52 protein-coding genes and 3 tRNA genes (2 of these 55 running past the window's edge) are annotated in these 57671 nt (G+C 70.3%); 28 read left to right on the forward strand and 27 right to left on the reverse strand.

The window, feature by feature from the left end; translation table 11 throughout:
• Positions 1–1005, reverse strand: partial view of a cytochrome P450 gene (locus F4554_RS20205; protein WP_420360729.1) — the 5' portion only. Its footprint begins 282 nt before the window's first position; the window shows 1005 of its 1287 coding nt (coding positions 1–1005); the start codon lies at positions 1003–1005; its stop codon lies beyond the left edge, outside the window.
• Positions 1006–1129: 124 nt separating this feature from the next.
• On the opposite strand from F4554_RS20205, the gene ligD reads away from it, so the two are divergent.
• Positions 1130–2731: a non-homologous end-joining DNA ligase gene (gene ligD / locus F4554_RS32395; RefSeq protein ID WP_179789022.1), complete on the forward strand. Its 1602-nt coding sequence runs from the start codon at positions 1130–1132 to the stop codon at positions 2729–2731.
• Positions 2732–2792: 61 nt separating this feature from the next.
• Here ligD and F4554_RS20215 read toward each other — a convergent pair whose 3' ends face one another.
• The 4 genes from F4554_RS20215 to F4554_RS20230 all read right to left on the reverse strand — a co-directional run bounded on the left by F4554_RS20215 (position 2793) and on the right by F4554_RS20230 (position 9721).
• On the reverse strand, positions 2793–4910 hold the full coding sequence (locus F4554_RS20215) for an ABC transporter substrate-binding protein (protein ID WP_179789023.1): 2118 nt from the start codon (positions 4908–4910) through the stop codon (positions 2793–2795).
• Positions 4911–5056: 146 nt separating this feature from the next.
• Positions 5057–5536, reverse strand: a complete 480-nt coding sequence (locus F4554_RS20220; protein WP_179789024.1) for a pyridoxamine 5'-phosphate oxidase family protein — start codon at positions 5534–5536, stop codon at positions 5057–5059.
• A gap of 11 nt (positions 5537–5547) precedes the next feature.
• Complete coding sequence (locus F4554_RS20225; RefSeq protein ID WP_179789025.1) at positions 5548–7545, reverse strand: glycoside hydrolase family 13 protein; 1998 nt, start codon at positions 7543–7545, stop codon at positions 5548–5550.
• Between the two features lie 262 nt (positions 7546–7807).
• Positions 7808–9721, reverse strand: coding sequence for a CHASE3 domain-containing protein (locus F4554_RS20230; RefSeq protein WP_179789026.1), 1914 nt, complete (start codon positions 9719–9721; stop codon positions 7808–7810).
• A gap of 227 nt (positions 9722–9948) precedes the next feature.
• On the opposite strand from F4554_RS20230, the gene F4554_RS20235 reads away from it, so the two are divergent.
• Complete coding sequence (locus F4554_RS20235) at positions 9949–10632, forward strand: response regulator transcription factor (protein WP_179789027.1); 684 nt, start codon at positions 9949–9951, stop codon at positions 10630–10632.
• A 37-nt stretch (positions 10633–10669) separates the two neighbouring features.
• Here the strand turns inward: F4554_RS20235 and F4554_RS20240 are convergent, their stop codons facing one another.
• Positions 10670–11038, reverse strand: a complete 369-nt coding sequence (locus tag F4554_RS20240) for a response regulator (protein ID WP_179789028.1) — start codon at positions 11036–11038, stop codon at positions 10670–10672.
• 308 nt (positions 11039–11346) lie between these two features.
• Here F4554_RS20240 and F4554_RS20245 point away from each other — a divergent pair, with 308 nt between their 5' ends.
• Complete coding sequence (locus F4554_RS20245; protein WP_179789029.1) at positions 11347–11811, forward strand: SRPBCC family protein; 465 nt, start codon at positions 11347–11349, stop codon at positions 11809–11811.
• Here F4554_RS20245 and F4554_RS20250 read toward each other — a convergent pair.
• Together F4554_RS20250 and F4554_RS20255 are read right to left on the reverse strand one after the other, a co-directional pair.
• The gene (locus tag F4554_RS20250; protein ID WP_179789030.1) at positions 11796–13394 is read right to left on the reverse strand and encodes a phytoene desaturase family protein; all 1599 of its coding nucleotides are present in this window, start codon (positions 13392–13394) and stop codon (positions 11796–11798) included. The two genes, F4554_RS20245 and F4554_RS20250, sit on opposite strands and share 16 nt — an antisense overlap.
• A 63-nt stretch (positions 13395–13457) precedes the next feature.
• Entirely contained in the window at positions 13458–13880 is a 423-nt protein-coding gene (locus tag F4554_RS20255) for a hypothetical protein (protein ID WP_179789031.1), read from the reverse strand.
• Positions 13881–14417: 537 nt separating this feature from the next.
• Between F4554_RS20255 and F4554_RS20260 the strand changes: the two genes are divergently transcribed.
• A complete protein-coding gene (locus F4554_RS20260; RefSeq protein ID WP_337796120.1) occupies positions 14418–16094 on the forward strand; it encodes a glycine/sarcosine N-methyltransferase in 1677 nt (558 codons plus the stop codon).
• Positions 16095–16142: 48 nt separating this feature from the next.
• On the opposite strand, the gene F4554_RS20265 is transcribed toward F4554_RS20260, so the two are convergent.
• From F4554_RS20265 to F4554_RS20275, 3 genes are all read right to left on the reverse strand, one after another.
• Positions 16143–16751 (reverse strand): ClpP family protease, encoded by a 609-nt coding sequence (locus tag F4554_RS20265; RefSeq protein WP_179789033.1) that lies wholly within the window; start codon positions 16749–16751, stop codon positions 16143–16145.
• Positions 16752–16754: 3 nt separating this feature from the next.
• Entirely contained in the window at positions 16755–17360 is a 606-nt protein-coding gene (locus F4554_RS20270; RefSeq protein ID WP_179791661.1) for a ClpP family protease, read from the reverse strand.
• 188 nt (positions 17361–17548) lie between these two features.
• Entirely contained in the window at positions 17549–19699 is a 2151-nt protein-coding gene (locus tag F4554_RS20275; RefSeq protein ID WP_179789034.1) for a hypothetical protein, read from the reverse strand.
• A 326-nt stretch (positions 19700–20025) separates the two neighbouring features.
• On the opposite strand from F4554_RS20275, the gene F4554_RS20280 reads away from it, so the two are divergent.
• Genes F4554_RS20280 through F4554_RS20290 form a run of 3 tightly spaced genes read left to right on the forward strand, consistent with a single transcriptional unit; the run spans position 20026 to position 23325 of the window.
• The gene (locus F4554_RS20280) at positions 20026–21402 is read left to right on the forward strand and encodes an extracellular solute-binding protein (protein ID WP_179789035.1); all 1377 of its coding nucleotides are present in this window, start codon (positions 20026–20028) and stop codon (positions 21400–21402) included.
• Between the two features lie 16 nt (positions 21403–21418).
• Positions 21419–22423, forward strand: coding sequence for an ABC transporter permease subunit (locus F4554_RS32400; protein ID WP_202889382.1), 1005 nt, complete (start codon positions 21419–21421; stop codon positions 22421–22423).
• Between the two features lie 47 nt (positions 22424–22470).
• Positions 22471–23325 (forward strand): carbohydrate ABC transporter permease, encoded by an 855-nt coding sequence (locus tag F4554_RS20290; RefSeq protein WP_179789036.1) that lies wholly within the window; start codon positions 22471–22473, stop codon positions 23323–23325.
• Here F4554_RS20290 and F4554_RS20295 read toward each other — a convergent pair.
• Positions 23288–23920 carry a TetR/AcrR family transcriptional regulator gene (locus F4554_RS20295; RefSeq protein ID WP_179789037.1) on the reverse strand — a complete coding sequence of 211 codons (633 nt, stop codon included), beginning with the start codon at positions 23918–23920 and terminating at the stop codon, positions 23288–23290. The two genes, F4554_RS20290 and F4554_RS20295, sit on opposite strands and share 38 nt — an antisense overlap.
• A 94-nt stretch (positions 23921–24014) precedes the next feature.
• On the opposite strand from F4554_RS20295, the gene F4554_RS20300 reads away from it, so the two are divergent.
• Positions 24015–24461 (forward strand): SRPBCC family protein, encoded by a 447-nt coding sequence (locus F4554_RS20300; RefSeq protein ID WP_179789038.1) that lies wholly within the window; start codon positions 24015–24017, stop codon positions 24459–24461.
• A gap of 21 nt (positions 24462–24482) precedes the next feature.
• Here the strand turns inward: F4554_RS20300 and F4554_RS20305 are convergent, their stop codons facing one another.
• Positions 24483–25571, reverse strand: a complete 1089-nt coding sequence (locus F4554_RS20305) for a S1C family serine protease (protein ID WP_179789039.1) — start codon at positions 25569–25571, stop codon at positions 24483–24485.
• 331 nt (positions 25572–25902) lie between these two features.
• Here F4554_RS20305 and F4554_RS20310 point away from each other — a divergent pair, with 331 nt between their 5' ends.
• From F4554_RS20310 to F4554_RS20330, 5 genes are all read left to right on the forward strand, one after another.
• Positions 25903–27618: a GGDEF domain-containing protein gene (locus F4554_RS20310; RefSeq protein WP_179789040.1), complete on the forward strand. Its 1716-nt coding sequence runs from the start codon at positions 25903–25905 to the stop codon at positions 27616–27618.
• 96 nt (positions 27619–27714) lie between these two features.
• A complete protein-coding gene (locus F4554_RS20315; protein ID WP_179789041.1) occupies positions 27715–29097 on the forward strand; it encodes a sigma 54-interacting transcriptional regulator in 1383 nt (460 codons plus the stop codon).
• Positions 29098–29160: 63 nt separating this feature from the next.
• A complete protein-coding gene (locus tag F4554_RS20320) occupies positions 29161–31128 on the forward strand; it encodes a vWA domain-containing protein (protein ID WP_179789042.1) in 1968 nt (655 codons plus the stop codon).
• A gap of 30 nt (positions 31129–31158) precedes the next feature.
• Positions 31159–31791 (forward strand): oligoribonuclease, encoded by a 633-nt coding sequence (gene orn, locus F4554_RS20325; protein ID WP_179789043.1) that lies wholly within the window; start codon positions 31159–31161, stop codon positions 31789–31791.
• A gap of 113 nt (positions 31792–31904) precedes the next feature.
• Positions 31905–31980: transfer RNA gene (locus F4554_RS20330), tRNA-His, on the forward strand.
• A 281-nt stretch (positions 31981–32261) separates the two neighbouring features.
• On the opposite strand, the gene F4554_RS20335 is transcribed toward F4554_RS20330, so the two are convergent.
• The gene (locus tag F4554_RS20335) at positions 32262–32513 is read right to left on the reverse strand and encodes a type II toxin-antitoxin system HicB family antitoxin (protein WP_179789044.1); all 252 of its coding nucleotides are present in this window, start codon (positions 32511–32513) and stop codon (positions 32262–32264) included.
• Between the two features lie 186 nt (positions 32514–32699).
• Between F4554_RS20335 and F4554_RS20340 the strand changes: the two genes are divergently transcribed.
• The 3 genes from F4554_RS20340 (at position 32700) to F4554_RS20350 (ending at position 35041) form a co-directional block, all read left to right on the forward strand.
• Entirely contained in the window at positions 32700–33338 is a 639-nt protein-coding gene (locus F4554_RS20340) for an NAD(P)-binding domain-containing protein (RefSeq protein ID WP_179789045.1), read from the forward strand.
• 20 nt (positions 33339–33358) lie between these two features.
• Complete coding sequence (locus F4554_RS20345) at positions 33359–34978, forward strand: phytoene desaturase family protein (RefSeq protein ID WP_179789046.1); 1620 nt, start codon at positions 33359–33361, stop codon at positions 34976–34978.
• A tRNA-Lys gene (locus tag F4554_RS20350) sits at positions 34969–35041 on the forward strand. The genes F4554_RS20345 and F4554_RS20350 overlap by 10 nt, the downstream gene beginning before the upstream one ends.
• A gap of 1163 nt (positions 35042–36204) precedes the next feature.
• On the opposite strand, the gene F4554_RS20355 is transcribed toward F4554_RS20350, so the two are convergent.
• Together F4554_RS20355 and F4554_RS20360 are read right to left on the reverse strand one after the other, a co-directional pair.
• Complete coding sequence (locus F4554_RS20355) at positions 36205–36798, reverse strand: mycothiol transferase (RefSeq protein ID WP_179789047.1); 594 nt, start codon at positions 36796–36798, stop codon at positions 36205–36207.
• Between the two features lie 34 nt (positions 36799–36832).
• Entirely contained in the window at positions 36833–37975 is a 1143-nt protein-coding gene (locus tag F4554_RS20360) for an NAD(P)-binding domain-containing protein (protein ID WP_179789048.1), read from the reverse strand.
• Positions 37976–38221: 246 nt separating this feature from the next.
• Here F4554_RS20360 and F4554_RS20365 point away from each other — a divergent pair, with 246 nt between their 5' ends.
• Positions 38222–39211: an ATP-dependent DNA ligase gene (locus F4554_RS20365; protein WP_202889385.1), complete on the forward strand. Its 990-nt coding sequence runs from the start codon at positions 38222–38224 to the stop codon at positions 39209–39211.
• A gap of 870 nt (positions 39212–40081) precedes the next feature.
• Here F4554_RS20365 and F4554_RS20370 read toward each other — a convergent pair.
• The gene (locus tag F4554_RS20370; RefSeq protein WP_179789049.1) at positions 40082–40597 is read right to left on the reverse strand and encodes a mycothiol transferase; all 516 of its coding nucleotides are present in this window, start codon (positions 40595–40597) and stop codon (positions 40082–40084) included.
• A gap of 246 nt (positions 40598–40843) precedes the next feature.
• On the opposite strand from F4554_RS20370, the gene F4554_RS20375 reads away from it, so the two are divergent.
• The 5 genes from F4554_RS20375 (at position 40844) to F4554_RS20395 (ending at position 43796) form a co-directional block, all read left to right on the forward strand.
• The gene (locus F4554_RS20375) at positions 40844–41236 is read left to right on the forward strand and encodes a YciI family protein (RefSeq protein WP_179789050.1); all 393 of its coding nucleotides are present in this window, start codon (positions 40844–40846) and stop codon (positions 41234–41236) included.
• Between the two features lie 51 nt (positions 41237–41287).
• A complete protein-coding gene (locus tag F4554_RS20380; protein WP_337796121.1) occupies positions 41288–42712 on the forward strand; it encodes an RNA polymerase sigma factor in 1425 nt (474 codons plus the stop codon).
• Positions 42705–42854, forward strand: coding sequence for a hypothetical protein (locus F4554_RS20385; protein WP_179789051.1), 150 nt, complete (start codon positions 42705–42707; stop codon positions 42852–42854). The genes F4554_RS20380 and F4554_RS20385 overlap by 8 nt, the downstream gene beginning before the upstream one ends.
• A 146-nt stretch (positions 42855–43000) precedes the next feature.
• Positions 43001–43183, forward strand: a complete 183-nt coding sequence (locus F4554_RS20390) for a hypothetical protein (RefSeq protein ID WP_179789052.1) — start codon at positions 43001–43003, stop codon at positions 43181–43183.
• A 232-nt stretch (positions 43184–43415) separates the two neighbouring features.
• Entirely contained in the window at positions 43416–43796 is a 381-nt protein-coding gene (locus tag F4554_RS20395) for a VOC family protein (protein WP_179789053.1), read from the forward strand.
• A 7-nt stretch (positions 43797–43803) separates the two neighbouring features.
• Here F4554_RS20395 and F4554_RS20400 read toward each other — a convergent pair whose 3' ends face one another.
• Both F4554_RS20400 and F4554_RS20405 read right to left on the reverse strand, forming a co-directional pair.
• The gene (locus F4554_RS20400) at positions 43804–44853 is read right to left on the reverse strand and encodes an MASE1 domain-containing protein (protein WP_179789054.1); all 1050 of its coding nucleotides are present in this window, start codon (positions 44851–44853) and stop codon (positions 43804–43806) included.
• A gap of 169 nt (positions 44854–45022) precedes the next feature.
• Positions 45023–46039 (reverse strand): MASE1 domain-containing protein, encoded by a 1017-nt coding sequence (locus F4554_RS20405; RefSeq protein ID WP_179789055.1) that lies wholly within the window; start codon positions 46037–46039, stop codon positions 45023–45025.
• 253 nt (positions 46040–46292) lie between these two features.
• Between F4554_RS20405 and F4554_RS20410 the strand changes: the two genes are divergently transcribed.
• Both F4554_RS20410 and F4554_RS33725 read left to right on the forward strand, forming a co-directional pair.
• On the forward strand, positions 46293–47078 hold the full coding sequence (locus F4554_RS20410) for a hypothetical protein (protein WP_202889386.1): 786 nt from the start codon (positions 46293–46295) through the stop codon (positions 47076–47078).
• Positions 47079–47499: 421 nt separating this feature from the next.
• The gene (locus F4554_RS33725; protein ID WP_179789056.1) at positions 47500–49182 is read left to right on the forward strand and encodes a restriction endonuclease; all 1683 of its coding nucleotides are present in this window, start codon (positions 47500–47502) and stop codon (positions 49180–49182) included.
• A 12-nt stretch (positions 49183–49194) separates the two neighbouring features.
• Here F4554_RS33725 and F4554_RS20420 read toward each other — a convergent pair whose 3' ends face one another.
• The 7 genes from F4554_RS20420 to F4554_RS20450 form a co-directional block, all read right to left on the reverse strand.
• Positions 49195–50403: an FUSC family protein gene (locus F4554_RS20420; protein ID WP_179789057.1), complete on the reverse strand. Its 1209-nt coding sequence runs from the start codon at positions 50401–50403 to the stop codon at positions 49195–49197.
• Positions 50404–50427: 24 nt separating this feature from the next.
• A complete protein-coding gene (locus F4554_RS20425) occupies positions 50428–50724 on the reverse strand; it encodes a GroES family chaperonin (protein WP_238342198.1) in 297 nt (98 codons plus the stop codon).
• A gap of 146 nt (positions 50725–50870) precedes the next feature.
• A complete protein-coding gene (locus F4554_RS33170) occupies positions 50871–51197 on the reverse strand; it encodes a DUF3618 domain-containing protein (protein WP_179789059.1) in 327 nt (108 codons plus the stop codon).
• A gap of 91 nt (positions 51198–51288) precedes the next feature.
• Positions 51289–52032: an energy-coupling factor ABC transporter ATP-binding protein gene (locus F4554_RS20435; RefSeq protein WP_238342200.1), complete on the reverse strand. Its 744-nt coding sequence runs from the start codon at positions 52030–52032 to the stop codon at positions 51289–51291.
• 50 nt (positions 52033–52082) lie between these two features.
• Entirely contained in the window at positions 52083–52847 is a 765-nt protein-coding gene (gene cbiQ / locus F4554_RS20440; RefSeq protein WP_179789061.1) for a cobalt ECF transporter T component CbiQ, read from the reverse strand.
• Position 52848: 1 nt separating this feature from the next.
• A complete protein-coding gene (locus F4554_RS20445; protein ID WP_179789062.1) occupies positions 52849–53283 on the reverse strand; it encodes a PDGLE domain-containing protein in 435 nt (144 codons plus the stop codon).
• On the reverse strand, positions 53280–53993 hold the full coding sequence (locus F4554_RS20450) for an energy-coupling factor ABC transporter permease (RefSeq protein WP_179789063.1): 714 nt from the start codon (positions 53991–53993) through the stop codon (positions 53280–53282). Before F4554_RS20450 ends, F4554_RS20445 begins: the two co-directional genes overlap by 4 nt.
• A gap of 129 nt (positions 53994–54122) precedes the next feature.
• Here F4554_RS20450 and bcp point away from each other — a divergent pair, with 129 nt between their 5' ends.
• The 4 genes from bcp (at position 54123) to F4554_RS20470 (ending at position 57260) form a co-directional block, all read left to right on the forward strand.
• A complete protein-coding gene (gene bcp / locus F4554_RS20455) occupies positions 54123–54596 on the forward strand; it encodes a thioredoxin-dependent thiol peroxidase (protein ID WP_337796123.1) in 474 nt (157 codons plus the stop codon).
• Between the two features lie 60 nt (positions 54597–54656).
• Positions 54657–54741 (forward strand) — tRNA-Leu (locus F4554_RS20460).
• A gap of 153 nt (positions 54742–54894) precedes the next feature.
• Positions 54895–55626, forward strand: coding sequence for a glycosyltransferase (locus tag F4554_RS20465; RefSeq protein ID WP_179789064.1), 732 nt, complete (start codon positions 54895–54897; stop codon positions 55624–55626).
• A gap of 8 nt (positions 55627–55634) precedes the next feature.
• Positions 55635–57260, forward strand: a complete 1626-nt coding sequence (locus F4554_RS20470) for a glycosyltransferase family protein (protein ID WP_179789065.1) — start codon at positions 55635–55637, stop codon at positions 57258–57260.
• On the opposite strand, the gene rdgB is transcribed toward F4554_RS20470, so the two are convergent.
• Positions 57200–57671, reverse strand: partial view of an RdgB/HAM1 family non-canonical purine NTP pyrophosphatase gene (gene rdgB / locus F4554_RS20475; RefSeq protein ID WP_179791666.1) — the 3' portion only. It continues 245 nt past the right edge of the window; the window shows 472 of its 717 coding nt (coding positions 246–717); its start codon lies off the right edge, out of view; the stop codon is at positions 57200–57202. The two genes, F4554_RS20470 and rdgB, sit on opposite strands and share 61 nt — an antisense overlap.

Consider the following 57671-nt stretch of genomic DNA (forward strand, 5'->3'; position numbering starts at 1 on the left):
GCCGGCCCGCACCACTTCGCCGCCGAGTTCGACGTCCTCCAGCGCGGCGCGCGTGGGTCCGATGTGCACGATGGTGAGGTAGCGCAGCAACTCCTCGACGGCATTCTCCACCAGCAAGGGATCCGCGCGCAGCGCCGCGAGCTGGTCGGGGTGGCGCAGCAACGCGAACGTACCCAGCCCCAGCATGTTGGCCGTGGTCTCGTGCCCGGCGATCAGCAACAGCACGGCGATGCCGGCGATCTCCTCGTCGTCGAGTGCTCCACCGGAGATGAGCGTGCTGATCAGGTCGTCGGCGGGTTCGGCCCGCTTGCGTACGACCAACCCGTGGAGGTACTGCCGCAGCGAGACGAGCGCACCCATCGCCTCCTCGAAGGTGGACTCCAGGTGGAGCAGCACCCTGGTGTCGTGCTGGAACTTCTCCCGGTCGGTGTACGGAACGCCGAGCAGTTCGCAGATCACCAGCGACGGGATCGGCAGCGCGAACTCCGCGACCAGATCGGCCGGCGAGCCGTGGCGTTCCATCGCGTCCAGGTGCTCGGCGGTGATGCGCGCGATCCTGTCCTCCAGCTCCCGCATCCGCCGCACGGTGAAGTGCGAGGTCAGTTGGCGCCGGTAGCGCGTGTGTTCGGGTGGGTCCATGCCGATGAAGAAGCCCGGCTCGGACGGCCCGGGATGCTCCTCCTCGAAGGCGATCCGGCGCGGCGCACGCTGCAACTCCCGACGCCTGCTGAACCTCGGGTCGGCCAGCACTGCACGCGCGAGCGGATAGCTCGTCACCAACCAGCCAAGAGAGCCGTCGGGGTAGCGCAACCGGCTGATCGGGCGTTCCTCGCGTAACGCCGCGAGAACCGCGGGTGGGTCGAACGGGTCGGATCGTTCGATGGGGAGGCCGTCCACCGGTGGCATGGGCGCCACGGTGGTCGGCATGATCTTCGCCATCACGTGCTCCTTACGCTCTCGGTCTTCGTTCGGTGGTGCGCTCCTCTTCCAGCAAACACCCGCCATGTTGAAATTACAACCGGTGTAAAACTTCTTTGGATGTACGCAGAACAGGAGCTGCGTGCGGCGGCGGAAACCTCGGCGCCGAAGGCGTTCGCGTCGCCCGGTGCTCCGGGGTAGAACAGGACACGTGCCCGACAAGTTGGACGCCTACCGCCGCAAGCGCAGCGCCGACCGCACCGCGGAGCCGGTGCCGGCCGAAGGCCCGCCGCCGCACGGCAACGACGACACCTTCGTGATCCAGGAGCACCACGCCCGCCGCCTGCACTGGGACTTCCGTCTGGAACGCGACGGCGTTCTCGTCTCCTGGGCGCTGCCCAAGGGGCTGCCCGACGACCCGAAGAAGAACCACCTCGCGGTGCACACCGAGGACCACCCGCTGGAGTACGCCGACTTCGCCGGCGAGATCGCCAAGGGCGAGTACGGCGGAGGGACGGTGGAGATCTGGGACCGGGGCACGTACGAGTGTGAGAAGTGGACCGACCGCGAGGTGAAGGTCGTCCTGCACGGCACCAACGGCGACCGCTCCCAGGGCCGCTTCGTACTCATCGGGACCGGCGAGAACTGGCTCATCCACCGGATGGACTACTCCCCCGACGAAGCCGAGTCAGGCGAGCAGACCACCGCCGCGAAGAAGTCCCCGAAGAAGGCCTCAGCGAAGAAGGCCTCGGCGAGCAAGTCGTCGGCGAAGAAGTCGTCGGCGAGCACCACGTCCACGTCCGGCAGGAAGTCCACCGCGACCAGCACGGCGGGTTCTGAGCCGCTGCCCGAACTCGTCCGCCCGATGCTGGCGACCCTGGGCGAGCTGCCACCAAGTCGCGACGACGAGAAGTTCGGCTACGAGATGAAGTGGGACGGCCTGCGGGCGGTCGCCTACGCCGACGGCACGAAGGTACGCCTGAAGACCCGCAACGACCTCGACGTCACCAGCACCTATCCCGAACTCGCGGACCTGCAGGAGTCCCTGGGATCGTTGCCGGCCGTGCTCGACGGGGAGATCGTCGCGTTCGACGAGAAGACGGGCCGGATCTCCTTCGCCGCCCTGCAACGGCGGATGCACGTACGCGACGCGGCACAGGTGCGCCGGTTGCGCGAGCGGTCGCCGGTGACGTACCTCATCTTCGACCTGCTCCACCTCGACGGCCGCAGCACGGTCGACCTGGCGTACGAGCAGCGCAGGGAACTCCTGGAGTCGCTGGAGCTACGCGGTCCGCACTGGGACACCCCGCCCTACGTCCGCGGTGGCGGCCAGGACCTGATGGCGGAGTCGAAGAAGCAAGCTCTGGAAGGCGTGCTGGCCAAGCGGCTGACCTCCCGCTACGAACCCGGCCGCCGGTCGCGGGACTGGATCAAGGTCAAGCACGCGCGCACACAGGAGGTCGTGGTGGGCGGCTGGCAGCCCGGAAAGGGCCGACGGGAGGGCACCATCGGGTCGCTGCTGCTGGGAGTTCCCGGTCCGGAGGGACTGGAGTACGTCGGCCAGGTCGGCACCGGCTTCACCGACGACATGCTGGCCGACCTCGCGGACCGCACCCGCCGGATCCAGCGCCGGACGTCGCCGTTCGCCGGGACGATGCCGGCGAAGGACAGCCGGGACGCGCACTGGGTCACGCCGAAGCTGGTGGGCGAGGTCCGCTTCGCGGAATGGACCCGCGACGGCCGGCTCCGGCACCCAGCCTGGCGTGGGCTGCGGCCGGACAAGGCGCCGGACGACGTCGTACGCGAGTCCTGAGCAACGCCCCGGCCTGTCAAGCGGTGCCTGACAGGCCGGCCACGCGCCTCAGGAGTACGCGTCACGTGTGCTTGGCGGGGTCGTCCCAGTAGTAGACCTCCGGGTCGTACACCGCGGGTGTGGGGTGCGCCCAGGTGTTGACCATGCCACCCTGCGCCAGCTGTTCGCGGGTCGGGACGTTGTGCAGGTCGCGCTTGCTCATCGTCACCTGCGGATAGTTGGCGACGGTACCCATGAAGAACGGCCCGTCCTGGATGTGGATCTTGATCATGTCCCACACGATCTTCGTCCGCGCCACACCGTCAACCTCGCCTTTCGCCTTGGCGTAGCCGGCCCACAGCTTCGCGATCGGGCTGCCGGGCTCGGCGTCCACGCGGGGCGGCGTCCGCTTCCACGGGTCGACGTTGAGCTGCTGCTTCTCCTTCGCCGTACCCCGCAGCGTCCACATCTGCCCGTGCAGCGGCGCCCACCGGGCGGGCTCGATCGGCACGAACCACCAGGGACCGGTGATGTGGTCGGGGCCGTCGCCGACCTCCCACGAGCTCTGCGACATCAACTGGCCGTTGTTCCACTTGTCGCCGAAACTCTCCGGGGCCATCGGGTTGATCTTCACGGTGACGCCGATCGCCTCCCAGTCGCGCTTGAGGAGGTCGTTCTTCTTCCGGTGCTCATCGCTCACGTCGGCCGGCACGTCGATACGGACCACCAGATCGTCGCCACCACCGGGCATCTTGCGCTTTCCGTCCGGACCCATCTTCGCGCCGATCTCGTCCAGCATCTGCTTCGCGCGCTCGGGATCGTGCTTGACGTAGGCGTCCCGCCACTGGTGGTAGACCTTCTGTCCCTGCTCGCCCTGGTACTCCTGCGCCTTGGGGCTGTAGGTGCCGGTGGTCTTCTCCCCCGTGTTGAAGTAGACCGCCTTCTGCGCCTCGGAACGATTGAAGGCGAACGACAGCGCCTGGCGAAACTTCGGGTTGCGGATGAGCTGACGCATCTTGGGCTCGGGATAGTCGTAGTTGAAGAAGAACACCGACCCCGTGCCCGACCCGCTGTCCCACAGGTAGACGTTCATGTTGTGGCGGTTCTGCGTCCGCTTCATGCCGGAGATGTCGCCGAGCCCGATCGGGACGAACGCCCCGTGGACGTAGTCGAGCTTGCCCTCCTGGATCTGCAGCTTGCGCACCTCCGGCTCCTGGACGACGTTGAACACGAACTCGTCCACGTACGGCAGTTGCGCCCCGGACCGGTCGACACACCAGTAGTACGGGTTGCGCTCCAGCACGACCCGGCGTCCCTCGGAGTAGGTCTTTGTCCGCCACCCGGTCAGGGTCGGGCACTTCGGGTCCATCACCCAGTTGAGGTGCTGGTCGTGCTTCTCGAACCAGTTCTTGGCGGTGACGGCCTTGTTGTAGCGGGGATGCCACTGCTTCAGGTAGTGCTTTGGCAGGAACCAGTCGCCGGTGTCGACACCGTTGGCCAGCAGGGCCGGAGTGAGCGGCGTCGGGCTGTCGAAGGTGAGAACGAGCGTCAGGTCGTCCGGTGCGGTCAGCTTCATCGCCGTGCCCGAGCCCGACCTGCCCGAGTCCGGCGGAAGTGCTGGGTGCACGTCGTTGACGACCATGTCCTCCCACCAGTACAACGCGTCGGACGCGGCCAGCGGCTGGCCGTCGGACCACTTCAGTCCCTTGCGCAGGTGCAGGGTCCAGGTCGACGCGTCGTCGTTGGACTCCCACGACTCCACCAGGCCGGGCCCGATGTCGAGGCCGTCGTTGAGCCAGCGCAGCGGTGAACGGCCGTACAGGTGCTCGTTGATGATCCCGCTGTCGGAGGCGTCGGTAGGCGCGGACATCGTGCCGCCGTACTTGCCCTCGGTGCACCACCTGTGCGGGATGACGTACGGCTTCTCCGGCAGGCGTTCCTTCAGCGCCGGCAGCGAACCGCTCTTCACCTGGGCGGCCAGCGCCGGCGACTCGCGCAGCTTGGACGGCACCGGGACCGGCTTGCGTTCGGACCCCTTCGTCGAGGTGCCGGTGCTCGCGGCGCGCGGCTTTCCTCCCTCACCGGACTTCGTGCTCGAACTGCACGCACCGGTCAGTGCCGTCACCGCCGTCAGTGCCGAGGCGTACAACACCGTACGCCGGCTGGGCTTGCCGACCGGTCGACCGAAGTCGTGGTGCATCGTGGCCTCCCTCGCCGCAGGTGCCCCGGATTATTGGCCCCGGTTCGTCTGCTGTGCAAGGGATTGCGATGTATGCCAGGGGCGACGCGCCGAGCCGTGTCATGTCTCGGCCACGTCGCGGCCGCCGCCGGTCACCGGTCGAACGGCTAGGGCAGCTCCGTCCACAGCCAGGCTGCCGGAGCCGTCTCGACGCCGTCGGCACCTGCCGGCACGGTCGCCGGGCGCGTGGTGAGCCGGCGGCCGTGGACCAGCTGCAGCCGGATCCGGACGAACGCCGATGTCTCGTCGCCGTCCTTCCACGCCGGAGGCAGTGAGTGGCCGGCGAGGTACCGGCACGGGTCGGTCACCAGGACGGCCGAGCCCACCCCGGTCACGGTCCAGCCGTCACACAGGTCCGAGCTCACGCTGTCGACCTCGAACGCCACGATCGTCTGGTCGAGCGTGTTCGCCAGCGAGGATCCCGGTGCCGTCCGGACCACGGCGGACGTACCCACCATCACGTACGCCACCGGTTCCACCTCCGGCAATGCGTTGTGAGTGTGGACGACCCGCCCCGTGAACGTCTCGTTCAGCAGGTGCAGGCACTCGGCCTGGGAGAGTTCGACCGCTTGCTGGTTGTGGCTCATGGCGGGCTCCCTCAGATCCCTTCGGTATCCGCGTCGTCGGCGGTGACGTCGTTGGTGTGGTCTGCGTTGATGGGGGTGTCGTGGTGGTACCAGACGGTGGTGTTGGGGGGGATGGTGTCGGTGGGGTGGGGGGTGGGGTGGGTGGTGAGGATGGGTTGGCCGGGGTGGGGGTGGGGTGTGGGGATGGGGTGGTTGGTGGTGTTGGTGTAGGTGGTGAGGTGGGTGCCGCGGGACAGGGCGAGGAGTCCGGGTGGGGTGTTGTTGTGCCAGGTGAGGGTGGTGGTGGTCAGGTCGGGGATGGTGCGGCGGAGGGCGAGGGCTTGGCGGTAGAGGTTGAGGGTGGAGGTGGTGGTGTGGTGTTGGGTGTCGGCGGCGAGGTCGGCCCAGGTGGGGGGTTGGGGTAGCCAGGCGGGGGTGGTGGTGGCGGGTGGGGAGAAGCCGTGGTGGTGGTCGGGGCTGGTGGTCCAGGGCAGGGGGACGCGGCAGCCGTCGCGGCCGGGGCGGGTGCCGTTGCTGCGGTGGTACATGGGGTCCTTGATGAGGCTGGGGGGCAGGTCGAGGACGTCGGGCAGGCCGAGTTCTTCGCCTTGGTAGAGGTAGACCGCTCCGGGTAGGGCGAGCATCAGCGCGGCGGCGGCGCGGGCGCGGGCGAGCCCGATCTGGGCGGGGTCTGTTCCGGCGGGCAGGTCCTCGTCGTGGGTGGGGGTGTGGCGGGTGACCGAGCGGGGCAGGTCGTGGTTGTTGGCGACCCAGGCCACGCCTGCGGGGTGGTGCCTCAGGGCGGTGTCGATGACGCTGCGGTAGGTCTGGGCGTCGAAGCGGGCGTGGGCGAAGGGGAAGCAGAAGGTGTGGTGGAGTTCCCCGGGCCGGGTGTAGTCACCGACGGCGGCGGGGTCGGTCAGCCCGACCTCACCGATCAGGAGCCGGTCTCGCCCGTCGGCGGCGGTGTAGTCGCGGACCAGGCGCCGCCAGGAGCGCCACACCTGGTGCACGGCCGGCTGGTTCCAGGCGTTGGGGTTGACCGGGTCTCCGGTGGCCTCGTCCGCGGCCGCGTCGGGGTGGTCGGGCAGGCCGGCCTTCTTGTGCAGGCCCTGGGCCACGTCGACCCGGAATCCGTCCACTCCGCGGTCCAGCCAGAACCGCAGCACGTGTTCGAAGTGGGCGGGCACGTCGGGGTGGGTCCAGTTGAAGTCGGGTTGTTCGGCGGCGAAGGTGTGCAGGTACCACTGCCCCGGGGTCCCGTCGGGTTCGCTGATCCGGGTCCAGGCCGGGCCACCGAAGATGGACCGCCAGTTGTTCGGCGGCTGGTTGCCGCCGGGGCCGCGGCCGTCGGCGAAGTGGAACCGGGCCCGCGCCGGGCTGCCCGGCCCGGCGGCCAGCGCCGCGGTGAACCAGGGGTGAGCGATCGAGGCGTGGTTGGGCACCACATCCAAGATCACCCGGATCCCGTGCCCGTGCGCCGCTGCGACCAGATCGTCGAAACCCTCCAGCGACCCATACGCCGGGTCGACCGCGCAGTGATCGGCCACGTCATAACCATGATCATGGCCAGGAGAGGCGTAGAACGGGTTCAACCACAAACCATCCACACCCAGACCCGCCAGATACGGCAACTTCTCCACCACACCCGCCAGATCCCCCACACCATCACCATCAGCATCACAAAAACTCCGCACATACACCTGATACACAACCGCCCGACGCCACCACTCCGAACCCACCGACGACGACACCAGGGAGTCGAGCGCGGAGGAGTCGTGCGAGGAAAAGTCGAACGCGGAAGAGCCGAACGCGGAGGAGCGGTACGAGGTGGTGCCGGCGGCGGTCGGCCGCACGGTCGAACCTTCCAGCGCGGGCACGGTGGTCGGCAGCGGCGCGAGCGACGCCCGGGTCGCCGGAAGCGTGCACCGCCGGCGGGTGGACCGGGTGACGTTCCTGTGCGCCTCGGACGTCGCGGGGGTCGTGGCCGGCGCGGTGACCGCGGTGCTGGTGCGCTGTGAGGTCCTCATGTCCTCGACCTTCGCTTCCTGGTCGGAAGGGGTGAGCTCCATCACTTGCAAGCATCGGCCTCGGAGGGGGCCGGCGTCGTCACGGCGAGCCGCCATTCCGCCGGTAGGCCTTCTGGCAGGTTGACGTACCTGCTGGCTGGTAGGCGCGAGGCACGATCTGCCGGTACGCGCGGAACGGGCGGAACGCGCCCGTCGCGATTGCGTGGAATGGGCCGCTCCCGACGGGGCGGGCCCGGGACTTCCGACCCCCCACCGGACCCGGTCAGGACACGGGCTGGCCGGAGCCCACCGGGAGTTCGGCGTGGATCCGGGTGCCCCTGCCCGTCGGACTGGTCACCTTCAGCACGCCGCCGAGCGCCTCGACCCGGTCCGCCAGACCCACCAGGCCGGAGCCGTCGCCGGAGCTCGCGCCGCCCACCCCGTCGTCTCGTACGTCGACACACACCCGGCCCGCGCGTTCGAACGTGGTGACTTCCACGTGCGAGGCCTGCGCGTGCTTCGCGGCGTTCGCGAGCGCCTCGGCGACGACGTAGTACGCCGCGACCTCGATCGGCTGCGGCAACCTCGCCTTGACACCGAGCCCGAGTTCGACCGGAACGGCCGACCGCCTGGCCAGCGCCTTCAGTGCGGGCGCCAGGCCCGCTTCGGACAGGATCGCCGGGTGGATGCCGCGGGCCATCTCGCGGAGTTCCTCGACCGCGTCGGTGAGCCCGGTGGCCACCTCGGCCACCTCCGCGCGCACCCGGCTGTCGGGGATGTCCGCCTCGATGCCGCGCAGGTCCAGCAGCAACGACACCAGGCGCTGCTGGGCACCGTCGTGCAGGTCTCGCTCGATCCGCCTGCGTGCCCGGTCCGTGGCCGCGACCACCCGTGCCCTGGACGCCGCGAGCTCCGAACGCGCCTGTGCGTTGGCGATCGCGAGCGCGACGATCTCGGTGAAGTCGGCGAACCGCGCCTCGGCGTCCCTGGGCAGCGGCCGGTCCTTGGTGGAGAACGCGGTCAGCGCTCCCCACAGCCGGCCCTCCACCTCGATCGGGGCCGCCACCGCGGAACGCACCCCGAGTTCACGCGGACCTCGATCCTGGTCCGTCGAGCCCGCATAGCTGTCCTGCCGGGCATGACGGCCGGTACGGCGCACCTGCGCCGGCACGGTCCGCTCCCCCAGTTCCGTACGAGAACCCACGTCCGGCAGGGAAGCGTCCACCTGCCCCCACGTCGCGACCGCGGTCACGGTGCCGTCGGACTCGTACCGCAACATCACGGTGCCGTCCGCCTCGAGCAGTTGCCCGACCTCCTCGGTCACCGTGGCGAACGTCGTGTCCGGCGGAACGGCACGGGCCACGAGGGTGGACAGCCGGCGCAACGCGGTCTGCTCCTCCACCAGCTTGGCCAGCTCGTCCCGGTTGCGCTCCAGCGACTCGCCCATCGTGTTGAACGAGCGTTCCAGGGTGCGGATCTCCCCCGCCCCCGTCTCGGGCAGCCGGGCACTCAGGTCGCCGGAGGCGAGTTCGCCCGCCATCATCGCGGCCCGCCGCACCGGCCGGGCGATCGACCTGGTGAGGTACGACGCGAGCAGGGCGACCATCAGCACGGACCCGGCCATGCCTGCGATGGCCGCGACCTCCGCCCGGCGAGCAGCGGCGGCGGCACGCTCCTGCCGGACGACGGTGGCCGCACGGGCGGAGCGGGACAACCGGCCGATCTGGGCACGGATCTCGTCGACCCGCCGTTTGCCTTCCAGCGTGATGGACAGGCCGCGGGCGGCCTTCGGGTCGCGGGCGGCGAGCGCGACCAGGGGCACCGAGTAGTCACGTACATACGACTGCGCCGAGTCGATGATCTGGTGGGCCATCCGCTCCCGGCCGGGGTTTGTGATGAGCCCGGTCAACCGCGCACCCACCCGCGGGATCTCCGCCCGGGCCGCGTTCCACGGCTGCAGGAAACGCCCGTCGCCGGTGAGTAGGTAGCCGCGTTCGCCGGTCTCGACGTCCAGGACGAGTTCCTGCATACGGCCCGCCGTGGTCAGGACCTGCTGGGAACGCCGCGACAGCGTGGCAGCGTCACGCTGGTCCGCGACCGCCATCAACAGCACGGCGAACACCGAGCCGAGCAGCACCGCGAGCACACAGCTCGCGACCACCAGCCGGCCGGTCAGCCCCTGCCGCAGGCGCACCATCGGGTCAGGTACTCCCTGTCGCACGTAGGCTGAACAGGTGCGTCGCACCGGCGTCCGGGCACACCGCCGCGGGTCCGGTTGCCGCGACGCAACCAGCGATTGCGTACATCTTCGGAGGCATCACCACGAACTCCGCCGGCACGAGCGGGCGCCCACAGCGGCAAGGGACACAGGAAAGCGCGCCGCGACAGGTCCCTGAGCAAGCGGCCGTTGACAGCAGTGCCGCCATGGGGCGGGTGGTGCTCGCCGACGACGACCTGTTGCTGCGCGAGGGAATGGCGAGCCTGCTGGGCCGCCAGGGCTTCGAGGTCGTCGGCCAGGCTGGTGATGCTGCTGACCTACTCACGATGGTTCGCGAAACTCTTCCTGATCTGGTGGTGGTCGACATCCGGATGCCGCCCACCCACACCAACGAGGGGCTGGAGGCTGCCAGGACGATCCGCGAGGAGTTCCCGCAGATCGGGATCCTGGTGCTCTCAGCATATGTCGAGGTGGAGCACGCGACGGAACTGCTCGCCACCGGGCATAGCATCGGCTATCTGCTGAAAACCCGGGTCACCGACGTCGGCGACTTCACCGAGACGTTGCGGCGAATCGTCAAGGGGGGCTCGGTTGTCGACCCCACCCTGGTGCACGAACTCGTATCGGCGCGCCGCCGGGACGATCCGCTGGACATACTCAGCAGTCGCGAACGCGAGGTTCTCGGCCTGATGGCCGAAGGGCGGTCGAATGCCGGGATCGCCCGGCATCTGTGGGTCACCGAGGGCACGGTGGAAAAGCACGTCCAGCACATCCTGACCAAGCTGCGTCTTCCGGAGACCGGCGACGACCACCGCCGGGTGCTGGCTGTGCTGACGTTCCTCGAAGGCTCCCAGGGCGGATCCCACGGCGGTTCCCACGGCGGCTCCTAGGACGGCGCAAGCCCGGGTTGACGGCCACGGGCCGAGGTCAGCCGCCGACCGCCCCGACCAGCGAGGCGATCGCCGCGGCGCTGAGGTTCGACTTGTCCAGGAAACCCGCCGCCGGACTGGACTCGATGAGGTCCTCGAAGTCGTCGGCGCTGTGGCTGGAGATCAGGATCACCGGGGAACGGCCGTCGGGGAACTCGGCCGACGTGAGCCGGCGGGCCAGGTCGAAGCCGCTCTCGCCGCGCAGGTTGATGTCGACCAGCGTCACGTCCGGGCGGAGTTCGGCCACCCGGGCGAGCGCCTCCTCCCCCGTCTGGACCATGCCGACGACGGCGACGCCCTCGCGTTCGAGGAGCGCACGCGCGGCCCGCAGATAGCGCGGGCTGTCGTCGATGAGGAGGCAGCGCATGTCTTCAGCATGTCCAACGGGTGGGAGCCAGACATTCCGGCTACCCGGAAGATGCCGACGCCAGCCTCCCTGACCGGAACTGGCCTGCCGCCTCCCGCAGCCGCCTGCTCCGGTTCCGTGCCCCGCTCCGGTCCAGAGGAAACGCCACGGCGCGGCGTTCGCGGCGGAAATGCCTCAACCGTCCCGAGCGGGCAGGATGGGGGATGGTCCGGCGTACCGGACGCTACCGGACGTACGAACGCGAACCACGACGACGACTGACAACCGGCAACTGACAACCGACGCACAGGACGCACGAAGGAGCCCCGATGAGCAGCGAGGTCACGCGGTCGATCGCCGCACCGGCCGACCAGGTGTGGGACGTGCTTGCCGACGGGTGGACGTATGCCGCCTGGCTGGTGGGCGCCTCCCACATCCGCGCCGTCGACCCCAGCTGGCCCGCACCCGAGACGAAGATCCACCACAGCGTCGGGCCCTGGCCGCTGGTCCTCCAGGACGACACCAAGGTGCTGGCGGCCAAGCCCGGACAGCTTCTGGAGCTGGAGGCTCGCATCTATCCGGCCGGCGCCGCGCACGTCCGCTTCCAGCTCACCCCGCTCGGGCCGGCGCGGACGGAGGTACGGATGATCGAGGAGCTCCACCGCGGGCCGGCGCAGCACCTGCCCAAGCTCGCTCAGAAGCTGCTGCTCGCCCCGCGCAACAAGGAGTCGCTGGCCAGGCTGGCCGCCTACGTCGAGGGGCGGGCCCGCACCGCTCGTCAGCCCGCGCCGTAGACCGCGCGGTGGCCGAGCCTGATGGCCGCGGCGTACGCGCCACCGGCCAGACCCGCCCGAGCCAGCGCGGCCCGGGCGGCATTGGCTCCAGGTGCTCCGTGCACGGCACCGCCCGGATGCGCGGACGCGCCGGCCAGGTAGAGCCGGTCGACCGGAGTGTCGGCGCGGGCGAGTCCCGGCGTCGGCCGGAAGATCAGCTCCTGGTGGATGGCCGCCGTACCGGCGTTGATCGCCCCGTCCACCAGGCTCGGGTTGTGGGCCTCCAGGTCAGGCGGGCCGGCCACGTGCCGGCCGAGCACGAGGTCACCGAAGCCGGGCGCATGGCGTTCGATCACGGCCTGGACGCGGTCGGCGTAGCGTTCGCGCCGCGCGGGGTCCCACCGCCCACCGCGGGGTACGTGGGTGTACGCCCACACCGTTTCCGTACCGGCCGGGGACCGCGTCGGGTCGGCCACGCCCATCTGCCCGAGCAGCACGAACGGCTTACCCGGCACTCGTGACCGGGACAGGTCGGAGCCGTACTTCACCAGCGCGTCCAGGTCGCCGCCGAGATGCACCGTCCCCGCGCCGCGTACTTCCGGCGCGGTCCAGGGGACGGGGCCGGACAGTGCCCAGTCGACCTTGACGGTCGCGTTGTCCCAGTGGAAGCGCTTCAGATCCTCGAGCAACCGGGCCGGCAGGTGGTCCGCACCGACGAGTTGGCGATAGAGGATCGGGGCGGGTACGTCGGCGAGCACGCCACGACGTGCCCGGACCAGGCCACCGTCGGCCGTTCGTACGCCCAGGGCACGCCCACCGGCGACGATCACCTGGCTGACCGGTGTGTCGCAGACGATGCGGCCGCCGAGCGAGGTGAACCGGCGTACCAGCGCCTGCGTCAGCCTGCCGGCACCACCTTCGGGCACCGGGAAGCCGACGTCCTGCCCGAGCATGCACAACAGCCAGCCGAAGACACCGCTGCCGGCATGGTCGGGGCCGAGGTCGGTGTGCAGTGCGTTGCCGGCGAGAAGCGCCCGCGCACCCTCGCCCTCGAACGACTCCTCGCCGAGGGTGCGAGCGGGCAGCGTCAGCAACCGGGCCATCCGCAGCGCGTCCGCGGTGCCGAGCTTGCGCAGCAGGCGGGTGCCGGCGCGCACGGGTGGAAACGGGCGCAGCAGGGCCGACAACAGGTCGGTGCGGATCCGCCGCCAGCGCTCGAACTCGGCCAGCCAGGCCGGTCCGTCGGCGGGGGCGAACGCCGCCAGCGAGGCCGCGGTGGTCTCCGGATCGCGATGCAGCACCGCGGCCCGGTCGTCGGGCAGGACGTGCGCGAGCACCGCGGGCGCATGCCGCCACCGCAGGCCGTGCAGCTCCAGGTCGAGGTCGGTGAGCACCGGGGACGCCACGCCCAGCGGGTAGAACGCGCTGCACAGGTCACTGTGGAAGCCGGGCCTGACCAGCTCGGACGTGCGGACCGCTCCCCCGGGCTCGGGCGTCGCCTCCAGCACCAGGACGTCCCAGCCGGCGTCGGCGAGAACGTTGGCGGCGACCAGGCCGTTCGGCCCGGCACCGACGACGACCGCGTCGACGACCTCGGTGGTCATCGGCCCGCTCCCTCCGCCGGACGGCGCGGGCGGGCCGGGCTCGCAGGGCCGGCACGCAGCTCGTCACCGGTCGTCGTCATCGATCTCCATCGTCGGGTCGGGAACCTCCTGCGCGAGCCGCTCGTCGAGGGTCTCGCCGTGCTCCTCGTCGTCCGCGGTACGGCGGAGCCTGGTGTCGTTGCTGAGCCGGTCCGGCGGCTCGAACTCCGTGACGTCGGACTCCGGGCGCAGCTCGTCGGTGACCAGAGGGTCGTAGCCCGCGTCACCGGCCACGTCGCGGGCGGCCTCGACGTCGGGCTCGAGGAGGACGTCCGACTCACCCTCCGTCGGGTCCTGCGGGATGTCGCCGGCGTCAGGAAGGTCGAGATCGGCGTCGACGTCGGGAATCTCGGAGTCGGGCAGGTCGAGGCTGTCCTCCCCGGAGACGTCCGGGTCGGGAATGTCGTCGCCGGCCGGGGTACGGTCCGGCAGGTCCGGGCTGCTCACGATGCGACCTCCCTGGGTGCGTCTGCCTGTCGTGCCGCGCTGCGGTCGTGGTGTCGTGCTGCCGTGCTGTCGGCTTCTGCCGGTGGAACCCCGAGCCTAGCGCCGGGGCCGTCCCACCAGTCCGACCGTAGCCGTACCCGCTCCCACCCGCACGGCTGCCACCCCGGCCGCACCGTCGCGGTGAGCCGTCACGGAAGGCGTTGCAGGCGCGCCGTCGGAAGCGGAGCGGACCCTCCGCGACGCCCGCAAGCCGTCAAGGACGACTTGACACAGGTCGGTGGTGAGCGCGAATGGTAGGCAACCACAGCCGACACGCCGAGGGGCCACGGCCGAACGAGACCCGATCGTGACCGCATTGCCGATGTGGCGTACCGGCTGTTGAACGCCTGTGGGTCATCCCATAGTTTGGGTGCGGCGCGAAGCAGCGCACACAGACCGCGCAGCCCGTGGATGCAGACGGCACCGCCGCCGTCGCGCGAGGCCAGGCTTCGATGCGCCCGTCCGGTTCTCGAGAAACCCCAGGGAGTGCTAGAAGTCGTGAAGAGTGCCCAGGACAGTTCCACATCGAACCTGCCCGACGACGGTACGAACGACCAACAACAGTTCGGCGACAGCCCGACCGAGGTCCGGGACACCGACCACTACACCCAGGAGTACGTCACCGGCTTCGTCGAGAAGTGGGACGAGCTCATCGACTGGGACAAGCGCGCGGAGAGCGAAGGTCGGTTCTTCATCGACCAGCTCAAGTCCCGCGGCGCGAAGACCGTGCTGGACGTGGCCACCGGCACCGGTTTCCACTCGGTACGACTGCTCGAGGAGGGCTTCGAGACAGTCAGCGCCGACGGCAGCGCCGACATGCTGACCAAGGCGTTCGAGAACGCCCGTGCCCGCGGCGGTCACGTCCTGCGGGTCATGCACGCCGACTGGCGATGGCTCAACCGCGACGTCCAGGGCGAGTACGACGCGATCATCTGCCTGGGCAACTCCTTCACCCATCTGTTCTCCGAGATCGACCGCAGGAAAGCGCTGGCCGAGTTCTACGCGATGCTCAAGCACGACGGCGTTCTCATCCTCGACCAGCGCAACTACGATGCACTGCTCGACGGCGCCTACAGCAACCGGCACACCTACTACTACTGCGGCGACACGGTCACCGCCGAGCCGGAGTACGTCGACGCGGGGCTCGCGCGCTTCTGCTACACCTTCCCCGACACGAGCCAGTACCACCTGAACATGTATCCGCTGCGCCGTGACTACGTGCGCACGCTGATGCGGGAGGTCGGTTTCGCGCACGTGGAGACCTACAGCGACTTCCAGGACACCCATCCCGAGGGCGAGCCGGACTTCTTCATCCACGTTGCGGAGAAGGCGCATCGCATGCCCGACAGTGCGGTCGACGGCTACTCCTCCACGGTGCACACCGCGCGCGACTACTACAACTCCGAGGACGCAGACACGTTCTACTCGCTGGTGTGGGGTGGCGAGGACATCCACGTCGGCGTCTACACCGAACCCGACGAGGACATCGCCACCGCGAGCAGGCGCACCGTGACCCGGATGGCCGACGCGCTGGACCTCGGGCCGGACACCCGGGTCCTCGACCTCGGGGCCGGTTTCGGCGGCGCGGCACGGCACCTGTCCGGCACGTCCGGTTGCCAGACCACGTGCCTCAACCTCAGCGAGGTGGAGAACACCCGCAACCGCGAGCTCACCGAGGCCGCCGGCCTGTCCGAGCTGGTCGAGGTCGTCGACGGGTCCTTCGAGGACCTGCCCTTCGAGGACAACAGGTTCGACGTCGTCTGGTCCCAGGACGCCCTGCTGCACAGCGGTGACCGGGTGCGCGTGCTGCAGGAGGCGGTGCGGGTGCTCCGGCCGGGCGGCAGGATCGTCTTCACCGACCCGATGGCCGCCGACGGCTGCCCACGCGAGGCGCTGGCGCCCATCCTGCGGCGCCTGCACCTGGACACGATGGCCTCACCGGAGTTCTACCGGCGTACCCTCGCCAACCTCGGGTTGACAGTGGAGTTCGACGACCTGACCGAGCAGCTGACCACCCACTACCAGCGGGTCCTGGACGAGACCGAACGCCGCGACGCGGACCTCGCCGGCCGGGTCAGTACCGACTACCTCGACCGGATGCGCACCGGCCTTCGGCACTGGGTCGACGGCGGCCGGTCCGGCAACCTCGCGTGGGGCGTCTTCGTCGCCGCGTGAGTTCTCACCCCAGGTCCGCGGGCCGGACCCGGAGCCGACGGTCCCGGCTCACTGGGAGTCGGGACCGTCGCCACGGTAGACGAGGATCTCGTCGATCAGTCCGTACGCCCTGGCCTCCTCGGCGTCGAAGACCCGTTCGCGGTCGGTGTCGGCGCGCAGCGCCTCCATGCTGCGGCCGGTGTGCCGGTTGAGCACCTCCAGCATGAGCGTGCGTACGCGGGCCACCTCGGCGGCCTGCACCTGCAGGTCGGACAGCGCACCCTGTCCCCTTGTCGCGGGCTGGTGCAGGGCGATCCGGGAGTGACGCAGGGCGAGCCGTTTGCCGGGCGCACCTCCCGCCAGCAGCACCGTCGCCGCCGAACTCGCCTGGCCCAGGCACATCGTGGACACGTCCGGCAGGACGAACTGCATCGTGTCGTAGATGCCCATCAGCGCGCTGAACGAGCCGCCCGGTGAGTTGATGTACAACGAGATGTCCTGCGACGGGCTGGCCGCCTCCAGGTGGATCAGCTGCGCCATCACGACGTTGGCCACGTCGTCGTCGATCTCGGTGCCGAGGAAGATGATCCGCTCCGACAACAGCCGGCTGAACAGGTCGGTGGCGCGTTCGCCGGTGTGCGTGCGCTCGATCACGTTGGGGATCGTGTAGTGCCCCATGGCTCACACCCCCGCCCGGTGGGAGATGCCGTGGCCGATGCGGTCCAGTGAGTCCACGACCGCATCGACCATGCCGTACTGGCGAGCCTCCTCGGCGGAGAACCACCGGTCGCGGTCACTGTCCTCACGGATCCGCTCCACCGGCTGACCGGTGTTGGCGGCGAGCAGGCGTTCCATCTGGCCCTTGGAGTGCTCGAGGTTGTCGGCCTGGATCGCGATGTCCGCGGCGGTTCCGCCGATGCCGGCCGAACCCTGGTGCATCATGATCCGGGCGTGTGGCAGGGCGAACCGCTTGCCCTTCGTACCCCCGCACAACAGGAACTGCCCCATGCTGGCGGCGAAGCCCATCGCGAGCGTGGACACGTCGTTCGGGATCAGCCGCATCGTGTCGTAGATCGCCATCCCGGCGTACACCCCGCCGCCGGGGCTGTGGATGTAGAGGCTGATGTCGGTGCGCGGGTCCTGCGCGGACAGCAGCAGCAACTGCGCGCACACCCGGTTGGCGCTCACCTCGTCGACCTCCGAGCCGAGCAGGACGATGCGGTGGTGCAGCAGCCTGGCCGCCAGCTGGTCGTCGAAACCGCTGCCGGTGGTGGCCGCGTCGGTCATGGACGGATTCACGGATGCCTCCTGGACGTGGAGCCCTCGGTCGGCCGGCGACGCCCTACAGCCGCCGGCCACTGTGCTCACCACTGTCACCGAGAAGGCGAGCCTCGTGACCCGGTGTGCGCTGTCAGCGAATCCGCTCAGGGCGTACAGGAACCCTTGACCACATGGCGATCTCGTGGGCGGTGGCCTCAGTCGGACAGCACGAGACGGGGGCGCGCGGTCCGGTCGGCCGAACGCCGTCCGGACAACACCGCCCGACGACCGTCGTCGGCGACATCCTCGGCCCGGCGCCGATCTCGGATCAGGAGGAAGCCGAGCCGGCCGTCCACGGCGTACCGGAGACTGTCGGACACCTCGAGCCGGACCGAGCCGGGCGTCCCGGGCGCGGTGAGCTGGCCGGCCGGGAAGACAGCCGTGCCCACGTCGGAAGGGCGGCAGTGGACGGGATCGAGGTGCGGCGCGGTCGCCCAGGTCAGGTCCTCCCCCGACCAGGACGTGTCCGACAGCGCGTACGCCATGAACGTCAACGGCCGGCCGTCGTCGGTGGACCCGAACAGTTCCAGCAGCGCGTGCCGCGGTGTGCGACCGCCGGGCCGGGCACCACGCAGGTCGAACTCCAGGTAACTCACCTGCGCACCCGGGGTCCCGTCGGGCACCAGGCAGACGCCCAACTCCGCCTCCAACTCCGCCTCCGACTCGGCCGGATCACCGTCGCGGCGCACCGACGCGTCGACGTCGGCGAACACGGACACCCTGGGACCGGGTGCACTCAACGACACCAGCCACACCGAGTCGGCGGGCTGCCGCAGGGTCAGTCTGCCGGACGGCGGAAGTCCCAGGCGCTCGACGACCCCGCCGCTGTACGCCGGACCGACCTCCTCGACCAGCACCTCCCCACCGGGCCTCGCCTCGGGCAGGTCGCGCAGGTCCAGCGTCACCGGAGCGGTCGGGACGCCGGGCGGGTGCGGCAACCACAGATATGTACGGCCGCCGGCAGGGTCGTGCGCGGCGAGCACCGTGCGCCCGTCGTCCGCGGTCACTGTCAACAGCTCCTTGTCACCGGCGAAACCGCGGGCGAACATCCGGTTGACCTCGGCCGCCTTGGTTGCTCCGCGGATGTCGTACGCCCCCTCGTCGGCGACGTAGTAGAAGCCTGTGCCGTAAGGGATTCCGTTGGACCGCACGGTGTTCTGGAACTTGAACGCGATCATGCCCTCCACGCCGCCGGCGCACCCGGCGGCCCAGATGCGTGCCAGATCGGTCAAGATCGCCGGAGTCTCCACATCGTCACCGCTGGTCTCGAACGCACCGGTGTTGCGACGGTTGAACTCCGAGTACACGATCGGCAGAGCCACCCCGGTTGGGGTGTAGGCGGCCATCTTGGCCCGCATCATGTCGATCTCGTACTCGTAGGTCGGCGCCTGTTTGTTGTACTGGTGGGTGTCGAACACGTCGAAGAGGTCCTGGTCGACCTGTTCGCCGTGGTAGTCGGTGCGGAGGTTCCGCAGCGACACCTCGCCCCATCCGGTCGTGTCGTCACGATGGTCGGCGTCGTGATCGGCGTCCATGTGGTCGTCCCCGCTGGAACTCGACGCGTGGGTGATCACCGGCGCCTGCACGGTCGCCCTCAGCCGTTTGCCGTACCGGTCGTTGACGTCGGCGATGGCGGACCTGATCGCGTCCGAGGCGATCTGCAGGCCGCGTACGTACACCGCCTGGTCCACCAGGTCGCCCGCGGCACTCGGGTGGTCGGGCTCGTTGACGAAGTTGTACCGCTCCACGTCGAAGTGACGAGCCAAGTGGTAGCTGAACGCGTAGTGCTTCTGCCACTGCAGCCAGAGTCCCGACCACGGGCGGTTCCAGGCGAGTTCGGCCGCCTCCAGGATGGGGGTGACACCCAACCGCCGTAGTTCGCCGACCTGGTAGTTGAGGCGGTAGTGGTTGGTGTTGGCGTATGTGTGGTGCTCGAAGAGATCCTCGAGCAGGTCCCAGCGGATGAATGCGTTTCCCTCGGGATCCGTGCGCAGTTCTGCCCGTCGGGCGTCGAAGTCCCCCACCGTGGCGATACCCGACCCGTCGTCGAACGCCTCGTCCGGCGCCCACTCGGTGAACGACGCGAAGAAGCGTGCCGCGTTGATCCGTGAGTACGCGACCCACGCGGAGGTGTTGCTGCCCGGCAGGTAGTGCCCGGTGTTGTATCCCACGAGCGACATGCCACGCCCCACCGAATCGTTCCGTACGACGACCTCCGCGCCGGAGACGAGCGCCGCCCGCGCCGCTACGGCCGGCCGGACCGGCGCGGCGGCGAACCCGGCGGCGAAGCCGATCCCTCCCAGCACTGCACGTCGGGTGACCCCGACGGACAGCCCCGGTGAGAGCCGTGAGGGTCGCGATGGCTGCGATGGCTGCGAGGAGGGCGACGGCTGCGACGGCGAGGACGACGACATGGCGGCTCCCGTGGTTGATGCGGACCGAATCTAAGCAGCCCGTGGCACGCCGACAACCTGTTGCCGGAAGCGGTCCACTCAGCGCGGCCCTTCCGGACGTGTCCAATACTGTCCAACACCCGGCCAACTCTCCTCCGGGTCTTGTCCGGCCCCGGCTCACGTGCGGAGTATCTGCTAGCACTTCCGCCGATCCGCCGACCGACCCGAGGGGCCATCCGGTGACGAAGCGCCTGCGGTACCTCCTCCTCAGCGTGCTGCTGTGTGTACCGTTCCTCGCCGCCTGCGGGATCTCCAGTGCGGACACCGGTGCGCTGTCGGGCCGTTGCCCCGGCACCAAACCCGCGAAGGACTCGGTGACCATCGAGTGGTGGGTCGCCTGGGCCAACCCGACCCTCACCAGGGCGGCACAGGAATTCAACTGCGCCAACCCGAAGATCCTGGTGAAGATCACGCTGTACCCGAACGTCGGCGACGACCGGCAGGGGAAGCTGCTGGCCGCGACGGTCGGCAAGAGTCCGCCCAACGTGGTCGTCGCCTATGACGACGTCATCGCGCGGTGGGCCTCCCAGGGAATGATCCAGCCACTCGACGACGCGGTTCGGCACGCGGGCACCAGCGCCACGGACTTCGTACCGGAGGCGTGGGACTCCGTGCGTTGGCAGGGCCACACCTACGGCGTCCCGATCGACTGGGACCCCGACACGCTGTTGTGGTGGAACAAGGAGGTCTTCGCCGACGCCGGCCTAGATCCCGATCGGGGCCCGCGCACGTGGGCGGAACTCGAGGACTATGCGCGCCGAATCGACCGGATCGACGAGCGTGGCCGGATCGCCAGGCTGGGGTTCGTGCCCTGGTCGGGATGGGAGTTCAACGACATCGAGTTCGGCCACCTGTTCGACGCCGGGCTGGAGAGCGGCGCGAACCGCCGGGTGACACTGAACACGCCCGGCATGCGGGCGGCCCTGGAGTGGGAGGCGTCGATCGCCCGGCGCTACGGCGGTGCGTCCAAGGTGAACAGCTTCACCTACGTCGCGAACGCCACCGGCGCCGCCGCCGACCCGTTGATCTCCGGCCGCCTCGGCATGATGGCTGTCGGCGACTGGTACCTCGGCAACCGGCAGGTGATCGGGGCCAAGGAGTTCCAGGCGAAGATCGGCGTCGGCGTGATCCCGCCGCGACCCGGCGGCCGGCCCTACCTGTGCCACAGCGGGTGGGCCTTCATGATGCCGCGCGGCGCCGGGCACGTGGAGGAGACGATGAAGTTCGTCGCCTGGATGCTGGACGACCACCGGTTCGCACGCTACTTCGGTGCCGCCCTGGGCTGGGCGCCCGCGAAGAAGTCCTCGCGTGCAGTGCCGTTCTACGCCGACGACCCGATGTGGCAGGCGGTGTTCGCGGCCAACGCCAGTGCCGGTGCCGAACGCCAGTGGCTGCCGCCGAGCCCGGTGCTGGCGGAGTACTACCGCGCTCTCGGCGACGCCGAGGAACAGGTCGTCAACCTGAAGATGACACCGGCGCAGGCGCTGGCCGAGGCCGACTCGATCGTGCAGCAGGCGCTCGAGGTGGCCATCACCGAACGCAACTACGGTGACTGATCCGGAGGAGAACCACGTGTCCGCACGTGCATCGAGCGCGGTGAGCCGTCGGTCCACCACCAAGCCCTCCACCGCGACCGACCCCCGGGTGCCGCGGAGGTTCGGCCTGGTCGGACAGGAGTGGCGCAACCAGCGCAACGGCATCCTGTTCATCTCGCCGTGGATCATCGGGTTCCTGGTCTTCTCCCTGGGCCCGATGCTCGCGTCGTTCTACTTCAGCTTCACGTCCTACAACGTGCTGAAGGCACCGCGGTGGATCGGCGTGCAGAACTACGTGAACATCTTCGCCCACGACCCCTACCTGCGTACGGCTGTGGTCAACACGCTCTACCTCGCGGTGCTCGGAGTGTCTCTCGGCACGCTGCTGTCGCTGGTCCTGGCGATGCTGCTCAACCAGCGGGTGAAGGGCATCGGGATCTACCGCACGTTGTACTACCTGCCGACGATGCTGCCGATCGTGGTCAGCTCGTTCATCTTCCTGCTGGTGCTCGACCCGCAGTTCGGCGTCATCAACAACCTTCTCGCGTTGTTCGGCATCCCCGGCCCGGGGTGGCTGAGCTCACCGGACTGGTCCAAGCCGGCCCTGATCGTGCTGGGCCTGTGGGGCGTGGGCAACAGCGTCGTCATCTACCTCGCCGGCCTGCAGGACGTACCCCGCCACCTGATGGAGGCGGCGGAGGTCGACGGCGCCGGCTGGTGGCGGCGGCTGGTGCACGTGACCCTGCCGATGCTGAGCCCGGTGATCTTCTTCAACGTGGTGCTGGCGATCATCGCGGCGTTCCAGAACTTCGTCAGCATCTTCTTCCTCACCGACGGAACCGGCGGCCCTGCCAGGTCGACCGTCACCTGGGGCCTGCAGATCTACACGAACGCCTTCGTCAACGGCCGGATGGGATACGCCTCGGCGATGTCCTGGATCATGTTCGTGATCGTGCTCCTGGTCACCCTGGGGTTGTTCCGGCTCGGTTCGCACGTCGTCTACTACGAGGGCGCCGAGGGCAACGCCCGCAGACGCAGGTGAGATCCGTCCTCGGCAATGTGACGTTGACAGGCAGGAGGAGTCAGGCGATGGCACGATCGGCGGGCCTCCCGGCGGGGTTGGTGACACTGGGCCGGACCGGACGGCACGTGGTCCTCGCGTTGGTGGGACTGGCGTTCGTGGTCCCCGTCCTCGCGCTGGTGTCGACGTCGCTGAAGACGCAGGAACAGAACCTCCGGGTGCCGCCGATGTGGATCCCGGTCTCACCCCACTTCGCCAACTACGCGGCGGCGTTCCAGACCGTGCCGGTGTGGACGTTCTTCCGAAACAGCCTGTTCGTCGCCGCGGTGTCGGTGGTCGGCGTGGCGGTGTCGAGCGCGTTGGTGGCGTACGGCTTCTCCCACATCCGCTGGCGCGGGCGCAACGTGGTGTTCGTGCTCGTCATCAGCACGATGTTGTTGCCGTACGAGGTGACGATGATCTCGCAGTACATCATGTTCGCCAACCTGGGTTGGGTGAACACCTTCCTGCCGCTGACGGTGCCGAGCTTCTTCGGCGTGCCGTTCTACATCTTCATGCTGCGGCAGTTCTTCCTGCGGATCCCGGTCGAGATGACCGAGGCGGCCCGGATCGACGGCGCCTCGGAGCTGCGTATCTTCGCGAGCATCGTGCTGCCGCTGGCGATTCCGGCATTGTCGGTGGTGGGTCTGCTCCAGTTCGTGGCGAGCTGGAACGACTTCCTCGGCCCGCTCATCTACCTCAACGACCCCAACCTCTACACGCTCTCGCTGGGCATGCACTACTTCCGCACCAGCCTCTACCAGACCGAGCTGGGTCCCCAGGCGGCGTACGCGTTCATGATCGCGCTGCCGGTGATCGTGGTGTTCTTCCTGGCCCAGCGCAGGTTCATCCAGGGGATCGCTCTGACGGGCCTGAAGGGCTGACGGTCTCGTAGGACACGAGGAACGCCTCCGCCGCCTCGTCCACGGCGTCCCGGTCACCGGTGGCGAGCAGGTCGAACAGCAGACCGCGGGCGACTGCCAGCGCCAGCCGTGCGTGTGCCCGCGCCTCGTCCTCCGACCGGCCGGTACGCCGGCTCAGCTCGGTGAGCGGTGGCAGCCAGGCGTCGACGATGCCGTCCAGCAGGGGTACGGCGTGTGGGTTGCCGACGAGTGCCTGTCCGGTCAGCTCGAAGAAGAGCCGCGCGGGCCAGTGGTCGGCGGCGGACAGGTGCCGGTGGAACTCCCGGGCGAGGTGCGCGGCGCTGTGGCCGGAGTCCAGGTTCAGCTGCGCCATCGCCGCGCGTTGCTCGGCCTCGACCCGGCGTACCACCTCCACGAGCAGTCCGTCCTTGGAACCGAAGTGGTAGATGAGCATGCGGTGGCTGGTGCCGAGTTCGGCGGCCAGCCCGCGCAGGCTGAAGTCGCCGACGCCGTGCCGGGCGAAGTGCGCGACGACCTCGTCGAGCAACCGGTCCCGGGCCGACGGAGCGGCGGACCGTCGCTCGGATCGGTTGCCTGGTTGACTGTCCTTCGGCATGTACCAGATGGTACATATGACGGTGTGAAGTCCCGCTGTGCCGCGCACGGACACCCTGGGTGGCCCGCGGCTCGTGGCTCCCTTGGAGGAAGTCATGCACGACGAGGTCGAGTTCGAGGTCGCCGCACCTGTCGAGCAGGTCTGGAAGCTGCTGGTCGACGTCGAGCGCTGGCCGGAGTGGAGCGAGTCGATGACGTCGGTCCGCCGGCTCGGCACCGGTCCGCTCGCCGTCGGCGAACGCGCCGTGGTCAAGCAGCCGAAGCTGCCGAAGCTGACCTGGGAGGTGACCGAACTCGCCGAAGGTTCGTCGTTCGTGTGGGTCAGCCGCACCCCCGGGGTGCTCACCACCGGCAGTCACTACGTCTCTCCCGCGGTGTCGGCGGACGGAACGCCGGCTTCGAAGGTCCGGCTGGCCGTCTCCCACACCGGCCCGGGCGCCAAGCTGGTCGGGTTGTTCGCCAACTCCCTCACCCGCAGCTATCTGCAGATGGAGCGGCGCGGCCTCACCGCCCGGGCGGAGTCGACGGCGGCCCAGAGCTGACCAACCTCAGAGCGACCAACCTCAGAGCTGACCGAGCTTCACCTTCACCGTCGCGTTTTTGCCCTGCCGGCGGATCGAGACGGTGACCAGTTGGCCGGGCCGGTGCTGGGCGACGACCTCGCCGAGTGCCGCGCTCGTCGGGGTCCGCACACCGTTGACGGCGGTGATGATGTCGCCGCGCAGGATGCCGGCGTTCGCCGCACCGCTGCCGGCGCGCACCGACACGACGCCGACCCCGATCGGTGTGCCCTGCGGGTCGGTCACCGTCGAGCCGGTCACGCCGAGCGCCGCCCGGCCGGAGTTCACCACCCTCCCGTGTCTGATGATCTGGCCGGCGATCCGGGTCACGGTGTTGCTCGGGATCGCGAACCCGATGCCGGCCGCGACGCCGCCACCCTCGGTCTGCGGGTCGGTGGCGGCGAGGGTGGGGATTCCGACCACGTTTCCGGTCAGGTCGACCAGGGCGCCGCCGCTGTTGCCCGGGTTGATCGGCGCGGACGTCTGGATCATGCTCGTGATCGTCGTGCCCGGCACTCCGTCGCGCGCCGACTCGGGCACGGTGCGCCCTACGGCCGAGATGATGCCGCTGGTGACACTGCCGGACAGGCCGAGCGGGTTGCCCATGGCCAGCACGATCTGGCCCACCCGGAGCTTGGTCGAGTCGGCGAACGTCGCGGGTGCCAGCCGTGGCGGCTGGTCCAGCTTGACCACGGCGAGATCGCTCGGGGTGTACGCCGAGACCAGGTGTGCGGTCAGCGGCGCTCCGCCCGTGGCGAGCAGGACCTGCACCGTGGTGGACCGGCCCAGCACGTGCGCGTTGGTGACGATGTGGCCCTGCTTGTCGTAGATGATGCCGGAGCCGAGCCCGCCGCCACTGACGTTGAGCTGTACGACGGAGATCAGGGTGTGCCGTACGACGGCCTCGTAGTCACGCTGGAGCGCCTGCGCCTCACCACCGGGCGCCGCCGCACGGGCTCCGACCTTCGACGCGCCTGCGCCGTCCCGGGAGCTGCCGGGTGGGCTGTCGGTGCATCCGGCCGCGGCACCGGCGAACGCGGCGAGCACGACGAACCCGGACACCGCGAACCGAAACCGTCGGGTCGTTCCCATGGGCGGGCCACCCCCTCGCCCGTACGCAGCGTCGTACGCGATGTACCCGGGGAGCCGCCGGCCTACGCCGCTGTCAGCCTCACAGGACGGCGTCCGAGCCGGCGCCTGAGACGGTGCCCGAGACGGTCCGCAGGAACCCAGGCAGTGGACCCGGGGTTTACCCAGGCGGTCGGTGGCTTACGCTGCCGGTGCGTCGTACCTCACTGGCCGCCACCGGCCATCGCGCAGGAGCGGTGCCGGACATACTCCGCGGAGGGACCGTGACCATCCCGACCGTCTCGTCGTTGACGTTCCGGACCGGCCGGAGCGGCAGCGGGACGGGGACGCGCAGATGAACCACTCGAACCACCGCCATGCCGCGCGGGACGTCGGCCCACCGGGTGCCCAGGAAGGTGCCCGAGCAGGCGCCCACATGGGTGCCCGGCAGATCCCGCAGATGCGGGCGCGCCCGCCCGAGCTCGCGGACGTGACCGGGCTGCTGATCCGCGCCCAGTCCGGATCCGCCCGCGAGGTGGTGGCCGAGGTCGACGACCTGCTGGCAGAGGCCCGGCGCGGGCACGCACACGACCGGGCGCAGTGGCTGCGGTTCGTACGCTTCGCCGCCCACCACGAACTCGGCGAACTCGCCCGCGCCGACGACGCGGCGACCGAGATGATCCGGCTGGCCGAACCGCGCGACGACCGGACCTGGGAGGCGTTCGGGCACGCCCTGCGCGGGATGGCGCTGTTGCTGCGCAGCCGGTTCGAGCCGGCCTACGACGAGCTCGCCCGCGCCGTGGTCCTGCTGGAGGAGATCTCCGAGCCCGGCTACGCGATCGGGCACGCCATCAACGCCGCCGTGCTCGCGCTCGCCCGCCTGGACCTGTACGAGCTGGCCGTCACCTGGCTGGAGCGGCTGAGGGCGGTGTCGGCCGCGTTGTCCGACGCCATGCTCGCGACCCTGTACGCCTACAACAGCGGCTGGCTGGAACTCAACTGGGCGTGCGAGCTGGAACTCATCGGCGAGACCGACGCCGCCGGCGCGCACTACCGCGCGACGCTGGCCGCGTTCGAGGCGGCGCCGTCGGGAGTGGACGCGATCGACCGGTCGTACTGGCCGCGCGAGGTGGTCGTGCAGGCCGGTGCGGCGCGGGCGATGCTCGGCGCGGGTGCAGAGGTCGTCCAGGAGCTGCGCGCTCACCTGGACGCCGTCGCCGCGACCGAACGCCAGGAGGCCACCATCGTCGGTTACCTCGGCCTGGCCCGCGCGCACGCCAACGAGGGTGAGACCGACCAGGCGGTGGAGTGCGCCGCGCAGGCCTGCGCCGTGGGCGACACGCTGCCGCGGCTGAACGTGGTCGCCGTACGCGCCTACTGGGAGTACGCCGAACTGCTGCGCCGCGTGCACGGTCCCGAACCCACCGGCCAGGCGTACGCCCGGCTGACGTCGCGGCTGGTCCGCGACCGCTGGAACGAACGCCGGGCCCGGGTGACCTCCTTCGACGAGCGGCTGACCGCCGAGCGGCTGCGCGACGAGCTGCGCCGCCGGGCCGCGGCGTACCTCACCGACCCGCTGACCGGACTCGGCAACAGGCGGCTGATCGAGATCCGGCTCCCGGAGCTCCTGGTGGAGTCGGCCGCGACCGGACATCCGCTCGCGGTCGCGTTCGTCGACGTCGACGACTTCAAGAGTGTCAACGACGAGTTGTCACACCTGGTGGGCGACGACCTGCTGCGGGAACTGGCGCAGGAGATGCGGGCGGCGCTGTCCCCCGACGACGCGGTGGCCAGGTTCGGCGGGGAGGAGTTCGTGATCGTGTTGCCGAGCCGCGACGCCGAGCAGGCGTTCGACGTGGTGGACGCGCTCCGCCGGCGGATCGAGGAACGCGTGTGGAACTGCCTGCCGCACGACCGCCGGATCCGGATCACCGCGGGCCTGGCGCAGTCGTGGCACGGCGCCACCCGTACGCAGCTGCTGGCCGCCGCCGACGAGGCGCTGCTGCGGGCCAAGCGGCAGGGCAAGAACCGCGTCGAGGTCCGGGCGAGCCCGCTCGCCGGCGACCTGTAGGTCACAGATCGGCCAGGCGGGATCCGCGGCGGGGGTCGCGGCGGGTCCGCGGCGGGGGTCGCGCGAAAGTTGGGCTCCGGGCGTACGGTCGAGTGCGTGACCCGACCCACCACGCTCGGCGCCCTGCGCGCCACACCGCACCAGCACCGCAGCGTCAAGGAAGAGCTACGCACCAATCTTGTCGCCGCCCTCCGATCGGGCGCTTCGGCGTTCCCCGGCATCGTGGGCTTCGACGACACGGTCCTCCCGCAGGTCGAACGCGCCCTGCTCGCCGGGCACGACCTCGTACTCCTGGGTGAGCGCGGCCAGGGCAAGACCCGGCTGATGCGCACGCTCGTCGGCCTGCTCGACGAGTGGACCCCGGTGGTCGAGGGCTGTGAGATCAACGACCACCCGTACGCCCCGACCTGCACCCGGTGCCGGCGGCTGGCCGGCGAGCTCGGCGACGAGCTGCCCGTGGCGTGGAAGCACCGCGAGGAGAGGTACGGCGAGAAGCTCGCCACCCCCGACACCAGCGTCGGCGACCTGGTGGGCGACGTGGACCCGGTGAAGGTCGCCGAGGGCCGCACGCTCGGTGACCCCGAGACCATCCACTACGGCCTGGTCCCCCGCACCAACCGCGGCATCTTCGCCCTCAACGAGCTTCCCGACCTGGCCGAACGCATCCAGGTGGCGTTGTTCAACGTGCTGGAGGAACGCGACATCCAGGTGCGCGGCTACCTGCTGCGGTTGCCGCTGGACGTGCTGCTGGTCGCCTCCGCCAACCCCGAGGACTACACCAACCGCGGCCGGATCATCACCCCGCTGAAGGACCGGTTCGGCGCCGAGATCCGTACGCACTACCCGCTGGAGGTCAGCGAGGAGCTGGTCCTGATCCGCCAGGAGGCGCAGCTGGCCGCGCCGGTGCCGGACTTCCTGCTGGAGGTGGTGGCCCGGCTGACCCGTGGCCTGCGCGAGTCGCCCTCGATCGACCAGCGGTCCGGCGTGTCCGCCCGGTTCGCGATCACCGCCGCGGAGACGATCGGCGCCTCCGCGCTACGTCGGTCCGCCCTCACCGGCGAGGCCGACCCGGTGGCGCGGGTCTGCGACGTGCCCGGCGTCCTGCCCACCCTGCACGGCAAGGTGGAGTTCGAGATGGGCGAGGAGGGCCGCGAGCAGGAGATCTTCGGCCACCAGCTGCGGGTGGCGGTGGCGGAGACGTTCCGCGACCGGCTGCGCGGGCTCGACCTCGGCGGGTTCAGCAACCGGTTCGCCGAGGGATCGACCGTGGAGACCGGTGAGCTCACCCGCGGCGACGAGCTGCTCGACCAGCTCGGCACCATCCCCGGCCTGGCGAAGGTCCTGGAGCGGCTCGACCTCGGTGACGCGCCGTCCCACGGCGAGGTGGCCTCGGCGGTGGAGTTCGTCCTGGAAGGCCTGCACCTCACCCGGCGGCTGGCGAAGGAGACCGTGGACGGGGTGACCTACTACGGCGCCTGACCGGCACCCCGATCGGCTGTCCGTTCGGCACCACCAGCACAGGCACTCGAGAAGGGCGGCGCGGTGAGCGCACGGAAGTTCCGCTACGGGCCCTGGGACAACGGCCCGGACCCGCTGGCCTCGCCGTACGACGTCCGCGAGGCGCTGGACCAGCTCGGCCGCGACGTCCTCGCCGGCGGCAGCCTGCGGGAGGCGCTGCGTGACCTGCTGCGGCAGGGCTCGCAGGGCCGGCGCGGGCTGAACGACCTGCACGCCGCCGCCCGGCGCCGCCGGCAGGAGGCGCGCAGGCGCGGCAACCTGGCGGGCACGCTGGACCGCGTACGCCAGATGCTCGACCAGGCGCTGGCCGCGGAGAAGGACACGCTGGCGCGCGACCCCGGCGACGACGCGCGGATGCGGGAGATGGAGCTGGACACCCTCCCCGACGATGTCGCGCGGGCCGTCCGCGACCTCTCGGCGTACGACTGGCAGTCGGAGGAAGGCCGGCAGACGTACGACCAGATCCAGCAGATGCTGCGCCGGGACATCCTGGACGCGCAGTTCGCGGGGATGAAGCAGGCGCTGTCCGGGCAGGACCCGGCCGCCAGCCAGGCGGTCCGCGACATGCTCGCCGACCTCAACCAGCTACTGGCCGCGCACTCCCGGGGCGAGGACACCACCGACCGGTTCGCTGAGTTCATGCAGCGGCACGGGGAGTTCTTCCCGGAGAACCCCGCCGACACCGACGAGCTGATCGACCTGCTGGCCCGGCGCGCCGCCGCCGCCGAACGCCTGATGCGGTCGCTGTCGCCGCAGCAACGCGACGAGCTGGCCCAGCTGATGAACCAGGCACTCGGCGACCCCGACCTCGCCAGCCAGCTCGGCCAGCTGCGCGACAACCTGCACGCGCTGCGGCCCGGCCTGGACTGGCAGTCGCGCGCCCAGATGCGCGGGCAGCAGCCGCTCGGCTACGGCGAGGCGGTCGAGGCGGTGGCCGACCTGGCCGACCTGGAGGCGCTGACCGAACAGCTCGGCCAGGAACACCCCGGTGCCACCCTCGACGACGTGGACGTCGAGGCACTGGAACGCCAGCTCGGCCCGGAGGCCGCGGTCGACATCCGGGCCCTGCGCGAGCTGGAACGCGAACTCGAACGCCAGGGCTACGTCTCCCGCGGCGCCGACGGGCTGCGGCTCACCCCGAAGGCGCTGCGCCGGCTGGGCGAGACGGCGCTGCGGCGGGTGTTCCAGGAGCTTTCCACCGGCGGGCGCGGCGACCACGACGACCACCGCACCGGCTCCGCGGACGAGCCGACCGGAGCCAGCCGGGAGTGGAGGTTCGGCGACGAGCACCCCATCGACGCCACCCGTACCGTCCACAACGCCGTCCTGCGCTCGGCCGCCGAACGCCGCCGCCCTCCGCTGTCGCTGTCGGTGGAGGACTTCGAGATCGCCGAGACCGAACGCCGGTCGTCCGCGGCGGTCGCGCTGTGCGTCGACCTGTCGTACTCCATGATCCAGGAGGGCCGCTGGGGCCCGATGAAACAGACCGCGCTCGCCCTGTCGCACCTGGTCGCCACTAGGTTCCGGCAGGACGCGCTGGAGATCATCGGCTTCGACCGGGTGGCCCGCCGCCTGTCCCCCGTCCAGCTCGCCGAGATCGAACCGGACTGGATCCAGGGCACCAACCTCCAGCACGCGCTGATGCTGGCCGGCCGGCACGTACGCCGCCACCCCGACGCCGAGCCGGTGATCCTGGTGGTCACCGACGGCGAGCCGACGGCCCACCTGGAGCCGGACGGTGAGCCGTTCTTCTCCTGGCCGACCACCCACGAGACGCTGCGGGCGACGATCACCGAGGTGGACGCGCTGACGAGGTACGGCGCGACGCTCAACCTGTTCATGCTCGGCGAGGACGAGGGGCTGGCGCGGTTCATGGACGCGGTGGCCCGGCGAAACGGCGGCCGGGTGTTCACGCCCGATCTGGACAGGTTGGGCGATTTCGTGGTGGCTGACTACCTCCGGGCCCGGCGAGGCTTCCGCCGGTCGGCGTGACCGAGGCGGGACCGCCTAGGCTTGACAGTCATGTACGACCGCTTGGTGTGGATCGACTGTGAGATGACAGGGCTCGACCTCGGAGCCGACGCACTCATCGAGGTGGCCGCGCTCGTCACCGACGGGCAGCTCAACGTCCTGGGCGACGGCGTCGACCTGGTGATCAAACCGCCCCAGCCGGCGCTGGACCAGATGCGGGACGTCGTGCGCACCATGCACACGTCCTCGGGGCTGCTGGACGAGCTCTCCGCCGGGGTGTCCCTCGCCGAGGCCGAGGAGCGGGTTCTGTCGTACGTCCGCACCTACGCGCCCGAGGCCAACAAGGCGCCGCTGGCCGGCAACACCGTGGCCACCGACCGGGCGTTCCTGGCCCGCGACATGCCCACGCTCGAACAGCACCTGCACTACCGCATCGTGGACGTCTCCTCGATCAAGGAACTCGCCCGCCGCTGGTACCCCCGGGCCTACTTCGCCAGCCCCGGCAAGGTCGGCAACCACCGGGCCCTCGCCGACATCCGCGAGTCGATCGACGAACTCCGCTACTACCGCGCCGCGGTGTTCGTGCCGCAGCCCGGGCCGGACACCGCCACCGCGAAGGCGATCGCGGACGGGATCCTCGGCCACCCGACCCAGTCCGGACCGGCCACCGACGCGGTGACCTGATCTCGGTGTCAGGCCCGCTGACCGGATGGCTATACTCGTGGCGCCGCGGAGGAATTCGCGGCTGTCGTTCGTAGGGGGACCACTCCGTCCGGATAGTGTCTCCCTGTGGCGTGGTGGGTGTAGCTCAGCTGGTAGAGCACTGGGTTGTGATCCCAGGTGTCGCGGGTTCAAGTCCCGTCACTCACCCCAATCTCCGTAGGGCCGCTGCCCCGCCTCGCGCGGGCAGCGGCCCGCTGCATTTCTTCGGCTGTGGCACCTGACCTGGACTTTCACGTCCTGATGACTGGTGGCGGCTATGAATACCCCAGAACGAAGGGGGTTGCCGATGCTTCACCACCACCACCACCGAGTCCCCGGCCGCTTCCGGCAGGCGTGGGGGCGCCACCAGCGTCGCCGCCTGATCCGGGCGTTCGCCCGCGGATGGTGAGCTGGCTCTCACCAAGCGGGCTTGGGTGAACGCCCAGGCCCGCTCACGCAGGTCCCGGCTGCTCGGCCTCCGGTAACTCCGCCCGGTAACCCGACGGGATCCGTAGATCGATGTCGACGGCGATCGAGTCGTAATCCACCTCGAGCCAGATGGCGACGAGGTGGCGGGCCATGTACTCGATCTCGTCGACACACCGAGCCTGGGTCACGATGTCGTCGAGTTCGGGGACGGTGATCAGCCACCATGCGTCTTCACGAACGGCGACGGCCCGATAGGTCCTGGTCTTCTCGTTCACCGCAGGGAGCCTAGGCGGCGGGATTCGCGCAGAGCGTTGCTGACACCTCTTCGTCGCCGTGTCGTACGACATCACCGCACAGCGTCTGGCTTCCCGGCGTTGTGGGGCTCGGTCGTTCTGGGGGACGGCGAGCGGGGTATTCGTATGGCGAGGGCGCAGCCAGCTTTGCCGGACGGGAGGCGCACAGTGCAGGTCACCATCCTCGGCGCGGGCAACATGAGCCGCGGGATCGCCACCAGGCTCCTCGCGGGCGCCCACGAGGTGCACATCCTGGACCGGGACGTCGGCCACGCGGCCACCCTGGTCGACGAACTCCGCAGCGCCAGCGACGGCCGGGTCTCCGCGGGTGCCGTCGGCGACAAGCTGATGGGTGACGTGGTGATCCTCGCCGTTCCGTACGTCGGGGTCGCCCGGATGGTCCGGACCTACGCCGACCAGCTGCCCGGGCGGATCCTCGTCGACGTCACCAACCCGGTGAACGCCGCCTACGACGGGCTGAGCGTTCCGCCGGGCACCTCGGCCGCGGAGGAGATCGCGAAGCTGGCCCCGGACGGCACGAAGGTGGTCAAGGCGTTCAACACCACGTTCGCCGGGACACTGCTGACCGGACGGGCCGGCGGGCTGCCGCTGGACGTGCTGGTCGCCGGGGACGACGCGGACGCGAAGGCGACGATCGCCCGCCTGGTCGAGATGGGCGGCATGCGGCCACTGGACGTCGGACCGCTGCACCGGGCCCGCCAGCTCGAGGGAATGGGCCTGCTGCACATCACCCTGCAGTTCACGATGGGCACGGGGTTCGGCAGCGCGATCAAGATCGTTTCCTGACACCGCCTAGTGTTCGGGGCATGGAGTCGTACGACGTCGCCGTCGTCGGAGGCGGCCACAACGCCCTGGTCGCGGCCGCCTATCTCGCCCGCGCCGGCCTGTCGGTGATCGTTCTGGAGCGGCTGGACCACCTCGGTGGTGCCGCGGTGAGCGAGCGGCCGTTCGCGGGCCAGGACGCCCGGCTGTCGAGGTACTCCTATCTCGTGAGCCTGCTCCCCGACCGGATCGTCGCCGACCTGGACCTGCGGCTCGACCTGCGGTCGCGCCCGGTCGCGTCGTACACCCCGGTGGTCCGCGACGGCTCCCCCACCGGCCTGCTGGTCGAGCGCGAGCCGGGCCCCGCGACTGCGGAGTCGTTCCGGTCGCTCACCGGGTCGGACCGGGAGTACGCGGCGTGGCGGGCGTTCTACGGCGAGTTGGAGGACGTGGCCGAAGCGCTCGCCCCCACCCTGCTGGAGCCGCTGCGGCCCGCTGCCGAGGTCCGCGACCGGCTCGGCGCGCAGGCGTGGGACCGGTTCGTGGCCCGCCCGCTCGGCGAGGTGGTCGAGCAGACCTTCGCCGACGATCTCGTACGGGGCGTGGTCCTCACCGACGGGGTGATCGGGACGTTCACCCACGCGCACGACCCCTCACTGCGGCAGAACCGCTGCTTCCTCTACCACCTGATCGGCAACGGCACCGGCGAGTGGCGCGTACCGGTGGGCGGGATGGGCGCGGTCTCCGGTGCACTCGCCACCGCCGCGCGGCAGGCCGGCGCGACCTTGCGTACCGGCGCGGAAGTCACCGCGGTCGAGGTCGACGGCACGTCGGCACGGGTGGACTTCACCGACGAGGACGGCAAGCACGCCGTCGACGCGTCGTACGTCCTGGCCGGGTGCGCACCCGCCACCCTGGACCGCCTGCGGGGGCGTAGGCCCGCCGAGGTGCCCGAGGGCGCCCAGCTCAAGCTCAACCTGCTCCTGACCCGGCTGCCGAAGCTGCGCTCGGGCGCCGACCCGCGGCAGGCGTACGCCGGTACGTTCCACATCGACGAGGGGTACGCCGAACTGCAGCGGGCGTACGACGAGGCCGCCGGCGGCCGGTTGCCCACCCGCCCGCCGGGTGAGATCTACTGCCACACCCTCACCGACCCGACGATCCTGGCGCCCGACCTCGCCGAGCGGGGCTGGCACACGCTCACGCTCTTCGGGCTGCACGCGCCGGCCCGGCTGTTCGAAGGCAGCGAGGCGGATCACGCCGCGTCGCGGGACGCCGCCGCGGCCGCGTATCTCGCCGGTCTGAACGCCCACCTCGCCGAGCCGATCGAGGACTGTCTGGCCACCGACCGGGACGGACGGCCCTGCGTGGAGGCGAAGACGCCGCTGGACGTCGAGGCCTCGGTGGGGATGCCGGGCGGGCACATCTTCCACGGGGACCTCGCCTGGCCCTGGGCGGAGACGTCCGACGAGGAAGGTACGTGGGGGGTCGAGACGGATGTACCGAACCTGATGATCTGCGGCAGCGGGGCCCGACGGGGCGGTGCGGTCAGCGGAATCGGCGGGCACAACGCCGCCCACGCGGTCCTCCAGCGGTGGGACCGAACCCGCAATTCGCCCGCCGGGACCCACACTGCTAACATCTCCGATGCCACGCGCCGCTAGCTCAACTGGCAGAGCAGCTGACTCTTAATCAGCGGGTTCGGGGTTCGAGTCCCTGGCGGCGCACAGCGGGCGGTTGGCCGGCAGAAATGCCAGGTCAGCCGCCCTTTTCGCGTCACGTCGACGGACGCTCGGTGATCTTGCGTCACACGCGTCACACGCGTCACCGCGACACCGCCCCGGGCCCGGACGAGTTCGAGCCGGGCGAGCACCTGCCACGGATGAAGACGCTCCTCGGGGGCACAAAGTAGTTACGTGGAGTAGGTCCCGTGACGACTGAGCCGACCTGGTGCGGCACGATCGTTCGCGGAGCCGGTCCAAGCCTCGGGGGGAGTGCCATGAACCAAGCTGTGCTCAACTCGATGACCGCAGCTGAGCAGCGCCTTGTTGCCGAGACGTCGCGTGAGGCGATGGCTGGGCTGGATGAGGACGAACTGCTGGCGTTGCATTCTCGGATCCGGCGGGCTCGATCCAAGTACGTGTCCAAGTACCGACGGAAGGCGAGCCACGCTGTGGTGAAGCGCGGCGGGCGGGGGATCAGTTATCCGAGGAACCAGCGGGAACGAGACAAGGCCGAGGTCTTTGAAGTTGCGCTGGCATCGGTCAGCAGGCAGGTCGGCCGGCACGCCGCCCGCGCCGCTGCCGAGCTCAAGGCGTCCCGTCTGGCTGCCGCCCAGTCAGGCGGCCCCGGTCGGAGGAAGGTTGCTCCGCGGGCTGCTTCCTTGCGGAAGCCCCCAGCGTCTCGGCCGCGGGGCATGACGAAAACGACTGGAGGCGTCAAGAAGGATGCGTCGAGCCGGGCAGCGGGGGCTCGGCGACAGGCCAAGCGAGATCTCCGCCGAAGGTCTCCCTCGAGCTGATCGAGGACGACCGTCTTGGCCTCAACACCGTCACGTTCCTCCAGCCCCTCATCCGAAATCGCGACCGGCACGGTGGCGGTGTGGCCGTCATGGGGCGGTAGAACCGCCTCCAGGACGGCGGAGCCCACCGCATAGCCGCGGCGGGCGACGTCGAAGGGAACTCCGAAGCGAGAGCCCTGACGCTGGAGCTGCCGGCGCCTTGCCACTGTGGCCAGACCAGACGAAGATCGACACCTTCGCGGTCGGAACCGTCCGAGCCGGTCGACGATGAGGACGGACGTGTCATCAGGGACTCCTTGACGCAGGCCTCGTCCTGGCAACTCCGCAGCATAAGTCCGTGGCGAGCGAGCCAGCCCCCGATTGCAGCTGTCAGATCAGCGGGTTCGGGTTCGAGACGGCTTGGGCTGCCTCCTCGATCCTCGCCCGGTGCGCCGCCCATTCCACGGCATCCTGTTCGGAGGCCGGGGTGGGGTCGGCGCCGAGTGCGCCGTCCAGCTGTTCTCGCAGAATGTCCGCGTGGCCGAGGTGGCGGTTTGTCTCGATCACCACGTGGACCAGGACGTTGAACAGCTTCACGTCCGGCTGTGGCCACCAGGGCACCTGGCCCGGTGCGTCGATCGGCAACTCGTCGATGGTCTCGTCTGCTTGCCGACACGCGCGCGTGTAGTCGGCGATCACCTCGGCGCGTGACTCGTCCGCGCCGACCCACATGTAGTCGCGGTTGTGAAATCCGGGGTCGTCGAAGCTCGGGATCGGCGTCGCGTAGGGACGACCGAAGATCGCTCCGAAGTAGCGCGCTTCGGTCAGCGTCAGGTGCCTGACCAGCCCCAGCAGGTTCGTTCCGGTCCTGCTCAGCGGCCGGCGCACGTCGTACTCGGAGAGTCCGTCCAACTTGCCCAGGAGCGATGCCCTGGCCCACCTCAGCGACTCGTGCAAGTACTCCTTGGCGAATTCGTCGATCACGTGGCGAGCATGACACAGCGGAGCGACCGGTCCGTCAGGCGGCGCTGCGCATCAGTTCGTCCACGGCGATGCGTGCTGACGACGGGCAGCCTTTGGTGAATCCGTAGAAGGGTCCGAAGTCGCGGGTCGAAGCGAACCCGATCACGTGCAGGCCCGCCAACGATGTCTCGAAGCCTTCGGTCAGGTCAGGGAAGCCGTCGGTGGTGCTCACCTGGTGCGAAACGCTGTGGAGATAGGGGATCCGAGAGAGGTCCGTCTTGTAGCCGCAGGCGAAGATCACATGGTCCGCGGTCAGCGTCGACAGGTCCGAAAGCTGCAGTCGCACGGCTTGATGCTCAGGTGTCACGTCGACGACGGTGCAGTCGGGATGGCTCGTGACCACCTTCGTGGCCAGGCGTGGGACCAGCCAGGGTTCGAGGGTGAGACGGCCTACCCGCCAGAACTCGCCGCTGATCCGCTGTTGTTCACTCGCGGGCAGTCGCCGCCACCACCCCCGCTGCGCCAGGGTTTGGTCGATGTACGGGTTCACGAAGGCCCAACTGACCTTGGCGAACTGGGGAGTGGGATGCCGATGTACGACGTGCACCTGCTCGGCGCCATGGTCACACAGCAACGCTGCCCACTCGTAGGCGCTCTGCCGCCCTCCGATGATGACGACACGGGCGGCGGCGAGATTCTCGAAGCTGACAAGCTCGCTCGTGTGTGATCGAAGCGGCGACGGCACGTTTGTGTACCACCGCGGGAAGTTGGCGAAGTAGGAAGCACCCGGGACGGCTACGACCTTCTCCGCTGTGATCGTCGAGCCGTCGTCCATGGTTGCGACGAAGGCTCCGTTCGGTTTGGTCAGGTCTGTGACCAACCGTTCGTCGACTTCGAGCGACATGTGCTGACGGAACCATTCGGCGTAGTCGATGAAGACGGAGATCGGAATTGGGTCGAAGTCCTCGGGCCGCATCTCCCGGTCTGCGAAATACGCCTCGAAGGTGTAGTTGCCGTCTGCGTCGAGGTGCCAGTCGGGACCCGACCGCAGAAACATCTCAGCCGGCATCTGCTCCTGCCAGAAGGCCATCGAATGGCCGACAATGTGAGTTTCGATCCCGTTGGCACGAGCACAGGCGGCGGCCGAGTATGCGTAGGGCCCGGCACCGATGACCAGCAGATCTGTGCGCTTCGGCATGGATTCTCCCGAAGGCTGGGCTCCTTCCACGCTATCTCGCGTGGGCCGCACGTCGGTTCCTCGTACAGGAACGGGTCCAGCCAGGACACCGACCGAACGCGGCGAGCAGGGACTCCTACGACGTGAGCACCTGGCAGAGCGTCGCCCTTACGACCGACCTCAACAACGTCCGCTGGTTGGTTGCGCTGATCGACAACGATGCTCGTAGCGTGGAACCGGAGTCTGGCGTCATCCGAGGTCCTCGTCGTGCGTACCACCGGGCCGATCGAGCCCATGCTCGCCAAGAGCATCGAGCGGTTACCTCTCCCGCGGCCAGGCGGATGGCATTACGAACCGAAGTTCGACGGGTACCGTGCGCTGGCCACAATTGCGACCGACTCGTCGGTGTCGGTCCATTCCCGTCGCGGCACTCCCCTGGGCCCGGCGTTCCCGGAGATCGTCGGCGCGTTGAACGCCCACCTGCCCGCCGGAACCGTCCTGGACGGAGAGATCGTCTGCTGGCGCGGAGGGCGGCTCGACTTCGCGGCACTTCAGCACCGCTACGCCGGACGCCGGCAGGCCGCCGAGCTCGCCACCACCCACGCATGCCATCTGGTGGTGTTCGACGTACTGGAAACCGACCGCGACGGCGATCTTCGCCGCCGGCCTCTCCGGGAACGCCGCATGGTGCTGGAGCGGCTGTTCGGGCGGGTTCCGGCCAGGTCGCCGCTCACGCTCGCGATGCACACCTCCGACCCGGCGGTAGCGCAGGAGTGGTACGACACGATGGCCGTAGCCGGGATCGAGGGGCTGGTGATCAAACCCGCGGACAGCCCGTACGTGCCGGGGGCGCGGGAATGGCTCAAGTACAAGGCCCGGCAGACCACCGACGCGATCGTGGGCGGGGTGACCGGCAACCTGCGTCGCCCCGAGACGTTGCTGCTGGGGCGGTACGCCTCCGACACCGGCGGCTTCCACTACGCCGGCAGGACGACCCGGCTGACAGACGCGCAGGCCGCCGCGGTCGCACCACTGCTCGCCGTCCCGGAGAACGGCCACCCCTGGCCGGCGCGGCTGATCGTGAACTGGCGGTCCGCACCGACCGACTACCTGCAGGTCGCCCCGCTGTTAGTGGTGGAGATCCGCGCCGACACCGCCACCGACGCCGGACGGCGCTGGCGCCACGCCGTACGCATGCTGCGAGTGCGCGACTTCGCCCCCGACGAGGTGCCCCTCGACCTGGATCTGGAGTCCTGATCCGGCCGGTGCGGGCCGAGCCTCCCCGTAGCCAACCGTCGCATCGAACCTCCGTTCGAGCGAAGATCGAGCTGTGGGGCAGCAGCGCAGATACGGCAGACAGGCAGTCGACGGGTACGAGGTACCCACCGGTCAGCGTCGGCAGCAGATCGAGGAAGCGGTCGACTCCATTCACGACCATGTGCGCCAGACGGCATACGGCGGTATCTACTCAGGCGACGGCACCTGGCGCGCTCCCGTCGACGACAAACTGCTGGCGCCGATGCTCGAAGGACCTGACCGGGTACGCCGCGGTGAGCGCGTCGACGGGGCGGACACCATCCTCGTCGCTCCCCCGCCGAGTCCCGGGAAGGCGTGCAGGACCGGCTGTACCGATCCCGCCACTACGCATCTCCCCGCATGCTCACCCGCCACCGCATCGCCGAAATCCTCTACGCCGGCATCGGCACCGGCCACCTCGAACCCGTCCCGGTCGCACGAGGAAGGGCGCGCGATGTGCGCGGCTTCCGAGGCCGGCCTCACGGCATGGCGGTGAGTCCGCTTCCGGCCTTCACCGGGGTCCGCGAGGCGCGCGATCTCTTCCCACGGACATGTGACGCGGGTCATACTCACCGGCATGAGGATGATGGATCACCACTCCACCGGCCGGGCGTGGGCGAGCGTCATCGTCCTCGTCGTTCTCGTCGGCCTCCTCTTCTATGCGGCGTGGTACTTCGCCGGCGGCGTTCACATGTGAGCCCGGTCGCGCCTCGCGAGTCGCGGCCCCGACCATCCGCGTACGGACGTCCGATCTGTCAATCGGCCGGCGAGCAGTTCCTGTCAAGCTGCACTTGACAGCTGTCACCGCCAAGCCTGTCTTGCGCCTGACAGTCAGCGCGGATCGGCCAGCCGGCCGTGCTCCCAGTCCCACGTACGACCGTCGACGAGTTCGCGCACGGCGTCCAGGTGCCCGGCGTGGCAGGCGGTCTCGACAAGGACGTGCTGCAGCACCTCGAGGAAGTTGTCCAGGCGCCACTCGCCGAACACGCCCTCGGGCCACCACGCCGGCGGCGCGTCCAGCGGCAGCTCGCGGACCGCGGCGATGGCCTCCGCGCACTCACGCTCGTAAGCGTCGAGGATGCTCGCCGCGGGAACCGACGCGGGTACGTGGAAGTCGTCGTCGACGTCCGGGCCGGTGCGTACGCCGGTCATCACCTCGACGAACCAGAACCGCGTCATGACGGTCAGGTGCGAGACCATGCCGGCGCACGACCAGCCCGACGGCAGGACCGGCCTGCCGAGGGCGTCGTCGGACAGCCCGTCGAGGATGCCCAGGATCCGGCGCTGCTGCGCGGCCAGGGAGAGCAAAAGGGTTTCGGCGGTCATGACGGACAGCTGGGCGGTCATCGTTTCTCCTCCTGGGTACGGGGACGGCCGGACGGGGTGTCCGTGCCACCCGAGACGTCGGAGCCGTGACCGCCGCCTCGACACCGGCGCAGGATCTTTTTTCTGCGCGAGCGAAGCGCCCGGCGATGTCGAGAACGCGGCGCCGGCTCCGACGTCCCCGTCAGCAGGCAGGGTCGCGGCACCACCGCACCAGCCCGCACCGCAGAATCTCCCTACGACGGCAAGAGCCCGAAACGAGGACCTTCGATGAAGTACGTGATCCTGATCCACTCCAACCCCGACCCGTGGGGCCACCCGACCTCACGCTTCACGGCCGAAGGGCGCGCACTCTCCGAAGAGCAGCAAGCGCAAGATGACAGCGCGTTCGAGGCGCTGCTGGAGGAGATCTCGGCGTCCGGTGAGCTGGTGACCGCCGAGGCGCTCGCCGATCCCGCGTCGTCCACGGTGTACAGCTGGAGCCCCGAGGGCCACCTGGCCACCGACGGCCCGTTCGCGGAGACCAAGGAGCAGCTGGCCGGCTTCTTCCTGCTCGACTGTGCCACCAGGCAGCGGGCGGAGGAGATCGCCGCCCAGTTCGCCGGGCCGGGCAGTCATGTCGAACTCCGACCGGCGATGTGGGCCGGCGGCGACGACCAGTGACCTCCGCGCGTACGGCCGTACGAGTGACCGCCACTCCGTGACGGTGCAGCGGTGACCGCGACCGGTTTCGAGGACGTGTGGCGCGAGTGCGCGCCACACGTCCTCGCCGCGCTCGTACGCCGCTACGGCGACTTCGACACCGCCGAGGACGCGGTGCAGGAGGCGTTGCTCGCGGCGGCCCGGCAGTGGCCGACCGACGGGATGCCGGACAACCCGAGGGGTTGGCTGGTCCGGGTGGCCTCCAGGCGGCTGGTCGACCACTGGCGGACCGACCAGGCCCGCACGGACCGGGAGGACCTGGTCGCCCGGCGTACTCCGGCGCGGGCGTTCGTCGCCCCGGCCGCCGACGCACCGGACGGTAGCGAGCGGGACGACTCGCTGACCCTCCTGCTGTTGTGCTGCCACCCCGCGCTGCCGCGGCCGTCCCAGGTGGCGTTGACGTTACGGGCCGTCGGCGGGCTGAGCACGGCGCAGATCGCCCGCGCGTTCCTGGTGCCCGAGGCCACCATGGCCCAGCGGATCAGCCGGGCGAAGGCCCGGCTTCGGCAGGTCGGCGCGCGGTTCACGGTCCCCGCACCCGGCGAGCTACCCGAGCGGGTGGCCGTGGTCGCCCACGTCCTGTACCTGATCTTCACCGAGGGCCACACCGCCACCATCGGGACCAGCCTGACCGACACCTCCTTGGCGGAGGAGGCGATCCGGCTGACCCGTCAGCTGCACGGTCACCTGCCCGGGGCCGGCGAGGTGAGCGGGCTGCTGGCGTTGATGTTGCTCACCGACGCCCGGCGGACCGCCCGTACTCATCCCGACGGTTCGCTGGTGCCGCTGGCCGAGCAGGACCGCTCACTGTGGGACCAGGAGCAGATCGGCGAGGGGGTCCGGCTGGTGGAGGCCGCGCTGCCGAGCGGACCGGTGGGGCCGTACCAGCTGCAGGCGGCGATCGCGGCGGTGCACGCCGAGGCACGCACCGCGGCGGAGACCGACTGGCCGCAGATCGAGGCGTTGTACGGCATGCTGCACTCCCTCACTCCCGGCCCGGTGGTCACGCTCAACCGCGCGGTTGCGGTCGCGGAGGTGTCCGGTCCGGCCGCGGCCCTGCGGATGATCGAGCCGCTGCTCGCCGACCGGCGCCTGCGCCACCAGCATCGCCTGCACGCCGTACACGCCCACCTGCTCGAGCTCGAGGGCCGCCACGACGAGGCCAGGACCGCCTACGCGACCGCGGCCCGGCTGACCACGAGCATCCCGGAGCAGCGCTATCTCCACGCCCGGGCGGCCGGCCTGGGACGTGTCCCGGCGACAGGCTCAGTCATGGCGGTCGGTGACTCCGGCCACGATCACGACTCCAACGGCGGCGAAGCCCACCTGGAAGGCAAGTTGGATCCAGTCGATGCCGGCGGTGTAGCGAACCCCCAACAGGCCGGCGACCAAGGTGCCGAGCAGAGCCGCGACAATTCCGATGGCGATCGTGAGTAGACAGCCCATCTTCTGTTTTCCCGGCACCACCAGCCGGCCCAGAGCGCCGATGATGGCGCCCACGATGACCGCGGTGATGATTCCGCTGATAATCATGATATTTCCCTTTCGCCCCGACCTGCGTGACGACCTGGCGGGGTGAACACGAGGTCGCCAGGCTACAGCCGGTGACGAGCTGGTACGAGAGCCGGCACAGGGCTCCGGTGACCTCGCCGGCAGGGCCGGCCGGACAGTCTCGATTGCCCGAAATCCACTACCCAGCAGGCGTTCGACTGCCATGATCAGCGCATGAGCATCTACGGTCGTCGGCAGGGCGGGACGCCCTGGGGGCTGGTTCTGCTCTTCCTGCTCGCCCTCAGCCTCACTGCCGGAGTCATGGTTTATCGCGACGGGGTTGCCGCCGCAAAGGTGGTCGACACCTCGACCGCCACTTCCACTTCCACTACTTCCACTACTTCCACACAACGCTGATTCTCCGCACCGGATTTTGCAACCGAACGTCACGCCTCGAACCCGTACCGATATCGCAGTCATAACGAATCCCGGGAAACACCGAGAAGACTCGGCGGACATTTCACGTCGACACTTCGGCGAACGAACACATGCCGCATGGTTCCGGTCACCGCGTGGCGCACGGTGACCGGCCCGGACCCCACACGAAACGACTGGCCCTCGGCGGTCGGCGCCGCCATGCTGTGGCCCCATGGCAAGGTTGCGCGAGATCGTCGTCGACTGCCGGAACGCACCTTCGCTGGCGCGGTTCTGGGCGCGGGTGCTCGACGGGTACGCCGTTCGGGCCTACGACGCGGAGGAGATCGAACGCCTCGCCGGTCTCGGGTTCACCCCCGAGACCGACCCGTCCGTGGCGCTGGACGGCCCGGGCCCGACGTTCTTCTTCACCGAGGTGCCCGAGCCCAAGTCCGGCAAGAACCGCCTGCACGTCGACGTCGTGTCCAGCGACCGGCGCGCCGAGGTCACCCGGCTGGTCGGACTGGGCGCTTCGGTGCGTCAGGAGTACGACGGGCACACGGTGCTGGCCGACCCGGAGGACAACGAGTTCTGCGTCACCGACCCGCGGGAGTGACCGGCGTTCAGGCCGGTCCGGCTCCGCTGCCCTCGATGCGTTCGCGCACCACCCGGTGCTCGCCGCCGGAATGCTCGGTGAAGTTGCGCGCCAACGGCACCGACCGGGGCCGCAGACTCCGGTCGAGTTGGCTCACCACCGAAGCGAGCTGACTGGCCGCTTGCTCGACGTCGTTGTGGGCGAGGTTTCGCTCGGTGGTGGTGACCGCGAGGACGAGCGCGGTGAGCGCGGTGGATCCGTCGAACGCCTGGATGGTGATCAGGTTGGAGTAGACGTCCTGTCCCTCGAACGGTCCCGACCCGTTGACGGCGCCGATGACCGCCATCGTCGACACCGCCAGCATCGCCGTGGCCGCACCGGCGAGCTGGAATCTCAGCGCCGCCCAGATCAGGAACGGAAAGACCAGGAAGAGAAGTTCGGTGGTCGTACGCGTGGCGACGAGCATGACGACCACCGTCCCGGCAAGCATGGCCGTCGCCTCGAGTACGCGGAGTGGACGCAGGTCGCGCGGCATGTGCACCCGGCGCAGGACGAGCAGGAACGGCGTGACGACCAGGACGCCCATCGCGGAGCTGATCCAGCTCAGCAGCAGGCGGGCCCAGAAGTTGCCGGGCTGTTCGAGTCCGGCCAGCACCTGCACGCCGATGGCGATCGTCGTGCTGATGATCGTGGCTGCCAGCGCGCCGCACACCACCAGGGCGGCGAGATCCTTCATCCGGTCCAGCTCCAGCCGGAAGCCGGCGCGGCGCAGCAGTTGGTAGCCACACCACATGCCGAGCGTCATCGCCAGCGCCGTTGCCACGGCCACCAGCGGGGACCGTCCCAGCCCGACCAGGTTGACGAGGAACGAGCCGAGGGCGACGCCCGGGAGGACCCGCGTTCCGAAGATCAGAAGTGCGGCCAGCGACACACCCGTCGGCGGCCACAGTAGCCGGGTGGGTCCGGCGCCGACGTGCTGCAGCAGTCCGACATTTCCGACCGCGTAATAGATCGCTGCCAAGCCGATGATCAGCGCGGCGGTGGTGGCGTGCTCACGCTTACGGAAATTGCTCGTCACGGCACCTCATGGTACGCCCATTGGTCTGCGCCTATTCAGCTCATCCGCCCCGGGAAGCCTGGAACGCGTGTGGTATTCGGGACGTTATCGACAACCAGTCTTCCGTTTTAGCAGTGAAGTAGCCGACGTCTCCGAAACTCGTATACCAGGTCGTTTTCTAGGTCGTTTTCTAGGTCGTTTTCTGCCGCACCACGTCCCGCTCGCCCAGCTCCGACCTTGCCGCCTGGTCGGTCCGCGGGCGTACCCGCAGCCGCCGGTCGAGCTGGTGGACGACGGAGGCGAGCTGGACGGCGACCTCCTCCACGTGCGCACGCGCCTCGTTGCGCGCCGCGATCGTCGCCGAGAGGACGAGCGCGGTCAAGGCCGTCACCGCGGCGAACGACTGCACCGTGAAGATGTTGGACAGCTCGCTGTGGAACGCGAACGCGCCCATTCCACGCGAGTTGGCGTAGATCGCGAGCATGGTCGCCACCAGGACGCATGCTGTCGCCGCCGCCAGCTGGAACCGCCAGGCGGCCCACACGACGAACGGGAAGGTGATGAACAACAGTTGTTCCTCACCCTGCAAGGACAGCACCAGCACGGGCACCATGACCGCGAACAGCGCCGTCACCTCGAGCCAGCGCGCGAGCCGGAACACCCTTGGCCAGTGGAATTTCCGCACCATGAGCAGGAACGGTGCGATCACGAGTACGCCGAGAGCACCGCCGATCCACTCGACCAGCCAGGTCGTGCCGAAGTCCGCCGGCGGCGCACCTGCGACCTGCAGGGAGCCGACGACCACGGTCGCGCCCACCACCGTCGGAGCGACACCGCCGAGCACGACCAGCGCGAGCACGTCGCGCAGTCTCGGCAACTCCGGCCGGAAGTCCGCGGCGTCCAGCAGCAGGTAGCCGAGCACCGCCGTCAGGGTGGCGCCGATGGTGGCGCCGGCCACCCCGGGCAGGGTGGCGTCCGGCGAAAGCGCCAGTGCCATGGCGCCGATGGCGACCCCTGGCCAGACCCGCGGGCCGAGCACGATCAACGCCACCAGGCCGACTCCCGGTGGCGGCCACAGTGGGCTGGCCACGCCGCTACCAACGGGGCCGTGCACACCCAACCGGCCGCTCACGTAACAGGCGGCGGCAACACCGAGAATGCACAGAGCCACAACGAACCGGCTGTGGTTGTGGGGGGCGATTTCCACGGCCTGATCGTACGCGTCGGCGACCGCACCGAACCACCACCCTTTTGCGGGCTTCTGTGCGACCTTTCCAATACGACGAGGAGGGAATCGCAGCAAATACACGGCCTTCACCGATGCGCTGTCAATTCTTCGTTGCTCTGAAATCCGATCTCGGTCGGCTGGGTGCGGTGTGCCCGTTCTCCGATTGCGTGGCGGGTGAGCGGGGGCCTGGGTCCCTGGTTTTCGTGCCCGGCCCCGCGGGGAGGTGGCGACCATGACCGGCAGGCTGGCAAGCAGGTCGGCGGCGGGCGCGCCGCCCGTTCGCACGTTCGCCCGGGCCCGCACACCACGGCGTGCCGGAACCACCGCGGTCGCGATGGGTGGGTTGGTCCTCTGCGCGGTCCTCACCTCCTGCGCTGACGACCGGCCCTCCGCCCCGGGCTCGGAGCATGCGTCCACGGCGCCGGCGGCGACGAACGCCGCTCGCGACGCCCGGCGCCCCGGCCCCACCGGTGTCACGCCATCCGCCGACAGCACCGGCACGGCCCACCGCGCCCGTAAGGCCGGGCCCGGCCCGTCGGCCGCGCTCCTACCCAACCTCGTTGGGATGGGCCTGCAGTCGGCCCAGGAAGCGGCCCGGGGCGCCGGGTTCGCCGACCTCACCTCCCACGACGCCCTCGGCCGCGGGCGCCGCCAGATCCTGGACCGTTCCTGGCGCGTGTGCAGTCAGTCGCCCGCACCGGGCCGGTGGACCAAGGACTCCCCGGTCGACCTCGGCGCCGTGCGCCTGGAGGAACGCTGCCCGGCCGACGACCAGGGCCGACGGCCGCTGCGGGTGAGTACGACGATGGCGGACTTCCGCGGCCGTTCACTCGCGGTGGCCCGGGCGGCCCTCCCCGCGGACACCGGCATCGAAGAGGTGGACGGCACCGGCGGCGGCCGAGCCGCACTGCTGGAGAGCAACTGGCGGATCTGCACACAGTCACCGCCCGCGGGCACCAAACTGCACGGACAGCCCGTCCGCTTCACGGTGGTGAAGTTCACCGAACGCTGCCGCTGAAACCCCGGACGCCCCCGTGTGGGCTCCCGCGTGGCCAGTTCGGCCAACTTTCGCCGCGTCCAACCGGCCCCGCAGGCGGCCGTCGGGCGGCGTACGCCTGACCACCATCGCTTCCCGGGCGTACGGGCGGCCACCGCGATTCGGGCAGAAGATCCAAACCGGGCAGCGTTCGTGGCACTGTTTCGCAAGCTTGCACCGTTCGGCGGCGAAGGTCAGGCCGGACTGAGCGCTGTGACAGTCCTTTGCCAGGTTCGAAGGCGGGTGTTACAAGGTATGGACCCAGCGTGATCGGAAGCGGCAGCGACCCCGAAAACGACCAGGACACGTCCTCCAGATACAAGGCGACCGCCGCCCGGACCCTCGGCTCAGCCTGACATCCGCCCGCACCGCGAGGTAGGACCCACTGACGAGGGAGCGCGCCGTGCCACGCCAACGACCCCAGCTTCGGCGACCCGGCAACAGGCGTACCCGACGGGCCGCCTCGGCGCGGGAACGGCTTCGGGCCGAGCTGGACGAACAGCGGATGCGCGAGGACGCCGCGGTACGCACCGAGGGGGTCGAGCAACGCGTACAGAAGCTCCGGTTCGTCCTGCGCGCCACGATGCCGCGTACCGTCGAGCCGCTGAACTTCGAGGCCCAGAAGGAGCGGGTACCGTTCCTCGACCTCGGCGACGACGCCGTACCCTCGCCGGTACCCACCTGGGCCGACTTCGCTCCCAGGACCGGCCGGCTGCGCCGGTTGCTCACCAGGGAAGCCCACCGGCAGGCCGCGCAGGCGACGGCGGAGCAGGCGTACACGAACGCGCTGGAGCGCTACCGCGGGCAGGAGGCCGCCCGCCTGGCCCGGATCGAGGAACGCAGCAAGGCACACCACGACGCCAGCGGACCGGACCGGCGGCGCGTTCTCGCCCACAACGCCGGCGTCGACCGCTTCCGCGACCGGGTGCTGACCGGCGACCCGGAGGCGGTCAGCGACTACTACACCCGGATCTTCGCGCCGTTCGCGTCCCGCCCGGCCGGCTTCCCGCGAGGTCACCGGTTCGGCTACGTGCCAGAGTCGCGGCTGCTACTGGTGGAGTGGCGGCTTCCCGGCGTCGGCGTGGTGCCGCGCGAGCGGGAGTACCGCTACAACCCGTCCACGAAGTCGGTGGGCGTGCACCGGTGGCGGCCCATCTCCGAAGTACGCAAGGTGTACCGCAGCGTCTGCGCGCAGCTGGCGATCCGGACCGTGCACGTCGCCCTGTCCGCCGACCCGGACGGCCTGGTGCAGACCGTAGTCTTCAACGGCGTGGTCGCTCCCGACAGCGACGGCGACCGCGACGCCGGGCAGGCGAAGGAGAAGGCGGCCGATCCGAAGGAGCCGGTCTGCCTGATCAGCCTGAGCGCGTCCCGGCGGCAGTTCGCGCGGCTTGCCCTGGAGGACCTCGACGATCCGCTGGGGGAGATCCGCGGCCGGTTCGACGCCCGGGTGTCGACCATGCCGGACGAGTTCGCCGCCATCTCCCCCGTTCTGCCGTACGAACTGGCCGACCCACACCTCGTCGTCCCCGCCTCGGGCAAGGGGCCGAACCTGCTGGCCACACCGCCGGAGGAGTTCGACCGGCTGATGGAGCGGCTGCTGGAGCGGATGGGCTACCAGCTCACGCCGCTCCCCCAGGGCTCCGGCAGCTACCTCGCCACGCGTACCACCGGAGGGCGGACCGAACGGGCCGTCGTCCATGTACGCCGGCGCAGTGGAACGCTGGACACCGCGGAGGTGCGCGCACTGGGCTCGGCCGTACGCCGCCGGCACGCCACCGAGGGCCTGCTGCTCACCACGGCCGGGCTCGAACCCCAGGCCTACGACTACGCGCACGGCCGGCCGCTGCGCCTGTACGCCGGGCGGAGCCTGCTGGCGCTCTGCCGGTGCCACGGGCTGCCCGCCCGGATGGACCTGCCTGCCGCGGCCGCGACCACGGGCCCGGCAACGAACGGGACGGCCAACCCGACCGCCGGGTCCAACGGTGCCGGACCGGGCTCTTCGCACCCCACCCGCCGGCTCGGACACCGGCCCACGAGGCACGCCCGTCCCTCCCCGACGTCCGGCCCGGCCGGCCCCTCCTGACCAGGGTCGGTTCTAGTCCGCCGACTCCGGGGGTTGCCGGCGGCCGAAGGCCTCGTCCACCTCGGCGGACTCCAGCCCGGCGGCGCGCATCAGGTCGTGGGCGGCCGAACGGATCTGCGCCACCATCACGTTGGCGGAGAAGCCGGTCCCGACCGAGGCGGTGGCCAGCTCGACCGCGTCCACCAGCCCGCGTTGCGTGGCCCTGGTGTCCGCGCCCCTGGCCAGTTCGTTGCGCAGGGTCCGGGTCGCCTCGGCCAGTCGGCGGACCGCCACCGGCAGGCCCGGGTCGACCGGCTCGTTCTGCTGGATCGCCACCACCGCCCGGCGGGCCAGCACCCGCACGTTGCGTACCGCGTGGTCGAGGTGATCCACCGCGTCGACGTACTGCATCAGGTGACCGCGCGTACGCCAGCGGACCGGGGCGATGCGGGCGATCTCGTTGCCCGCGCCCACCGCGTCGCGCAACTCGCCGACCGGTCCCTCGATCTGGCGCGCCCGGCGAAGCGTCTCCATGGCACGCGCCCCGTCGCGGTCGGTCAGCACCCCGGCGATCTCCTCGAGGACGGCGGCGAGTTCGTCGAGTACGCCGTTCGTGGCCCGCCGGGCGAGCAGGACCGGATTCATCGGCAACAGGACCGCGTTGACGAGCAGGCCGACCGTCCCGCCGACCAGTGCGTCGACGAACCTTCCGGTCGCCGGGGACGTGCTGACCGTGCTGACCGGTACCAGGGCGACGATCAGGATCGCCGACGCCGCCCCCTGGTTGACCAGGACGGGTCCGCCGCCGGCGAGCACCGCGGTGCACATCGCGAGGAACACGACCAGGGAGATCTGCCACGCACCCCGGCCGATCACCCCGATCAGGAGCTCGGCGACGAGGACGCCGAGCGCGACACCGACCACGAGTTCGACCGAACGCCGGAGCCGCTGCCCGAGCGCCACACCCAGGGACAGGACCGCCGCGATCGGTGCGAAGAACGGCTGCTGGTGGCCGATCAGCTTGGTGGCGATGACCCACGCGATCCCGGCCGCGGCGGCCGACTGGATGATCGGCACGAGCGCCCGCCGCAGCCGTCCCGCGCGGGCCCGCACCGACTCCCGTGAGCGGTGGGCCACCTCGCCGACGATCGTCTCCCCGCGCCGGACCATCCGCTCACCTGGACCCAGGCCGGCGTGGTCGGGCTGGTCGGGCTGGTCGGGCTGGTCGGGCTGGTCGGGCATCGTGGCGGCCGGTGCGCGAGGCGGTCAGAGGTAGAGGCCGGTCGAGTCGTCCTCGAGGCGTTCGGAGGCGACGGCGTGGATGTCGCGCTCACGTAGCAGGACGTACGCCTCGGCACGGACCTCGATCTCCGCGCGCTCCTCCGGGTCGAACAGCACCCGGTCGCCGACCACGATCGTGCGTACGTGCGGACCGATCGCCACCACCCGCGCCCAGGCCAGCCGCTTGCCCATCTGTGCGGTGGCCGGGATCACGATGCCCGCCGAGGAACGTCGCTCGCCGCTCTCGGTGTCCATCGAGACGAGGACCCGGTCGTGGAGCATGCGGATGGGCAGTTTCTCGGCCTTCAGCCGCGCGGCGTGGGAGTCAGTCACGTCATGAGAGGTTACGGCGCTCCCCGTCGGCGACGCCAAGGGGGACGCCGTAGGGAACGTGGTCTCCATGTGATCGTCGGAGGTGGGTGGCCGGGTCAGCCACGCTTGCGAACGACGTAGCGGAGCAGGGTCAGTGCCCCGATCGCTCCGGCCACGCCGCCCCCGATCGTGAGGAGCCGCTCGGTGCGCGGGCTCCCGTCGGGGTTGACGACGAAGCTCTTGGCCTTGGCGGTGACCCGCGCGGCCATCGCCTTGGGCTGCACCCGTGCGCTCAGCACGTCGACGGTGTTGGCCAGGGAGTCGCGGGTCGCCGCGAGGTCGGCCTCGATCTGCGCCGCGGTGCGTGGTCCCGAATAGGCACGCCGGGAGCCGTTGCTGACAGCCCGCTGGTCAGGAAGCGCCGGTCTGGTCGAATCGCTCACTGGTGGTCCTTTCCGATCACGTCGGCCCCGCGGTGGTTCCACCTGCAGATCCCCGAACACCTACCGGAGATCATGCCAGTCTTCCAGATGGCTACCCGGCTCGCGCGACGTTGGCACGCACCGGGTCGAACCCGAACGGAAGCTCCAGCCGGTGCGCGGCCATCAGGTCGGCGTCGGCGAGCAGGTCGACGGTCGCCCCGTCGGCGACGATCGTGCCCTCGTCCAGGATCACCGCGCGGTCGCACAGCTGCAGCGCGTACGGCAGGTCGTGGGTCACCATGAGGACCGTGACGTCCAGGCCGGTGAGGATCTCGGCGAGCTCGCGCCGGCTGGCCGGGTCAAGATTGCTGGACGGCTCGTCCAGGACGAGCACCGACGGCCGCATCGCCAGCACGGTCGCCACCGCCACCCGGCGCCGCTGCCCGAACGACAGATGGTGCGGCGGGCGGTCGGCGTGGTCGCTCATCCCCACCGCCGCCAGCGCCTCCTCCACCCGGGCGGCCAGCTCCGCGCCGCGCAGCCCGAGGTTGGCCGGGCCGAACGCCACGTCGTCACGCACCGTCGGCATGAACAACTGGTCGTCTGGGTCCTGGAACACCACCCCAACTCGGCGGCGTACCTCGGCCAGCGTCGGCTTGCCCACCAGCAGCCCGTCGACGTGCACCGAACCCCGGCCGGCCTCCAGGATGCCGTTCAGGTGGTGCACCAGCGTGGTCTTGCCCGCGCCGTTGGGGCCGAGCATGGCGACCCGCTCGCCGGTGTGCACGGTGAGGTCGACGCCGTACAACGCCTGGTGACCGTCGGGATAGGCGTACGCCAGGCCGCTGACCGCCAGGACCGGCTGCGTGGCGTGGGTCGCCGGGGATGTCGCCCGGGGCGTGGTCGTCACGAGGTCCACCATGCACCAACCGCCAGGACGAACGCGCACAGCGGTAGGACGGCCACCGCGGCCCACGCCGCGGGCGGCGTGCGGTCCTCGGACAGGACGGGCAGGGAGCCGGCGTACCCCCTGGACAGCATCGCCAGGTGGACCCGCTCCCCGCGTTCGTAGGAACGGATGAACAGCGTGCCCGCCGACCGGGCCAGGACCGGCCAGGAGCGGGGCCCGCGCGGCTCGAAGCCACGGGCCGCCCGGGCGATTCGCATCCGGCCCAGCTGGCCGGTGATCACGTCGAGGTAGCGCACCATGAACGTCGCGATCTGCACCAGTTGACCGGGCAGCCGCAGCCGCTGCAGCCCGGCCAGCAGGTCGCGCTGGTCGGTGGTGGCGGCCAGCAGGATCGAGCCGACGACGCCGAGGGTCGCCTTGGCCAGGACGTTCCACGCCGACCACAGGCCGGACTGGGACACCGCCAGGCCGGCCACATCCACCCGCGGCCCCTGGGCGATGAACGGCAGGAGTACGGCGAAGACGATCACCGGCGTCTCCACCACGACCCGCCGGGCCAGGAAACCGAGCGGCACCCGGCCGACGGCGGCGACGGCGAGCAGCAGGACGGCGTATCCGGCGAACGCCCAGAACGCGGTGCGCGGCGTGGCCACCACCACGAGGACGAACGTCACCAGGGCGACGAGCTTGCAGTGCGCGGGCAACCGGTGCACCGGCGAGTGGCCGTGCAGGTGGAGCAGGTGCGTGTGGCCCGCGGCCACGTCAGCGCCTCCCGTCGGGTGTGGCGGGTGTGGCGGGTGCGGCGTTGCGTCGGTCGCGGCGGCGGACGGCGAGCGCGACCCCGGTGCCCAGCGCCAGCACGATCGCCACGCCGGCCACTCCGGCCACCGCCTTGGAGACACGGCCGTCGGTGATGCCGCGGACGCCGTAGTGGGCGAACGGCGAGTGGCGGGTGGGGCTGTCCTTCCCGGTGGACGCGAAGCCGTGGTCCTCGGCGACCTTGTTCAGCCCGTCCGGGCTGGCCGAGGCGTAGTAGCTGACGCCGCCGGCGAGGGCGAGCACGACGAGCAGGCCCACCACCACGAAGATCCGGGTGCGAGGCCCCCTGCAGGCGTTCTGGTTGTCGTACTGGTTGTCGTAGTCGTTGTCGCGCTGGTTTTCGTCCAGGCTGTCCGAGCGGTCTTCCGGCCTGCTCATTCCGACCGGTCTCCCTTCGTGACGAGCGGGCGCGGCTCCCGCACCGTGAGCTCACGGGCCGCGAGCAGCGGGCGGGCGCCGTGGACAAGGTCGGGGCGGACGGCGATGACGCTGCCGACGGTGAGCGCGGTGATCGCCGCCTCACCGAGCCCGATCAGCACGTGCCAGCCGACCATGGCGGCGAAGACGGCCTTGATCGAGATGTCGGCGGTACCGCCGACGGCGTACAGGCCGACGAAGCACAGCGCGGCCACCGGCACCGAGACCAGCGCGGCGACGAACGCAGCCGGCGCCGCCGAGGCCGGCCGCCGCGGCAGGAACCGCAGCGTGAGCCGGAACAACGCCCAGCCGACCACCACGGTGACCACGCCCATCAGCGTGATGTTGGTGCCGAGGGCGGTGACGCCGCCGTCGGCGAAGAAGAGTCCCTGGACGAGCAGGACGACGGTCATGCACAGAATCGCCGTCCACGGTCCGACGAGTATCGCCGCCAGTGCCCCGCCGAGCAGGTGCCCGCTGGTGCCGGCGCCGACCGGGAAGTTGAGCATCTGGACGGCGAACACGAACGCGGCGACCAGCCCGGTGAGCGGCGCGGTCTTGTCGTCCAGCTCGTGCCGGGCACGGCGCAGGGAGACCGCCACCGCGGTCGCGGCGACGGCGCCGGTGGCGATCGACGTCGGCGCGTCCAGAAATCCGTCGGGCACGTGCACCGGGATCCTCCTCGCGGCTGGGGGATGATGAGGCAACCTGCCGGCCCCGCGTTGCGCCTCGTATTCTTACATGCGAATTGTTTGCAACTAGCTCCGGCGGGTCGATCCGTACGCCGACCAGGAGGACCAGTGGCACCCACCCCCCGACTCAACCCCGGCGACACCGCACCCGACTTCACCCTCGACGACACCGACGGCAAGCCGGTCACGCTGTCCGACCTGCGCGGGCAGAAGGTGATCGTGTACGCCTATCCCGCCGCGATGACCCCCGGCTGCACCACCCAGGCCTGCGACTTCCGCGACTCGCTGCAGTCGCTCGCTGCCGCCGGCTACACCGTGCTCGGCATCTCCCCGGACTCCCCGGCCAAGCTGGCGAAGTTCGTGGCGAAGGAGGGCCTCACGTTCCCCCTGTTGTCCGATCCGGACAAATCCATGCTGCAGGCGTGGGGAGCGTACGGCGAGAAGCAGTCCTACGGCCGCACCGTGACCGGCGTGATCCGCTCGACGTTCGTGGTGGACGAGGAGGGCCGGATCGAGATCGCGCAGTACGCCGTGAAGGCGTCCGGCCACGTCGCCCGGCTGCGACGCGAACTCGGAGTGTGAGGCCTGCCCGGCCCACCCGTGGCCGGCCCGTAGACTGGGCCGCCGCGGGTGGACCGGCAGGCGAGAGTGGCGGAATTGGCAGACGCGCCGGACTTAGGATCCGGTGCCTTTGGGCGTGAGGGTTCGAGTCCCTTCTCTCGCACCAGCAGGCACGGGTTCGCCCGCAAACGCTTCGCCGCAGTCCCGGTCCCCGTCGCTCCGCCGTCGTACCACCGCTCCCCCGTCGCACTCGTCGTGTCCGTCGTCTCCGCTGTGTACGCCGTCCGTACCCGGCCCTGGCTCGCCTGGAGAAGTCCCAGTGAAGCTCTCGATCCTCGTCCCCGTGTACAACGAGGTGGCGACGTTCGATCTGGTCCGCAAGCGGATCCTCGACGTCGACTACCCCTGTGACGTCGAGGTCGTCGTGGTCGACGACGGCAGCACCGACGGCACCGCCGACCTGCTCGCCGCGGTGGACGACCCACGGGTGGTGGTCCACCACCACGACGTGAACCGCGGCAAGGGCGCGGCCATCGCGACCGCGGCGAGGATCGCCTCGGGGACGCACCTGACGATCTGCGACGCAGATCTGGAGTACGACCCGGACGACATCCCGAGCCTGCTGCGCCCGGTGCTCGACGGGGACGCCGAGGTGGTCTACGGCACCCGCACGTTCAGCAGCCACACGTCGTTCTCGTTCTGGTTCGTGCTCGGCAACCGGGCCGTGACGACGTTCGCGAACGTGTTGTTCAACTGCTACATCCGCGATCTGGAAACCTGCTTCAAGCTGATGCCGCTGGACCTCTACCGCCGGCTCGGCGTCCGCTCGGCGGGCTTCGGCATGGAGGCCGAGGTGACCGGCAAACTGCTGCGCGCCGGCTACCGGCCCTACGAGGTGCCGATCTCCTACACCGCGCGCAGCCGCGCCGAGGGCAAGAAGCTCACCTGGCGCGACGGTGTCGAGGCGCTGTGGATCCTGCTCCGCATCCGGGCGGGGCTCGACCGCACGGGCAAGGGGCAGACGAGTCCGGACCGGGCGGGTCGCGCCTGACCGGCGGGATGCTCCGGCGGTCGGTCTCGCCCGCCACCGCGGCGCTGGCGCTGGTCACCGTCGCCGGGATCGGCATCCGCCTCGGCCTGTGGTGGCAGGACCGCGCGTTCTGGCGGGACGAGCTCTCCCTGGTGCAGAGCCTGGACGCCTTCCCCGCCTCTCGGCTCGCCGGGCCGCTCGCGGACGCGCAGTCGGCGCCGCCGCTGTGGCTGCTCGCGGTCCGCGCGGTCACGACGGTGGCCGGGGACGGCGAGCGGGCGTACCGGCTGGTGGCCCTGGTCTGCGGCTGCGCGACGCTGGTCGTGCTGGCGATGCTGGCCGCCGCGCTGGTCCGGCACCGGTGGGCGGCGGTGGTGCCGGTGCTGGCGTTCGCCACCATCTCCCAGCTGGTCTTCTACACCGCGCAGACCAAGCAGTACACCGCGGACACCCTGTCGGTGAGCTGGCTGCTGCTGGCCGGTGTCCGGCTGCTGAGCGAGGGTGATGATGACGGTGACGGCAGGGCTGCCCGGCGGTGGGAGCCGGCGTGGTACGTCTGCCTGGTCGTACTGCCCTGGTGTTCGCACGCGTTCATGCTCTGTGCGCCTGTGGTCGCCGGCTGGGTGAGCCTCGTCCGGTACCGCCGCGGTGAACGCCGGCTGCGCACGCTCACGGCCGGGTTGGCCCTGCCGGCCGTCTCGGTGCTGGCGGCCGCACTGCTCGCCCGGCACCTGACCGGCCAGGTCAGCGACTTCGCGACGTACTGGGCCGGCTTCTTCGGCCCGCGCGGCGCCGACCTAGCCGGCTGGCTGGACTGGCACCGCTTCGTGTTCACCGACCTCGCGCTCCGGGAGCTCGGCTTTCGCGCCTGGTGGGGATGGTTGCCGGTGCTCGCCGGATTCGCGGTCGCGCTGCGCCGCCGGGCGGACATCGCGGTCCTGCCGGCACTGCCCCTGCACGCCGGCTACGTCGCCGGCGTCCTCGGGATCTATCCGTTCGGCGCGCGGCTGGTGTTGTTCTGCGTGCCCGGCCTCCTGTGCTACCTCGCCCTGCTGATCGACGGCCTGGTCGACGGGGTGGCCGGCGCACTGCGGCGCCGGCCGGTCGGCGCTGTGGCCGGTGGCGTGGCCGGCCTGCTGGTGCTCGCGACGTGCTGGACGACGCCGGCACGACTCGGCCACGACCTGAACTACCTCTACGGCGTGGACGACTACCGGACGGCGTTCGCGCTCGTCGCGTCGAAATGGCAGCCCGGTGACGTGCTGGTCGTGGGCAACGGCGACCGGGCCGCCGCCCGGGTGTACGGCCCGAGGTTTCACCTTCCGGCGACGGGGTTGCTGCGCGCGATCCGCACCCCGGACGAGCGCCCGCGCGCACGTTGCCCGATGCCGCGGGAGGTCACGACCGCCAACCGGGTCTGGCTGCTCACCGGCGACGTCGTTCCGGTGTACGCCGGACCGCCCAGCAGGTATGCGATCGTGGCCCCGATGCTGGACCGCTACCACGTCGGCTGGCAGCAGGTGCGGGGCCGGGTGACGGTGCAGGCGGTGGTGCACGGACGCGCCTCGAACGCCCGGCCCGCTCGCTGCCTGGACTACGCGCCGGTCGGGCCGCCCGGAAGTCCGGAGCTTCCCCCGCGGCTGCCCGCGTCGTGACGGCCGGCGAAGCCGGCCCGATCGCCGCCGCAGGCCGGGTCGGGCAGGTGGACCGCGAGCAACGGGACCAGCTCGCGCAGCGCCCGGCCGCGGTGGCTCACCGCGTCCTTCTCCTCCGCCGACATCTGGGCGAACGTGCGGGTGCCGCCCTCGGGCACGAACAGCGGGTCGTAGCCGAACCCGCCGTCGGCGCGCGGCTCGGTGGCGACGGTGCCGGCGACCCGTCCCTCCACCACGTGCTCCTGGCCGCCGGGGAGGACCAGCGCCACGCAGGCGACGAACGCCGCGCCCCGGCGCTGCGCGGGCACGTCGGCCAGCTGCGCCAGGAGCAGCGCGTTGTTGCGGGCGTCGTCCTTGTCCACGCCCGACCAGCGCGCCGACAGCACGCCCGGCATGCCGTTCAGCGCGTCG

Source organism: Actinopolymorpha rutila (genome assembly GCF_013407855.1).
GTDB classification, from domain to species: domain Bacteria; phylum Actinomycetota; class Actinomycetes; order Propionibacteriales; family Actinopolymorphaceae; genus Actinopolymorpha; species Actinopolymorpha rutila.

Excerpts from the sequence above, each read along its gene's own strand:
- F4554_RS20215 (WP_179789023.1), bottom strand. The coding sequence starts at position 4,910 with ATGCACCACGACTTCGGTCGACCGGTCGGCAAGCCCAGCCGGCGTACG.
- F4554_RS20220 (WP_179789024.1), bottom strand. The coding sequence starts at position 5,536 with ATGAGCCACAACCAGCAAGCGGTCGAACTCTCCCAGGCCGAGTGCCTG.
- F4554_RS20225 (WP_179789025.1), bottom strand. The coding sequence starts at position 7,545 with ATGAGGACCTCACAGCGCACCAGCACCGCGGTCACCGCGCCGGCCACG.
- F4554_RS20230 (WP_179789026.1), bottom strand. The coding sequence starts at position 9,721 with ATGGTGCGCCTGCGGCAGGGGCTGACCGGCCGGCTGGTGGTCGCGAGC.
- F4554_RS20235 (WP_179789027.1), top strand. The coding sequence starts at position 9,949 with ATGGGGCGGGTGGTGCTCGCCGACGACGACCTGTTGCTGCGCGAGGGA.
- F4554_RS20240 (WP_179789028.1), bottom strand. The coding sequence starts at position 11,038 with ATGCGCTGCCTCCTCATCGACGACAGCCCGCGCTATCTGCGGGCCGCG.
- F4554_RS20245 (WP_179789029.1), top strand. The coding sequence starts at position 11,347 with ATGAGCAGCGAGGTCACGCGGTCGATCGCCGCACCGGCCGACCAGGTG.
- F4554_RS20250 (WP_179789030.1), bottom strand. The coding sequence starts at position 13,394 with ATGACCACCGAGGTCGTCGACGCGGTCGTCGTCGGTGCCGGGCCGAAC.
- F4554_RS20265 (WP_179789033.1), bottom strand. The coding sequence starts at position 16,751 with ATGGGGCACTACACGATCCCCAACGTGATCGAGCGCACGCACACCGGC.
- F4554_RS20270 (WP_179791661.1), bottom strand. The coding sequence starts at position 17,360 with ATGACCGACGCGGCCACCACCGGCAGCGGTTTCGACGACCAGCTGGCG.
- F4554_RS20290 (WP_179789036.1), top strand. The coding sequence starts at position 22,471 with ATGGCACGATCGGCGGGCCTCCCGGCGGGGTTGGTGACACTGGGCCGG.
- F4554_RS20295 (WP_179789037.1), bottom strand. The coding sequence starts at position 23,920 with ATGCCGAAGGACAGTCAACCAGGCAACCGATCCGAGCGACGGTCCGCC.
- F4554_RS20300 (WP_179789038.1), top strand. The coding sequence starts at position 24,015 with ATGCACGACGAGGTCGAGTTCGAGGTCGCCGCACCTGTCGAGCAGGTC.
- F4554_RS20305 (WP_179789039.1), bottom strand. The coding sequence starts at position 25,571 with ATGGGAACGACCCGACGGTTTCGGTTCGCGGTGTCCGGGTTCGTCGTG.
- F4554_RS20310 (WP_179789040.1), top strand. The coding sequence starts at position 25,903 with ATGAACCACTCGAACCACCGCCATGCCGCGCGGGACGTCGGCCCACCG.
- orn (WP_179789043.1), top strand. The coding sequence starts at position 31,159 with ATGTACGACCGCTTGGTGTGGATCGACTGTGAGATGACAGGGCTCGAC.
- F4554_RS20345 (WP_179789046.1), top strand. The coding sequence starts at position 33,359 with ATGGAGTCGTACGACGTCGCCGTCGTCGGAGGCGGCCACAACGCCCTG.
- F4554_RS20360 (WP_179789048.1), bottom strand. The coding sequence starts at position 37,975 with ATGCCGAAGCGCACAGATCTGCTGGTCATCGGTGCCGGGCCCTACGCA.
- F4554_RS20370 (WP_179789049.1), bottom strand. The coding sequence starts at position 40,597 with ATGACCGCCCAGCTGTCCGTCATGACCGCCGAAACCCTTTTGCTCTCC.
- F4554_RS20375 (WP_179789050.1), top strand. The coding sequence starts at position 40,844 with ATGAAGTACGTGATCCTGATCCACTCCAACCCCGACCCGTGGGGCCAC.
- F4554_RS20390 (WP_179789052.1), top strand. The coding sequence starts at position 43,001 with ATGAGCATCTACGGTCGTCGGCAGGGCGGGACGCCCTGGGGGCTGGTT.
- F4554_RS20395 (WP_179789053.1), top strand. The coding sequence starts at position 43,416 with ATGGCAAGGTTGCGCGAGATCGTCGTCGACTGCCGGAACGCACCTTCG.
- F4554_RS20410 (WP_202889386.1), top strand. The coding sequence starts at position 46,293 with ATGACCGGCAGGCTGGCAAGCAGGTCGGCGGCGGGCGCGCCGCCCGTT.
- F4554_RS20420 (WP_179789057.1), bottom strand. The coding sequence starts at position 50,403 with ATGCCCGACCAGCCCGACCAGCCCGACCAGCCCGACCAGCCCGACCAC.
- F4554_RS20425 (WP_238342198.1), bottom strand. The coding sequence starts at position 50,724 with ATGCTCCACGACCGGGTCCTCGTCTCGATGGACACCGAGAGCGGCGAG.
- F4554_RS20445 (WP_179789062.1), bottom strand. The coding sequence starts at position 53,283 with ATGAGCAGGCCGGAAGACCGCTCGGACAGCCTGGACGAAAACCAGCGC.
- F4554_RS20470 (WP_179789065.1), top strand. The coding sequence starts at position 55,635 with ATGCTCCGGCGGTCGGTCTCGCCCGCCACCGCGGCGCTGGCGCTGGTC.